Origin of the sequence: Falsiroseomonas algicola, from assembly GCF_011040385.1 — a bacterium.
GTDB lineage: Bacteria > Pseudomonadota > Alphaproteobacteria > Acetobacterales > Acetobacteraceae > Falsiroseomonas > Falsiroseomonas algicola.
In genome coordinates this window covers 1-57,149 of sequence record NZ_JAAIKB010000018.1, presented here as the reverse complement: position 1 = coordinate 57,149, position 57,149 = coordinate 1, and the positions used below count along the sequence as shown (strand labels likewise).

General features: G+C 70.5%; 50 protein-coding genes and 1 tRNA gene (1 of these 51 running past the window's edge). 11 read left to right on the top strand and 40 right to left on the bottom strand.

Annotation, left to right across the window (positions count from 1 at the left end; all coding sequences use genetic code 11):
• From G3576_RS27335 to rpsB, 10 genes are all read right to left on the bottom strand, one after another.
• A protein-coding gene (locus tag G3576_RS27335; RefSeq protein ID WP_164697661.1) for an OmpH family outer membrane protein crosses the window boundary here: on the bottom strand, positions 1-94 show its 5' portion. The gene continues 671 nt to the left of window position 1, outside the view; the window shows 94 of its 765 coding nt (coding positions 1-94); its start codon is at positions 92-94; its stop codon lies beyond the left edge, outside the window.
• A 22-nt stretch (positions 95-116) separates the two neighbouring features.
• Complete coding sequence (gene bamA / locus G3576_RS27330; RefSeq protein ID WP_164697660.1) at positions 117-2,447, bottom strand: outer membrane protein assembly factor BamA; 2,331 nt, start codon at positions 2,445-2,447, stop codon at positions 117-119.
• 186 nt (positions 2,448-2,633) lie between these two features.
• Positions 2,634-3,734 carry an RIP metalloprotease RseP gene (gene rseP / locus G3576_RS27325; RefSeq protein ID WP_164697677.1) on the bottom strand — a complete coding sequence of 367 codons (1,101 nt, stop codon included), beginning with the start codon at positions 3,732-3,734 and terminating at the stop codon, positions 2,634-2,636.
• Positions 3,735-3,824: 90 nt separating this feature from the next.
• A complete protein-coding gene (gene dxr, locus G3576_RS27320; protein WP_164697659.1) occupies positions 3,825-5,006 on the bottom strand; it encodes a 1-deoxy-D-xylulose-5-phosphate reductoisomerase in 1,182 nt (393 codons plus the stop codon).
• Positions 5,006-5,866, bottom strand: coding sequence for a phosphatidate cytidylyltransferase (locus G3576_RS27315; RefSeq protein WP_164697658.1), 861 nt, complete (start codon positions 5,864-5,866; stop codon positions 5,006-5,008). Before G3576_RS27315 ends, dxr begins: the two co-directional genes overlap by 1 nt.
• A 181-nt stretch (positions 5,867-6,047) precedes the next feature.
• The gene (uppS, locus tag G3576_RS27310) at positions 6,048-6,791 is read right to left on the bottom strand and encodes a polyprenyl diphosphate synthase (protein WP_164697657.1); all 744 of its coding nucleotides are present in this window, start codon (positions 6,789-6,791) and stop codon (positions 6,048-6,050) included.
• A 72-nt stretch (positions 6,792-6,863) separates the two neighbouring features.
• Entirely contained in the window at positions 6,864-7,436 is a 573-nt protein-coding gene (gene frr, locus G3576_RS27305; protein ID WP_164697656.1) for a ribosome recycling factor, read from the bottom strand.
• 14 nt (positions 7,437-7,450) lie between these two features.
• Positions 7,451-8,173, bottom strand: a complete 723-nt coding sequence (gene pyrH, locus G3576_RS27300) for a UMP kinase (protein WP_164697655.1) — start codon at positions 8,171-8,173, stop codon at positions 7,451-7,453.
• A gap of 171 nt (positions 8,174-8,344) precedes the next feature.
• On the bottom strand, positions 8,345-9,253 hold the full coding sequence (tsf, locus tag G3576_RS27295) for a translation elongation factor Ts (RefSeq protein ID WP_164697654.1): 909 nt from the start codon (positions 9,251-9,253) through the stop codon (positions 8,345-8,347).
• Positions 9,254-9,389: 136 nt separating this feature from the next.
• Entirely contained in the window at positions 9,390-10,190 is an 801-nt protein-coding gene (gene rpsB, locus G3576_RS27290) for a 30S ribosomal protein S2 (RefSeq protein ID WP_164697653.1), read from the bottom strand.
• A 271-nt stretch (positions 10,191-10,461) separates the two neighbouring features.
• Here rpsB and G3576_RS27285 point away from each other — a divergent pair, with 271 nt between their 5' ends.
• Genes G3576_RS27285 through G3576_RS31345 form a run of 3 tightly spaced genes read left to right on the top strand, consistent with a single transcriptional unit; the run spans position 10,462 to position 16,413 of the window.
• Positions 10,462-12,750 (top strand): glycosyltransferase, encoded by a 2,289-nt coding sequence (locus G3576_RS27285; RefSeq protein ID WP_164697652.1) that lies wholly within the window; start codon positions 10,462-10,464, stop codon positions 12,748-12,750.
• Between the two features lie 49 nt (positions 12,751-12,799).
• Positions 12,800-14,050 (top strand): glycosyltransferase family 4 protein, encoded by a 1,251-nt coding sequence (locus G3576_RS27280; protein WP_164697651.1) that lies wholly within the window; start codon positions 12,800-12,802, stop codon positions 14,048-14,050.
• A complete protein-coding gene (locus tag G3576_RS31345; protein ID WP_207623064.1) occupies positions 14,047-16,413 on the top strand; it encodes a DUF6212 domain-containing protein in 2,367 nt (788 codons plus the stop codon). The genes G3576_RS27280 and G3576_RS31345 overlap by 4 nt, the downstream gene beginning before the upstream one ends.
• A gap of 192 nt (positions 16,414-16,605) precedes the next feature.
• Here the strand turns inward: G3576_RS31345 and G3576_RS27270 are convergent, their stop codons facing one another.
• The 3 genes from G3576_RS27270 to cysN form a co-directional block, all read right to left on the bottom strand.
• Positions 16,606-17,427 carry a sulfotransferase family 2 domain-containing protein gene (locus tag G3576_RS27270; RefSeq protein ID WP_164697650.1) on the bottom strand — a complete coding sequence of 274 codons (822 nt, stop codon included), beginning with the start codon at positions 17,425-17,427 and terminating at the stop codon, positions 16,606-16,608.
• Positions 17,428-17,429: 2 nt separating this feature from the next.
• Positions 17,430-18,221 carry a sulfotransferase family 2 domain-containing protein gene (locus G3576_RS27265; protein WP_164697649.1) on the bottom strand — a complete coding sequence of 264 codons (792 nt, stop codon included), beginning with the start codon at positions 18,219-18,221 and terminating at the stop codon, positions 17,430-17,432.
• A gap of 108 nt (positions 18,222-18,329) precedes the next feature.
• Positions 18,330-20,237 (bottom strand): sulfate adenylyltransferase subunit CysN, encoded by a 1,908-nt coding sequence (cysN, locus tag G3576_RS27260; protein WP_164697648.1) that lies wholly within the window; start codon positions 20,235-20,237, stop codon positions 18,330-18,332.
• A 173-nt stretch (positions 20,238-20,410) separates the two neighbouring features.
• Between cysN and cysQ the strand changes: the two genes are divergently transcribed.
• Genes cysQ through G3576_RS27240 form a run of 4 tightly spaced genes read left to right on the top strand, consistent with a single transcriptional unit; the run spans position 20,411 to position 25,081 of the window.
• Positions 20,411-21,196, top strand: a complete 786-nt coding sequence (cysQ, locus tag G3576_RS27255) for a 3'(2'),5'-bisphosphate nucleotidase CysQ (protein ID WP_164697647.1) — start codon at positions 20,411-20,413, stop codon at positions 21,194-21,196.
• A gap of 12 nt (positions 21,197-21,208) precedes the next feature.
• On the top strand, positions 21,209-22,768 hold the full coding sequence (locus G3576_RS27250) for a hypothetical protein (protein ID WP_164697646.1): 1,560 nt from the start codon (positions 21,209-21,211) through the stop codon (positions 22,766-22,768).
• Positions 22,761-24,038 (top strand): glycosyltransferase, encoded by a 1,278-nt coding sequence (locus tag G3576_RS27245; protein ID WP_164697645.1) that lies wholly within the window; start codon positions 22,761-22,763, stop codon positions 24,036-24,038. The genes G3576_RS27250 and G3576_RS27245 overlap by 8 nt, the downstream gene beginning before the upstream one ends.
• Positions 24,035-25,081, top strand: coding sequence for a glycosyltransferase family 4 protein (locus G3576_RS27240; protein WP_164697644.1), 1,047 nt, complete (start codon positions 24,035-24,037; stop codon positions 25,079-25,081). Before G3576_RS27245 ends, G3576_RS27240 begins: the two co-directional genes overlap by 4 nt.
• Positions 25,082-25,131: 50 nt before the next feature.
• Here G3576_RS27240 and G3576_RS27235 read toward each other — a convergent pair whose 3' ends face one another.
• The 3 genes from G3576_RS27235 to G3576_RS27225 all read right to left on the bottom strand — a co-directional run bounded on the left by G3576_RS27235 (position 25,132) and on the right by G3576_RS27225 (position 27,008).
• Positions 25,132-25,467 carry a hypothetical protein gene (locus G3576_RS27235; RefSeq protein ID WP_164697643.1) on the bottom strand — a complete coding sequence of 112 codons (336 nt, stop codon included), beginning with the start codon at positions 25,465-25,467 and terminating at the stop codon, positions 25,132-25,134.
• Positions 25,468-25,563: 96 nt separating this feature from the next.
• Positions 25,564-26,256, bottom strand: coding sequence for a hypothetical protein (locus G3576_RS27230; RefSeq protein WP_164697642.1), 693 nt, complete (start codon positions 26,254-26,256; stop codon positions 25,564-25,566).
• Entirely contained in the window at positions 26,253-27,008 is a 756-nt protein-coding gene (locus tag G3576_RS27225; RefSeq protein WP_164697641.1) for a hypothetical protein, read from the bottom strand. The genes G3576_RS27230 and G3576_RS27225 overlap by 4 nt, the downstream gene beginning before the upstream one ends.
• 120 nt (positions 27,009-27,128) lie before the next feature.
• On the opposite strand from G3576_RS27225, the gene G3576_RS27220 reads away from it, so the two are divergent.
• Positions 27,129-27,560: a hypothetical protein gene (locus tag G3576_RS27220; protein WP_164697640.1), complete on the top strand. Its 432-nt coding sequence runs from the start codon at positions 27,129-27,131 to the stop codon at positions 27,558-27,560.
• A 43-nt stretch (positions 27,561-27,603) separates the two neighbouring features.
• On the opposite strand, the gene dnaE is transcribed toward G3576_RS27220, so the two are convergent.
• Positions 27,604-31,050, bottom strand: coding sequence for a DNA polymerase III subunit alpha (gene dnaE, locus G3576_RS27215; protein ID WP_164697639.1), 3,447 nt, complete (start codon positions 31,048-31,050; stop codon positions 27,604-27,606).
• An 83-nt stretch (positions 31,051-31,133) separates the two neighbouring features.
• Here dnaE and G3576_RS27210 point away from each other — a divergent pair, with 83 nt between their 5' ends.
• The 3 genes from G3576_RS27210 to G3576_RS27200 are packed head-to-tail and all read left to right on the top strand — an operon-like array spanning position 31,134 to position 33,214.
• On the top strand, positions 31,134-31,607 hold the full coding sequence (locus tag G3576_RS27210) for a nucleoside deaminase (RefSeq protein WP_164697638.1): 474 nt from the start codon (positions 31,134-31,136) through the stop codon (positions 31,605-31,607).
• Between the two features lie 10 nt (positions 31,608-31,617).
• On the top strand, positions 31,618-32,313 hold the full coding sequence (locus tag G3576_RS27205; protein WP_164697637.1) for a class I SAM-dependent methyltransferase: 696 nt from the start codon (positions 31,618-31,620) through the stop codon (positions 32,311-32,313).
• Entirely contained in the window at positions 32,306-33,214 is a 909-nt protein-coding gene (locus tag G3576_RS27200) for a hypothetical protein (RefSeq protein WP_164697636.1), read from the top strand. Before G3576_RS27205 ends, G3576_RS27200 begins: the two co-directional genes overlap by 8 nt.
• A 292-nt stretch (positions 33,215-33,506) precedes the next feature.
• Here the strand turns inward: G3576_RS27200 and G3576_RS27195 are convergent, their stop codons facing one another.
• The 23 genes from G3576_RS27195 to G3576_RS27085 all read right to left on the bottom strand — a co-directional run bounded on the left by G3576_RS27195 (position 33,507) and on the right by G3576_RS27085 (position 56,812).
• Positions 33,507-34,187, bottom strand: coding sequence for an ABC transporter ATP-binding protein (locus G3576_RS27195; RefSeq protein ID WP_164697635.1), 681 nt, complete (start codon positions 34,185-34,187; stop codon positions 33,507-33,509).
• Positions 34,180-35,427, bottom strand: a complete 1,248-nt coding sequence (locus G3576_RS27190; protein WP_164697676.1) for a lipoprotein-releasing ABC transporter permease subunit — start codon at positions 35,425-35,427, stop codon at positions 34,180-34,182. Before G3576_RS27190 ends, G3576_RS27195 begins: the two co-directional genes overlap by 8 nt.
• A 7-nt stretch (positions 35,428-35,434) precedes the next feature.
• Positions 35,435-36,688, bottom strand: a complete 1,254-nt coding sequence (locus G3576_RS27185) for a lipoprotein-releasing ABC transporter permease subunit (RefSeq protein ID WP_164697634.1) — start codon at positions 36,686-36,688, stop codon at positions 35,435-35,437.
• A gap of 2 nt (positions 36,689-36,690) precedes the next feature.
• Entirely contained in the window at positions 36,691-37,995 is a 1,305-nt protein-coding gene (gene proS / locus G3576_RS27180; RefSeq protein ID WP_164697633.1) for a proline--tRNA ligase, read from the bottom strand.
• A gap of 428 nt (positions 37,996-38,423) precedes the next feature.
• Complete coding sequence (locus tag G3576_RS27175; RefSeq protein WP_164697632.1) at positions 38,424-38,732, bottom strand: DUF1467 family protein; 309 nt, start codon at positions 38,730-38,732, stop codon at positions 38,424-38,426.
• Positions 38,733-38,786: 54 nt separating this feature from the next.
• A complete protein-coding gene (locus G3576_RS27170; RefSeq protein WP_164697631.1) occupies positions 38,787-40,427 on the bottom strand; it encodes a ribonuclease J in 1,641 nt (546 codons plus the stop codon).
• Positions 40,428-40,576: 149 nt separating this feature from the next.
• The gene (locus G3576_RS27165) at positions 40,577-41,392 is read right to left on the bottom strand and encodes a type III pantothenate kinase (RefSeq protein ID WP_164697630.1); all 816 of its coding nucleotides are present in this window, start codon (positions 41,390-41,392) and stop codon (positions 40,577-40,579) included.
• 6 nt (positions 41,393-41,398) lie between these two features.
• Entirely contained in the window at positions 41,399-42,151 is a 753-nt protein-coding gene (locus tag G3576_RS27160) for a biotin--[acetyl-CoA-carboxylase] ligase (protein ID WP_164697629.1), read from the bottom strand.
• A gap of 7 nt (positions 42,152-42,158) precedes the next feature.
• Positions 42,159-43,577, bottom strand: a complete 1,419-nt coding sequence (nuoN, locus tag G3576_RS27155; protein ID WP_164697628.1) for an NADH-quinone oxidoreductase subunit NuoN — start codon at positions 43,575-43,577, stop codon at positions 42,159-42,161.
• Positions 43,578-43,582: 5 nt separating this feature from the next.
• Positions 43,583-45,094, bottom strand: coding sequence for an NADH-quinone oxidoreductase subunit M (locus G3576_RS27150; protein ID WP_164697627.1), 1,512 nt, complete (start codon positions 45,092-45,094; stop codon positions 43,583-43,585).
• A complete protein-coding gene (gene nuoL, locus G3576_RS27145) occupies positions 45,091-47,007 on the bottom strand; it encodes an NADH-quinone oxidoreductase subunit L (protein ID WP_164697626.1) in 1,917 nt (638 codons plus the stop codon). Before nuoL ends, G3576_RS27150 begins: the two co-directional genes overlap by 4 nt.
• Before the next feature lie 4 nt (positions 47,008-47,011).
• Positions 47,012-47,323, bottom strand: coding sequence for an NADH-quinone oxidoreductase subunit NuoK (gene nuoK, locus G3576_RS27140; RefSeq protein ID WP_207623062.1), 312 nt, complete (start codon positions 47,321-47,323; stop codon positions 47,012-47,014).
• On the bottom strand, positions 47,323-48,012 hold the full coding sequence (locus G3576_RS27135; protein WP_164697625.1) for an NADH-quinone oxidoreductase subunit J: 690 nt from the start codon (positions 48,010-48,012) through the stop codon (positions 47,323-47,325). Before G3576_RS27135 ends, nuoK begins: the two co-directional genes overlap by 1 nt.
• 68 nt (positions 48,013-48,080) lie before the next feature.
• Positions 48,081-48,569, bottom strand: coding sequence for an NADH-quinone oxidoreductase subunit NuoI (gene nuoI / locus G3576_RS27130; RefSeq protein ID WP_164697624.1), 489 nt, complete (start codon positions 48,567-48,569; stop codon positions 48,081-48,083).
• An 11-nt stretch (positions 48,570-48,580) separates the two neighbouring features.
• On the bottom strand, positions 48,581-49,597 hold the full coding sequence (nuoH, locus tag G3576_RS27125) for an NADH-quinone oxidoreductase subunit NuoH (RefSeq protein ID WP_164697623.1): 1,017 nt from the start codon (positions 49,595-49,597) through the stop codon (positions 48,581-48,583).
• 6 nt (positions 49,598-49,603) lie between these two features.
• Positions 49,604-51,658 carry an NADH-quinone oxidoreductase subunit NuoG gene (gene nuoG, locus G3576_RS27120; RefSeq protein WP_164697622.1) on the bottom strand — a complete coding sequence of 685 codons (2,055 nt, stop codon included), beginning with the start codon at positions 51,656-51,658 and terminating at the stop codon, positions 49,604-49,606.
• Positions 51,659-51,664: 6 nt separating this feature from the next.
• Complete coding sequence (nuoF, locus tag G3576_RS27115) at positions 51,665-52,972, bottom strand: NADH-quinone oxidoreductase subunit NuoF (protein ID WP_164697621.1); 1,308 nt, start codon at positions 52,970-52,972, stop codon at positions 51,665-51,667.
• 4 nt (positions 52,973-52,976) lie between these two features.
• A complete protein-coding gene (locus G3576_RS27110) occupies positions 52,977-53,585 on the bottom strand; it encodes a complex I 24 kDa subunit family protein (RefSeq protein ID WP_164697620.1) in 609 nt (202 codons plus the stop codon).
• Positions 53,582-54,829 carry an NADH-quinone oxidoreductase subunit D gene (locus G3576_RS27105; protein WP_164697619.1) on the bottom strand — a complete coding sequence of 416 codons (1,248 nt, stop codon included), beginning with the start codon at positions 54,827-54,829 and terminating at the stop codon, positions 53,582-53,584. The genes G3576_RS27110 and G3576_RS27105 overlap by 4 nt, the downstream gene beginning before the upstream one ends.
• A complete protein-coding gene (locus G3576_RS27100; protein ID WP_164697674.1) occupies positions 54,826-55,455 on the bottom strand; it encodes an NADH-quinone oxidoreductase subunit C in 630 nt (209 codons plus the stop codon). Before G3576_RS27100 ends, G3576_RS27105 begins: the two co-directional genes overlap by 4 nt.
• A 10-nt stretch (positions 55,456-55,465) precedes the next feature.
• Positions 55,466-56,026 (bottom strand): NuoB/complex I 20 kDa subunit family protein, encoded by a 561-nt coding sequence (locus G3576_RS27095; RefSeq protein WP_092960862.1) that lies wholly within the window; start codon positions 56,024-56,026, stop codon positions 55,466-55,468.
• 55 nt (positions 56,027-56,081) lie between these two features.
• Complete coding sequence (locus G3576_RS27090; RefSeq protein ID WP_164697618.1) at positions 56,082-56,450, bottom strand: NADH-quinone oxidoreductase subunit A; 369 nt, start codon at positions 56,448-56,450, stop codon at positions 56,082-56,084.
• A 285-nt stretch (positions 56,451-56,735) separates the two neighbouring features.
• A tRNA-Asp gene (locus G3576_RS27085) sits at positions 56,736-56,812 on the bottom strand.
• Between the last annotated feature and the right edge of the window lie 337 nt (positions 56,813-57,149).

Genomic DNA, 57,149 nt, shown 5'->3' with positions numbered 1-57,149 from the left:
CCTGGCCCTGCGCCTGGGCCGCGGCATGGCGCGGCAGGGCCGGCGCCACCGCCAGGGCGATCAGGGAAGCTGAGAGGAGAAGACGCAGACGCATCGATGGATGATCCTGAAACTGCTCAGAAGCGCGTGCCGAAGCCGAAGCGCACAAGCTGCGTCTCGTCATAGGACTTCTTCACCAGCGCCTGGGCGACGTCGATGTTGATGAGGCCGACCGGCGTGCGCCAGGACAGGCCGACACCGGCACCCACGCGGGGGCTGCTGTCATCCGCCACCCCCGTGCCGGTCACCGGCGTGTTGGACAGCGAGCCGATATCCACGAAGGCACGACCCAGCAGCCCGAGTTCGGAAGGCAGCGGCAGCGGGAAGCGGAGTTCCGTGGTCTGCGTCCAGATCAGGCGGCCGCCGAGCGGGTCGCCCGAAGGCACGTCGCGCGGACCTGCGCCCGCGAGCGAGAAGCCGCGCAGATTGTCGCCGCCGAGGAAGAAGCGGTCGATGATGCGCTCCGGCCGTCCGCCCCAGGGCGTCAGCTGGCCGACGCCAGCCTGCAGCGCCAGCACGTAGTCGCTGTCGCCGAAGAAGCGCTCCAGCGGGATGTAGCCGGCCACGTCGCCGCGGAGCCGGACATAGGCGACATCGCCGCCAAGGCCCGCGACATCGGTGCCGACGCGGATGATGTAGCCGCTCTTGGGCTCGATCCGGCTGTCGCGCACGTCATAGGACAGCGTGGTGCCGATCTGGGACAGCAGCGTCTGGCCGCGCTGTTCCAGGATGAAGCGGCTGGCGTCGCTCGTGATGTCGAAGATGTCGCGCTGCACCAGGCTGTAGGCCCAGCTCTGCCGCACCCGCTCGTTGAACTCGTAGCCCGCGCGCAGCGCCATGCCGACCCGCTTCTCGCGGTAGCCCGACGTCTCCGTCAGGTTGCGCGTGACGTAGAACAGGTCGATGCCCGCCGCGAGGTTGCGGTCCAGGAAGGACGGGTCGGTGATCGAGAAGTCGACCTGCGTGCGGCGCTGCGCCAGCATGGTCTGCAGCCGCGCATCGATGCCGGTGCCGAGGAAGTTGCGTTCCCGGACGCCGAAATCGGTCAGGAAGCCTGCATCGGTGGAGAAGCCGCCGCCGAGCGAGACCTCGCCCGTGGCGCGTTCCGTCACCGTCGTCTGCAGCACCGTGCGGTCGGGCGCGGAGCCGGGCTGCGCCGTGATCTCCGCCTGGCCGAAATAGCCGAGGTCGCGGATGCGCTGGCGGGACCGGCGCACCTGCGCGGCGTTGAAGGCATCGCCTTCCGCGATGCGGAACTCGCGGCGGATGACGCGGTCCTGCGTGCGGGCATTGCCCTGGATGTCGATGCGCTCGACATAGGCGCGCGTGCCTTCCGCCACCTCGAAGGTGATGTCCACGCGCCGCGCCTCGCGGTCCCGCACCACGCGCGGGCGAACCTCGACGAAGGGGATGCCGCGGAGGCCGACGGCGTCGGAGAGCGCCTCGACCGAACGCTCCACCGCGTCGCCGTCGTACCAGGCGCCTTCCTCCACCGCGAGTTCGCGGCGCAGGGCCTCGGTATCCACGCCGCGCATGGTGCTGGTGATCTGCACCTGGCCGACGCGGTAGCGCACGCCCTCATCCAGCGTATAGGTCACGAAGAAGCCGCTGCGGTCCGGCGCTAGCTCGGCCGTCGCGGCCGTCACCTGCACATCGGCATAGCCGCTGCGGAGGTAGTAGCGGCGCAGCAGTTCGCGGTCGAAGTTCAGCCGCTCCGGATCGTAGATGTCGGAGGTGGACAGCAGGCGGTACCAGGCCTGTTCCCGCGTCGCCACCACGTCGCGCAGCCGGCTGTCGGAGAAGGCGTTGTTGCCGATGAAGTTGATGCGGCTGACCAGCGCCGCGTCGCCTTCCGTGATCTCGAACACCACGTCCACGCGGTTCTGGTCGAGCTGGATGAGCTTGGGCTCGACGCGCGCGGCGAAGCGGCCCCGGCGGGCGTAGAGGTCGAGGATCCGCTGCCGGTCCGCCTGCGCCTGCTGCGGCGTGAACACGGCGCGCGGGCGCAGCTGCACTTCCGGGCGCAACACGTCATCGCTGACCTTGCTGTTGCCCTCGAAGGCCACGCGATTGACGATCGGGTTCTCCTCGACCTGCACGCGGATGCGGTCGCCGACCCGCGTCACCGTCACGTCGCGGAACAGGCCGGTCGCGAACAGCGTGCGCAGGCTGCGGTCGAGCCGGTCCGCATCGAAGGCGTCGCCGGGCTGCAGCAGCATGTAGGAGCGGATCGTGTCCTGCTCGATGCGCTGGCTGCCCACCACGTCGATGCCGCGGACGATCCCCTGCGCAGGGGCGGCAGCGGGGGCAGGCTGGCGGGGACCGCGAGTCTGGGCCTCGGCCGGCAGCGCGAGCGCGACCGGGACAAGGCAGGTGGCGGCGAGCAACAGGAGCCGGTTGGCGACCAAGGCGCAATTCCCTGGGGGGGGTGGAGGCGGGGCCGGAGACTAGCCGAGCGGACCCGGCGCCGCCACCCCTGCCCGGGAATGGCCGCGCCGGGTTCCGCCCCGGGCCTCATTCGCCCGGGAACAAGGCGGCATGGTGGCAGCGTCGGGCGGCGGGAAACCCGCCGCGCGCCGCCATTTCCTGCCGGTTCAGCCGAACAGGCCCGCCGCCCAGCGGAACAGGCCGAACTGCGACAAATCGTTCCAGGTGGCGAAGACGAAGAGCGTGATCAGCAGCGCGAATCCGGCGCGGTAGCCCATCTCCTGCGCCCGGGGCGGCAGCGGCCGGCCGCGAATCGCCTCCGCCGCGTAGAACATCAGGTGCCCGCCATCCAGCACCGGGATCGGGAAGAGGTTGATCAGCGCCAGGTTCACCGACAGCACCGCCATGAACGACACCAGCGCGGAAACCCCCATCTCCGCCACCTGGCCTGACATCTGCGCGATGCGCAGCGGTCCGCCCAGATCCTCGGCGCCCCGGCCGCCGGCGATCATCTGCCAGACCGCGGCCAGGGTCTGCACCGTGATGTCGGCGGTCTGGGTCACGCCGCCCCAGAGCGCGGTGAAGGGGTCCTGGCGCACGAACTGCGCGGCGCCGGCGCCGACGCCGAGCACGCCCACCGTCCGCTCCCCGTTCTGGCGGGGCTCCGGCACCGCCTGAAGCTGGCGCTCCCGCCCCTCGCGCTCGATCGTCATCGTCACGGGCTGGCCGGCGCGGGGCTGGATGTGGCGCTGGATGTCCTCGAACCGCTCCACGCGCTGGCCATCCAGCGCCAGGATGCGGTCGCCCGGCAGCAGCCCCGCCTGCGCGGCGGCGGAGCTTTCCTGCACGGTCGCGACGGTGGTGGTGGAGGAGGGCTTGCCGACCGTCATGTAGAGGCCGCCGAACATCAGCGCGGCCAGCAGGAAGTTCGCGATCGGTCCGGCCGCCACGACGATGGCGCGGTCACCGACCGGCTTCTCGTGGAAGGTCTGGCCAGGGCGCCAGGAAGCCCGCACTTCCGGGCTCGCATCCTCCGGCGTCTCCTGCCCGTGCAGCTTCACATAGCCGCCGAGCGGCAGCCAGCCGACGCGCCATTCCGTGCCGCGCCTGTCGGTCCAGCCCGCGATGGCGCGGCCGAAGCCCACGGAGAAGCGCTCCACATGGATGCCCCGCCAGCGCGCGGCCAGGTAGTGGCCGAGCTCGTGGAAGAAGACGAGCACGCCCAGCACCACCACGAAGGCGACGATGGTGCGGATGGGTTCAGGCAGGAAATCCAAGGTGCTCTCCACGGGCGCCCCATGGCGCCCCAAGGCTGGCGCGTTTCCCCGCGCCGGGTAGCCGATCGGTGGTCCGCCCGCTCAGGCGAAGGCGGCGCGCTGGCCCGCCCGCTGCGCGGCCGCCCGCCTGGCCTCGGCATCGAGGGCCAGGATGCCATCGACGCCATCGGCGAGGGCCGTCCCGGCCTCAGCGGCCAGGGCGCCGAGCGTCTCCTCGACCACCGCCGCGATGTCGAGGAAGCCGAGGCGCCGTTCCAGGAACAGCCCCACCGCCACCTCGTTCGCGGCGTTCAATATAGTCGGGGCGCCGCCGCCTGCCTGCAAGGCCTCCCGCGCCAGGCGAAGCGCGGGGAAACGGACGGGATCGGGGGCGGAGAATTCCAGCTTGCCGAGCGTGGCAAGGTCGAGCCGCGGCGCGCCGACCGCCATGCGATCCGGCCAGGCCAGCGCATGGGCGATGGGCGTGCGCATGTCGGGGGAGCCCAGCTGCGCCAGGATGGAGCCATCGCTGTACTGCACCAGCCCGTGCACCGCGGATTGCGGGTGAACCAGCACCTCGATCCGCTCCTCCGGCACCGGGAAGAGGCGCGCGGCCTCGATCAGTTCGAGGCCCTTGTTCATCATGGTGGCGCTGTCGACGCTGATCTTGGCGCCCATGGACCAGACGGGATGCGCCACCGCCTGTTCCGGCGTCGCGGTCGCCATCCGCGCCAAATCCCAGTGGCGGAAGGGGCCGCCCGAGGCCGTCAGCACGATCTTCTCGACGCCCTTGGGGTCCTGCCCGGCCAGCGCCTGGAAGATGGCGTTGTGTTCGGAATCGACCGGCAGCAGCGTCGCGCCGCTCTCCCGCGCCGTGCGCAGCACGAGGTCCGCGGCGCAGACCAGGCTTTCCTTGTTGGCCAGCGCCAGCGTCCCGCCGCGGGCCAGCGCCGCGAGCGTCGAGCGCAGCCCGGCCGCGCCGACGATGGCCGCCATGGTCCAGTCGGCCGGCCGCGCCGCCGCCGCCTCCACCGCCGCGGCACCGGCCGCCAGTTCGATGCCCGTGCCGCCCAGCGCCGCCTTCAGCGCGGGCCAGGCAGCCTCATCCGCCACCACGGCCATGCGGGCGCCGAGCCGCCGCGCCTGCTCGGCCAGCACCGTCACGTCCCGGTTCGCGACCAGCGCCTCCACCGTGAAGCGCCCGGGCTCCGCCGCATCCAGCAGCGCGACCGTCGATCGGCCGATGGAGCCGGTGGAGCCCAGGATCGTGATCGATCGCGCCATCAGCCCCAGCCCCAGAGCGGCCGTCCCAGGCCGAGCATGAAGGAGATCACGGAAGCGACCGGCGCCGCCGCCAGCACCCCGTCCAGCCGGTCCAGCAACCCGCCATGGCCGGGGATGAGGGAGGACGTATCCTTCACCTTGAAGTGCCGCTTGATGGCACTCTCCAGCAGGTCCCCGATCATCGAGGCGATGGAAACCGCCGTCACCACCACGGCGATGGACAGCAGGCTGGCCCCCGGCGTGAAGGCCAGCGCGCAGGCCCCGCCCGCGATCAGCGCGGAAGCCAGGCCCCCCACCGCGCCGGACCAGGTCTTGTTGGGGGAGATGGCGGGCGCCAGCTTCGGCCCGCCGAAGGCCCGCCCCGCCAGGTAGGCGCCGATGTCGGAGGCCCAGACCACGAGGAACAGGAACAGGACATTGGCGCGACCGGCCTCGGTATCGTGGCGCAGCTCGATCAGCGCGATGCCGGCGATGCCGATATAGAGCACGCCGATGGCGAGCCGCCCGGCGGGCTGCGTCAGTTCCGTCGCCATCCGCCGCGCGCCCGCCCAGGTGGCGAGCCAGCCCGCCACCAGCACGGCGAGCGCGATGCGGGGATGGTCCTCCACCGCGAAGGCGCCGGCGGCCAGCACGACCAGCGGCACGGCCAGCCCCGGAAAGACCCGCGTGCGGCGGCCGCAGAGATGCACCCATTCCCAGGCCAGCACCGCGACCGCGATGGCCATCAGCGCCGTGAAGGCCTCCGCGCCGAACCAGATGCAGGCCACCGCCGCCGGGCCCAGCACGGCCGCCGAGAGCGCGCGCTTGCGCAGGTCCCGCCACCGCTTGGCGTCGTCGGCCGCCGCCGTGACCGTTGTCATGCCCACGGCCGCTTGCAGCGGCGCGTTGGCATGCCTTTGCAGCCCTCAGGCGCCGGGCGCGCGCTCCGCGCGCTTGGCTCGCCGGACTGCCGGCGGGCCGCATTCGCGGCCTCGGCCGGCTTCGCCGGCCGCAGGTCACTCCGTCGTGCCGTTCGTATCATTCCCCCCGGACCACCCCGTGCTACGCGGCGCGGACGCCGTAGCGCCGCTCCCGCCGCGCAAATTCGCCGATTGCCTCGGCCAGATGCCGTGCCTCGTAATCCGGCCAGAGTACGTCCTGGAAGACGAATTCGGCATAGGCGGACTGCCAGAGCAGGAAGTTCGACAGCCGCTGCTCGCCGGAGGTGCGGATGATGAGGTCCGGATCGGGCATGCCATCGGTGGAGAGCAGCCGGCCGAAGGCGGCCTCGTCCAAGGTCGCGGGATCCAGGCCCTGTTCCAGCGCCCGCTTCGCAGCGGCGACGATCTCCGCCCGTCCACCATAGGACAGGGCCACGTTCAGGTTGAGACGCCGCCCCTCCGCCGTCGCGGCTTCCGCCGCATCGATGGCGCGGACCAGGTCGGGGCCGAAGCGTTCCCGCTCCCCGATGATCCGAAGGCGAATGCCCTCCCGCACCAGCGTCTTCACCTCCGACCGGAGATAGAGCCGCATGAGACCGGTCAGCGCATGCACCTCATCCGCCGGCCGGCGCCAGTTCTCGGAGGAGAAGGCGAAGAGCGTCAGCCAGCCGATTCCCGCCTCGGCCGCGGCCTCGATCGCGCGGCGCGCGGCTTCCGCGCCCGCCTTGTGGCCAAGTGCGCGCGGCAGGCCGCGGGCGGCCGCCCAGCGGCCATTGCCATCCATGATGATGCCGACATGGACCGGCACCGCATCGCCGCCGGCTGTGCCGGGGCTTGCGGCGGCAGGCTTGGCGGCCGCGCTCATCGCCGCACCGTCCCCGTCGCGGCCGGCGCACCTGTGGCTGACATGGCGCTGCGCCTTCCCACCGGAATGCCGTCAGGTCGTGCGGATATCCTTTTCCTTCTCCGCGAGCGTCGTATCGACGGCCTTGATCTGGGCGTCCGTCATCTTCTGGATCTCGTCCGACCAGCGCTTCACGTCATCCTGGCTGGCCTCGGACTTCTTGTCCTTCTCCCAGGCCTTCACCGTCTCCATGCCGTCGCGGCGGACGCTGCGCATGGCGACCTTGGCGGCTTCCGCATACTTGCCGGCGGTCTTCACCAGGTCGTTGCGGCGCTCCTGCGTCAGCGGCGGCAGCGGCACGCGGATCACCTGGCCTTCTGCCATCGGGTTCAGGCCGAGCCCGGAGTCGCGGATCGCGATCTCCACCGCCTTCACCACGGACTTGTCCCAGACCTGCACGGAAAGCAGCCCGGGCCCCGCCACGCCGATATTGGCGAGCTGGGTCAGCGGCTGGTTGGTGCCATAGGCCTCGACGCGGATCGGCTCCAGCAGCGCGGGGCTCGCGCGGCCGGTGCGCAGCCCGGCGAATTCCTTCTTCAGGGTCTCCAGCGCGCCATCCATGCGGCGCTGCAGGTCGCGCTTCAGCGCGGCGAAATCGGCGGCCATGCCTGCCCTTCTCCCTACGGATCGATCACGGTGGTGAACTTGCCGTCGCCCAGCATCACCGCGGTGAAGGCACCGGGTTCGTGGATGTTGAAGACGACGATCGGCAGCTTGTTCTCGCGCGCCAGGCTGATGGCGGCGGCGTCCATCACCTGCAGGTCCCGCGCCAGGACCTCGAGGTAGGTCAGCTGCTCGTAGCGCTCGGCATTCGGGTTCTTGCGCGGGTCGGCGGCGTAGATGCCATCGACCTGCGTGCCCTTCAGCAGCGCGTCGCAGCCCATCTCGGCGGCGCGCAGCGCGGCGGCGGTGTCGGTGGTGAAGAAGGGGTTGCCCGTGCCGGCGGCGAAGATCACCACCCGGCCCTTCTCCATGTGGCGGATGGCGCGGCGGCGGATGAAGGGCTCCGCCAGGCTGGCCATGGAGATGGCGGACTGGACGCGCGTCGGCACGCCCATCTTCTCCAGCCAGTTCTGCATCGCCAGCGCGTTCATCACGGTGGCCAGCATGCCCATGCCATCGGCCTGGGCGCGGTCCATGCCGGCGGAGGCGCCGGCGACGCCGCGGAAGATGTTCCCGCCGCCGATCACCATGCAGACCTGGACGCCCAGGTTCACCACATCGCGCACGTCTTCCGCGATGCGGCGCAGCACGCCGATATCCAGGCCGTAGTCACGGGCGCCCATCAGCGCCTCGCCGGACACCTTGAGCAGGACGCGCTTGTAGATGGGGGGTCTGCTCATGGGCGGCGAAATATCCGGGTAGCGAAGGGGTTGCGCACCATAGGCGGCGCATCATGGCGGCGGCAAGGCGAGCACCCCGCCCACCCCGCCACACCATGCCGAGAGCGCGCCATCGTATACGAAGACGCGCCCGGCATGCTGGCGCCCCCGGGCAGGGGGCGCCGTCGGGCCTCAGCCCTTGGCCGCGGCCGCGACCTCGGCGGCGAAGTCGGTCGCCGCCTTCTCGATGCCTTCGCCCAGCTGGAAGCGGGCGAAGCCCGTCAGCTTGCCGCCGGCCTTCTGCACCACCTGCTTCACGCGGCTCTCGCCGTCATGCACCCAGACCTGCTCCAGCAGCACCACTTCCTCGTAGTACTTGCGGATCCGGCCCTCGATCATCTTCTCGATGATCGCGGCGGGCTTGCCCGAACCGGCGGCCTGCTCCCGCAGCACGTTCTTCTCGCGCTCCAGCGCCGAGCTCTCGACGTTGGAGATGTCGAGCGCCTCCGGACGGGCGGCGGCGACATGCATGCCGATCTGCCGGCCGAGCGTCTCCAGCGCCTGCTGCTCGCTCTCGGCCTCCAGCGCGACCAGCACGCCGATCTTGCCGAGGCCGGGCTTCACGGCGTTGTGGATGTAGGTGGCGACGGTGCCGGACGGCACGCGCAGCACCTTGGCGCGGCGGATCGACATGTTCTCGCCGATCGTGGCGATCAGCTTGACCAGCTCGTCCTGCGTGCTGTGCGTGGTGCCGGGGAAGGTCGCGGCCTTCAGCGCCTCCACGTCGTCGCCGACGGACAGCGCCAGGCTCGCCACCTCGGCGGCGAAGTTCTGGAAGGTCTCGTTGCGTGCCAGGAAGTCCGTCTCGGCATTCACCTCGACCATCGCGGCGACATTGGGGCCGGAGGCGACGGCCACCAGGCCCTCGGAGGCCACGCGGCCGGACTTCTTCGCAGCGGCCGAGAGGCCCTTCTTGCGCAGCCAGTCGATGGCGCCTTCCATGTCGCCGCCCGACTCAACCAGCGCCTTCTTGCAGTCCATCATGCCGGCGCCGGTCTTCTCGCGCAGGTCGCGCACCATCGCCGCGGTGATCTCGGCCATATCGATCGCTCCCGATCCATCGAATCACGGCCGCATCGGGGCTATGCCCGGCGGCCTGGGGTACATCAGCATGCCGGGCGGTTACGGCCCGGCCAGTCAGGAAACGCCCCGGGCCTGGGCCCGGGGCGGATAGGCGTCAGGCGCCCGGCTGCTCGGCAGCGGCCTCGGGCAGCACCTCGGCGGCCACGTCGGGCAGCGCCTCGATCGGCAGGTCCGCCTGCGCGCCGAGATCGGCGCCGGAGGAGCCGAGCTCCGCCGAGATGCCGTCCAGCACCGCGCCGGCGACCATGTCGCAGTAGAGGTGGATGGCGCGGATCGCGTCGTCATTGCCCGGGATCGGGAAGGCGATGCCGGAGGGATCGGCATTGCTGTCCACCACGGCCACGACGGGGATGCCGAGCTTGTTGGCCTCCTCGATCGCCAGCTTCTCCTTCACCGTGTCGATGACGAAGATGATGTCCGGCAGGCCGCCCATGTCCTTGATGCCGCCGAGCGCGCGGTCGAGCTTCTCCTTGTCCCGCGTCAGCATCAGGACTTCCTTCTTGGTGAGGCCCTGGATGTTGCCGCCGAGCTGCTCTTCCATCTGCTTCAGGCGCTTGATGCTGCCCTGGATGGTCTTCCAGTTGGTCAGCATGCCGCCGAGCCAGCGGTGGTTCACGTAGTACTGGCCGCAGCGCGCGGCGCTTTCCGCCACATAGTCCGCCGCCGCCTTCTTGGTGCCGACCAGCAGCACGCGGCCGCCGGCGGCCACCACGTCACGGATGGCGCGCAGCGCGCGGTCCATCATCGGCACGGTCTGCTGCAGGTCCAGGATGTGGACCTGATTGCGGACGCCGAAGATGTACGGCGCCATCTTCGGGTTCCAGCGGCGCGTGTGGTGGCCGAAGTGAACGCCGGCCTCGAGCAGGCCGCGCAGGGTGACGTCGGGCATCGCCATCGGCGAGAATCCTTCCTAGCTTCCAGTGGTCCGGTTTGCCTCCGCGCTGCCGCCCCCGCCCCGTGAACCGAGGGGGTGGGGACCGGACCCTCGCCAGGGCCACCGAAGGGGCCGCTGCCGGAAGGGTGCACCGCGTGCGAATTTGCCGCCCCGGGGATCTCCCCCCGGACCGGCGGGCGCCATATGCCCCAGGCCGCGCCCCCGCGCAAGCACAGGCCCGTGACGGCGACCCTTGGCAAAGGCCCGTCCGGGGCGCCAGACTCAGCCCCGCATGCGCATCCTGGCCATTTCGCCCACCCCCAGCCATCCGCAGGATGCCGGCAACCGCGCCCGCATCCATGCCGTTCTGTCGGGTCTAAAATCCGCCGGCCACGCGATCCATTTCTGCCTGCTGATGCGGGAGAACCCGCCCCCTGCGGCCCTTGCCGCGATGCGGGATGCCTGGGACGAGGTGATCGAGGTCCCGCATGACCGGGCGCAGGAGGCTCGAAGCCTCGACCCGCTGAACGCCATCGACGACTGGATCCTGCCGGAGGCCGAGGCCGCCTTCGCCGCGCTGGCCGCCCGCCAGCCGCGATTCGACCTGGTGCTGGTGAACTACGTCTTCCTCTCCCGCGCCCTCACCTTCTTCGACCACCGCACCATCAAGGTGATCGACGCGCATGACATCTTCGCAGGACGGGCGGAGGCACTGGCGGCGATCGGGCTCGAGAACCGCTTCTTCGCGACCACGCCGGAGGAGGAGTCGGCCGGCCTCGACCGGGCCGACCTCGTGCTCGCGATCCAGGATGAGGAACGGCGTCACTTCACCCTGGTAACGCGCGCCGCCACCGCGACGCTCGGCCACCTGCCCGCCGATCCGCGCCCGCCGCTTCCGCCCGGGGATGGCCTCGCCATCGGCTATCTCGGCAGTTCCAACCCCCTGAACACCCGCGCGCTGCGCCACTTTCTGGCGGCGCTGCCGCCGGCGGAAGCCGCAGCCGCCGGCGGCCGTATCGTGGTGGCAGGCGGCGCCTGCCAGGGCCTGGAGGAAACCCCGGGCCTCACGCTCCTCGGCCCCGTCCCGGACCCCGACACGCTCTATGCGGCGGCCGACCTCGTCGTGAACCCGCATGAGGGCGGCACGGGCCTCAAGATCAAGACGGTGGAGGCGCTGGCGCGGGGCCGGCCGGTGATCGGCACCGCCGCCGCCTTCGCGGGCCTGCCGGCCGAGCATGTGTTCCACGCCGCGCCCGATGCCGCCGCCGTGGCGCGCCTGGCCCGCCGCTGGCTCGCCTCCGCTGGCTTCCGGGAGGAGGTCGCGGAGGCCTCCGCCCGCCTCGCCGACCGCTATGCGCTGGAGGTCGCGGCCGCGCGCCACCGCCTCGCCTCCCCGGCCGGCCTGGCCGCCCTGCTCGACCGGCCGCGCCTGCTGATGATCACGGACGTGCCGTATTGGCGCGGCAGCCTCGGCAACCAGGCCCGGATCGGCGCGGTGGTCGAGGCGGCGCGGGAGCAGTTCGACCTCGACCTCTTCTTCACCGGCGAGTTGCCAGGCGCGGAGCGGGAGGCGGCGCGCCGCGCGCTTGGCCGGCGCGGGCGACTCTTCACGCCGAAGCCGTCCGGAGAGGTCGAGATGCCCTGGGGGCTGACGCCCTTCGAGCGCGCCCGCTTCGACGGCGCGACGCTGGCGGCGCTGGAAGCACACCTCGCCCGCAACCCGCCGCAGGCCGTGATGATCCAGTATCTCCGCCTGTCCTGGATGCGGCTCGCGCGCGGGATGCCGAAGCTGACGGTGCTGGACACGCACGACGTCATGTCGCTCCGCGCCCAGAACTTCCGGCTGTTCGGCCAGGAACACTTCATCCAGATCCCGGTGGCGGAGGAACTGAGGATCCTCGACGGCTTCAGCCAGGTCATGGCGATCCAGGCGGAGGAGGCGCGGTGGCTGGAGGCGCTGCTGCCCGGCCGCATCATCCTCGCGCCCCACGCCCTGCCCGCCCTGCTGCCCGCGCGCGGATCGCCGCAAGGCCACCCGCCCCGCATCGGCTTCATCGGCGGCGACAGCCCGATGAACCGGGACGGGCTGCGCTGGCTGATGGACCAGGTCTGGCCGGCCATCCGGCCGCTGGGCGCCGAGTTGCATGTCGCGGGCGGCGTCTGCACGGAGATGCCGAAGGGCCGCCCTGGCGTCGTGCTGCATGGGGAGGTGCCGGACCAGCAGGCCTTCCTCGATACGCTCGACATCGCGGTGAACCCGGTCTTCTACGGCGGCGGGCTCAAGATCAAGACGGTGGAGTATCTGTGCCGCGGCCTGCCCAGCGTGCTGACGGCGGAAGCGCTGTTCGGCATCCAGGGCGGCGCGGGCACGGCCTATGCGCTGGCGGAGGACCGTGCGCAATTCGCGGGCGGGCTCGCCACCCTGGTGCGGGACGGCGCGGCGCGACGGCGCATGGCGGAGGCCGCCTTCGCCTTCGGGCGCCGCCATTTCGGCCCGCGCGCGCTGGAGCCGGCCATGGCGGGCCTGGCGGGGCTGGCGCGCGGCGTGCCGCGGCTGTCGCCGGTCTCCGTCGCGGTCTGAGCGCCGTGGCGCGGCCCGCCCCCTTGCGCTACCACCGCCGCATGGCGCGTTGCGGATCGATCTCCCCCGGCTTCTGGGCGGCTTCCACCGCGGCGCCCGCGACGCCATGGCGCTGACGCCACCGCGCCACGTCAGGCGCCTGCTGGTGCCGCTGCCGTCCACCCGCTTCGGCGGCACCGAACGGCATACCGCTGAACTCGCGGCCCGGCTGGGCCAGCACGGGGTCGCGGTGACCCTGGCCGCGGAGCCCGCGCTGCTGCCCTTGCTCGCCGCAGCCATGCCGCCGGGCCAGCCAGCGCCCCGGCTGCTGCCGGCGCGCCTCGGCTGGGACGACGCCGTGCCGCCGGCCGTGGCCATCGCGCGCCAGCGGGCGGGGACCGAGGCGCTGCTGGTGGCGGAATCGCCGGATCTGGTCCTGCTGCCCCTGCCCTGGCCCGATGCCGGGCTCGGCGTGATGCGCGCCGTGGCCGGCCGCGGACTGCCGCGGCTGGTGGCGCTACACCTAGCGGCCGAGGGCCCGCCACCCCCCGCCATCGCGACGGAGCTTCCCGCCCTGGATGCGGAGGGCGCCGCCTGGGCCGCAGTCTCCGCGCCCGTGGCACGACGCGCCGCCGCCGCCTTCGGCCTTGCGCCCAGCCGGATCACGGTGATCGACAACCCCGCCCCGCGCGCCGGCACCGAGGGACGCGACGCCGCGCGCGCGGCGCTCCGCACCCGCCTCGGCCTGCGGGACGACCAGCCCCTGCTCATCTTCGTGGGGCGGCTGGAGGAGGCGAAGGGCGCGGATCTGCTGCCGGCGCTGACGGACCGGCTGAACCTGCCGATCGCCGTGCTGGGGGATGGGCTGCTGCTGGGGCACCTGGAAGCCGAGGCGCGCGGCGATCCGCGCGGGCTGCTGCGGCTGATGGGCCAGGTCGCGGACCCCGGGCCCTGGTACCGTGCCGCGGATGCGCTGATCCTGCCCTCGCGGCTTGAAGGCGCGCCGCTGGTGTTCCTGGAAGCCGCCGCGCATCACTGCCCGGTGGTGGCGAGCCCGGCGGCGCTGGAGGGGCTCGGCCCCGACGCGCCGCGCCTGGCGCGCCTGGCGGCCGCCGGCGATGCCGCGGCGCTGGCCGATGCCGCCCGGGCGCTGCTGGCCGATCCCGCCGGCACCGCCGCCATGGTCGCCCGCGCCGCCGCCGAGGCCGCGCGCCGCAGCTGGCCCCGCGCCCTGGGCGCCTGGCTCGGTCAGCTGCGCCTTGCCGCCGCGCTCGCAAGCCCCCATCACGCTCCCCTCGCCTTCCCGGAGACTGCCGCATGACCGCCTTCCTGATCGGCGCCGCGGAACTGGCGGCGCTGGCCGCCGGCACGCCGATGATCGTCGCTACCCCGGGGACCGAGGGCCTGGCCGGCCTGCCCATCACCGTGCTGCGGCCGGTGGAGGGGGTGCTGCGGCAGGGCGACTCCGCCACCGGGCCCGCCGTGCCGCTGCCCCAGGGTCTGCGGCCGCTCGCCCTCGTGGCGCCGGATGCCGCCGGCGCCGCCGCGCTGGCCGCCGGGCTTCCGCATGGGGTGCCGACCCTGCCCGCGAACGGCCTGCTGCCCGCGCTGGTCGCGCGCCTGGTCGCGGCACTGGCCGAGGCGGAGGCTCAGCGCGGCGCCCTGCACCGGCGCATCGCCGCCCAGCCCGTCGCCGCGCCGCGCCGCGTGATCGACCTGCCGCCGGTCCCGAACGGGCCCGTGCCGCCCGCCCGCGCGATGCAGCCGCTCGGGCGCGACGCGGCGGGCATCAGCAGCCTGGCGCTGCATGTCGCGACGCCGGCGAAGGAGGCTGCCTCCCTGCTGAGGGTGAGGCTGGTGGCCGGCGGGCGCATCCTTGGCGGCTGGAGCATCGCCGGGCGCGACCTGGCCGCGGGTTGGCTGGCGCTGGACCTGCCGGAGCCCGCACCCGCCGGCACCGGGGAAGCGCATCTGGAGATCGCGCTGGACGCCGCCGCGGGCGACGGCGTGCGCATCTCCTCCGGCGGCCCGGATGCCGGCGCGCCGCTGGCGCTGCGGGTGGAAACGGCGGAGCCCGGCCATCTGCGGGCGCCGCGGCATTTCGACTGGGCGGCGCGGGACCTGCCCGCGCTGGCGCCCGGGCTGGTGCTGCCCTTGCCGGAGGGCGCCTGGGCGGCGGCCTCGGTCCAGGGCGCGACGGCGGAGCGGGTCGCGGTGGGGAACGAGGCGCCCCGGCTGCTGCTGGCGCTGCCGGCGGGCGCGGAGGCCAGGCTCTCCCTGCCGCCGATGCCCGCCGGGCTGGCGGACCTGGCATTGCTGGAAGCGGCGCTCAGGCTCGGCGACCGGGCGCAGGTCGAGGTCGCGCTGCTGGCCGCGGGCGTGGAGGCGCCGGACCATCCGCGCCACAGCGGCTGGCGCCGCGTGGATGCCGAGGGCGGGCTGCGCGTGGCGCTGCCGCTGCCCGCCGCGCCGTCCGGTTCCATCGCCCTGCGGCTGGCGATCCGCAATGCCGGCCCGGCGGCGAGCCTCGAGATCGGGCGCCTGGCGCTGGCGACGGGCGCGGCCGGGGTGCCACGACGCGATCCGGCGGCCCCCGCGCCGCAGCCCCCCGCCGCGCCAGCGGCCATGCCCCCCGCCGCGCCAGCGGCCATGCCCCCCGCCGCGCCAGCGGCGATGCCCCCCGCCGCGCCAGCGGCGCCGACCGCCACCGTGCCGGCGGCGCCGACCCAAGCAGCGGCGCCCGCGCCAGCGCCAGCCGGGACGCCGCGAGTCGCACTGCCGGCGGCGCCCGTCAGCCCGCCACCGGCGCCCGAGGCGAAGCCGACCCCCGCGCCGGAGGCGCCACGACCCAGCGCGCCGGAGGCGAAGCCGACCCCCACGCCCGAGGCGCCAAGGCCGGCCACGGCGCCCATCCGCATCGCCACCATCCCGCCGGCGCCCGCGCCGGCCTCCCCGTTGCTGGCCCCGACGGCGCCGCCGCTGCCAAGCGGCCCCGCGCCGTCCCGCGTCATGCTGCCGGGCAGTGCGGCGCCGGCGACCCCGCCACCCCCCTTCGGCATGCTGGTGCCGGCGCGGGGCAGCGCCTTCCGCGTCGCGGCGCCGCAGGCGCCCCTGCCCGCCGCGCCGGCGCCCGCCGCACCCGGCATCGCCGCGCCGGTGCCGGTGGCACCGCCGGTTGCCGCCCCCACCGCCGCGCCGCCCTCGGCCCCACTGGCCTTCGCGCAGGACACCCCGACCGCGACGGCCTACCGGGACCTCAAGCTCAACCAGCACCTCGTGAACAAGGAGGGCACCTACCAGCACCTCGACCTCGCCATCACCGGGCTGGTCGCGCCGGCGGGGCTGTGGCGGCAGGTGCGCACCAAGCTGTTCGACCGGCGTGGGACGGTGGGGCTCGAGTTCCGGTCGATGAAGGGCTGGCCGCAGATGTTCGATCGCTGGCCGGGGACGCAGGTGGACAATTTCGGGCCGCTCTGGCGGCTGGAGCACCCCGCGCCCTTCGATGCCCTGGCCATGCTGGCGACGCCGCATGACCGCGCGCTGATCGCCGCGGTGCTGGAGGTGCTGCCGGGCCTCGCCACCCGCGCCGCCGGCACGGCGGGGCTGACGGCGGAGCAGGAGGAGGCCTGGGTGGGGCGTGCGCGCAAGCTGGCGGCGGCGGTGACGGAATCCGGCTGGCGATGAGCGGCCGCGCCGGCAAGTCCCTGAGCAGACAGGAAATACTGCGCTTTTAGCCGTTTATGCCGATTAGCCGCCTTTAGCACCTTCAGCGCGGTTTCTCGGGTCTGCGTCGGCGCATCGGGCCGCACCGGCCGCGGCGGTCTGGCGAACGTAGCAGGAACGAACCGCCTGCCGCCACCGCTTTCGCGCGCCCCGCTACCGCCGGTCCAGCCACGCCTCCAGCGGGGCCGCGATGGCGTCCCAGCGCGACGCCACATGGTGGTAGATCGCCATGTCCAGCGCATTCGCCGCCTCGATCCGGGCGGCCAGGGCGGGGTCGGACAGCCGCGCGGCGATCTCCGCCCGTTCCGCCGCGGCCTCGCTGTTCACCCGCATCCGCGCCACCGGCGGGCGATGGGCGACGCCGAGCAGGGCACAGAGCGCGCGGAAGGACAGCGCGTAGCGTTCCTGCACGCCGATGAAGGCGTAGTGCGCCTCCAGATGCGCGATCGCCGCCGCCGCGTCCCCCGCCGCCACGATCGCGGCCGGCACCAAGTGCCGCGCCGCGCGGTTGCGCTGGCCGGGCAGGTCGAGGAAGGCGTCGAAATCCGGGATGCGCCGCCTGACCTCCTCCGCCAGCGGATGCATCGGCGATCGCTGGTAGAGGTAGTCGCTGACCAGGCGGGAGGCTGGCTCCCGCAGCATGCTGAACAGCCGCGTGCCCGGGATGCCGGCCGCCAGCCTTGCCACATGCCGCTGCTGCACATGGCCCGAGGCGAAGCGGAAGGGCTCCGCCGCATGCGCCAGCAGCGCTTCCTCCACCGCCGCGTCGTAGCGTTCCAGCGCCGGGCGGCTGCGGTCGAGATGGTCGATATGCAGGCTGCGATAGGGGTTGAGGCCGGTCGCGATCTCCGCCGTCAGGCTGCTGCCCGCGGTCTTCGGCACATGCACGAAGAGCCAGAGCGGCGGGGGCGGCGTGGCGCCGGCGGCCAGCCATTCATCGAAGCGGCCGGCCAGCAGCAGCGGCAGCGCGGCCATCGCTAGGGCCCCAGGGCTTCGGCCAGCGCCGGCGCCGCGCCGGCCAGGCGTGCGTGGAAGTGGTCGTAGATCGAGAGGTCGAGGCGATTCGCCTCCCGGATCCGCTGCGCCATGGCGGTGGTGACGCGCCGCTCATCCTCGTCATCGTCATTGACGTTGGCGCGCAGGCTCGGCCAGGTGGGGCGCCCTGCCAGCGCCGTCAGCGTGCGGAAGGAGATCTCGTACATCTCCTGGATGCCGACGAAGGCGTAGGCGCGCATGATGTGGGCGATGCAGGCGGGCGCGCGGCCGCCGCCCAGGATCGGCTCCGGCACCAGGTGCTGCGCCATCTTGTTCTGCTCCGGCGCGAAATCGACATAGTCCTCCAGCGTCGGGAAGCGCGCCGCGAAGGCTTCATGCACGGGATGCCGGCGGGATCGCTGGTGCCGGTAGTCGGAGACGACGCGGTCCACGGGGTTGCGGAGGAAGGTCACGAAGCGCGCATCGGCGAAGCCCGATTGCAGCCGCGCGACGTGCCGCGCCAGGATATGGCCGGAGGCGAAGCGGATGCCGGCCGGCCCGGCCTCCCGCATGAAGCGCTCCACCGCATCGTCCATCCGCGCATGGAAGCTGCGGCTGGTGTCGGCGTAATCCACCACGATGTTGACGTCGGGCTGCAGCAGCGCCGCGAGTTCGGTGCGGAGCGAGGTGCCGGCCGTCTTCGGGATGTGCACGAAGATGCAGGGATCGATGCCCACCGCGGCATCCCGCAGGTAGTCCGCGACGCGGCCTTCGAACAGGGCCTGCATCAGCATGGCGCGACACCCCTGGCAGAAGAGGGCCGCGCGGGCGCGGCGTGCAGGCGTCTCAATTCCGGTCGCCACTTAACATTTAGTTTCCCTAGCCCTTCGAAGGGCCCCGGGTCAACGCGCCAGCGCCTGCCGCAGATGCGCCAGCACCGCCTCCGCCGCCTCCGCCGGAGTCACGCCCACGGTGGAGATGCGCAGTTCCGGCGCCTCCGGCGGCTCATAGGGGCTGCTGACGCCGGTGAAGTTCCTGATCGTCCCCGCCATCGCCTTGGCGTAGAGCCCCTTGGGGTCGCGCTTCACGCATTCCTCGATCGGGGTATCGACGAAGACCTCGATGAACTCGCCCTTGCCCATCAGCTCCCGCACCATCCGCCGTTCGGCCCGGAAGGGCGAGATGAAGGAGCAGAGCACGATCAGCCCGGCATCGACGAAGAGCTTCGCGACCTCCCCCACGCGCCGGATGTTCTCCACCCGGTCGGCATCGGTGAAGCCGAGGTCGCGGTTGAGCCCATGGCGGAGGTTGTCGCCATCCAGCGTGTAGGTATGGCGGCCTTCGCGATGCAGCGCCTGTTCCACCAGCTTGGCGATGGTGGACTTGCCCGATCCGGACAGGCCGGTGAACCACAGGACCAGCGGCACCTGCCGGTCCAGCGCCGCGCGCGCGGCCTTGTCCACCAGGAATTCCTCCTGGTGGATGTTGGTGGCGCGGTGCAGCCCGAAGGCCACCATGCCCGCGCCGGCCGTGCGGTTGGTGAAGCGGTCCACCAGCACGAAGGCGCCGGTCTGCCGGTTCTCCGCATAGGCATCGACCGGCACGCGCTGCGCGGCGGAGAGGTTGCAGAAGCCGATCTCGTTCAGGTCCAGCCGTCGCGCCGGCAGCTGCTTCAGCGTGTTGACGTCGATGAGGTGCTTGATGGTGGTGACGGAGACCGGCGTCCAGAGATTGCCGATGCGCATCAGGTACTGCCGGCCCGGCAGCATCGCATCCTCATCCATCCAGAGCAGATGGGCCGCGAACTGGTCCGTCACCGCGGGCCGGTCCTGCGGCGGGGCGAGCACGTCGCCGCGCGCCACATCCACCTCATCCGCCAGGCAGATCGTCACCGCCTCCCCGGCCGAGGCCTCCTGCTGGTCCGCATCCGGGCCGAGGATGCGCGCCACCGTGCTGGAACGGCCGGAGGCCGCGACCACGACACGGTCCCCCACCGCGACGCGGCCGGAGGCGATGGTGCCGGAGAATCCCCGGAAATCCTGGTTCGGCCGGTTCACCCATTGCACGGGAAAGCGGAAGGGCCGGCTGGCCGCATCCGTCTCCGTATCCACGGCTTCCAGGTGTTCCAGCAGCGTCGGGCCCTGGTACCAGGGCGTGCGCGCCGACCGCGCCGTGACATTGTCCCCGAAGCGGGCGGAGAGCGGCACGGCGACCAGCGTCTGGAATCCCAGCCCCGCGGCGAAGGCGGTGTACTCCGCGACGATCCGGTCGAAGACGGCCTGGTCGAAGCCCACCAGGTCGATCTTGTTCACCGCCAGCACGACATGGCGGATGCCGAGCAGGGAGGCGATGAAGGAATGCCGCCTGGTCTGCGTCAGCACGCCCTTGCGGGCGTCGCAGAGGATGATGGCGAGGTCGGAGTTGGAGGCGCCCGTCGCCATGTTGCGCGTGTACTGCTCATGCCCCGGCGTGTCGGCGACGATGAAGCTGCGCGCGGGTGTGGCGAAGAAGCGGTAGGCGACGTCGATGGTGATGCCCTGCTGGCGCTCCGCCTCCAGCCCATCCACCAGCAGCGCGAGGTCGATCTCCTCCCCCACCGTGCCGTGCTTGCGGCTGTCCTTGGCGATGGTCGCCAGCGTGTCGTCCATGATGAGGCGGCTGTCATAGAGCAGCCGGCCGATCAGCGTGGACTTCCCGTCATCGACGGACCCGCAGGTGAGGAACCGCAGCAGCCCGCGCGCCCTTCTTCCGGCCGCCCCCAGCGCATCGGCCCCGGCGGCGGTGATCTCGGCGTCCATCGCGGCTGTCATTCCCCTCTTCCGCGCCTGCCGGCGCGGGCCCGGCCCCTTTTCCGCGCATGCCCGCGCGGGCCCGGGTTCCCCCGGGGGCCGCCGGCCGGATACAAGCCTGCTATCCCATGGCGGGACGGCGACCGGCAAGATGCGCGGCCCGCCCGCCCTGGATGCGAGGATGCCCGAGGCTGATGAACGAACTGCACGCGCTGCTGGCCCGCTTCACCGCGATTTCCGCCGAGGCGGGGGAGCGGGTGGTGGAGGTGCGCGCCCGCAGCTACGGCGTCGCCTCCAAGTCGGACGGCTCGCCCCTGACGGAGGCCGACCTGGCCGCGGATGCCGTCATCGCCGCCGAACTGCCGCGTGCCGCGCCCGGCATCCCCGTGGTGTCGGAGGAGGATGCGCTGCATGTGGCGCTGCGCGCCGGCGCGCCCTTCATCCTGGTCGATCCGCTGGACGGCACGCGGGAATTCCTCGGCCCCTCCGGCGAGTTCACGGTGAACATCGCGCTGATCGAGGATGGCGTGCCGGTCTGCGGCGTGGTCTATGCGCCCGCCCTCGGCATGGCCTGGCGCGGCATCCGTGGCGTCGGCGCGCAGGCGGCCAGGCTGGCGGTGGGCGCCGATCCGTCGCTGGCGGAGTGGCGGGCGATCCAGGCGCGGCCGCGCCCGGCCACGGACTGGACCGCCGTCGCCAGCCGGTCCCACATGGATGCGGAAACCACCGCCTTCCTGGCCGGCCTGCCGATCGGGGAGCACCGGTCCATCGGCTCCTCCATCAAGTTCTGCCTGCTCGCGCAGGGGGAGGCCGATGTCTATCCGCGCTTCGGCCCGACCATGGAATGGGACACGGCGGCGGGCCAGGCGGTGCTGGAAGCCGCGGGCGGCCGCGTCGAGACCCCGGCCGGCGCCCCCTTCCGCTACGGCAAGACGGAACAGGGCTTCCTGAATGGCGCCTTCATCGCCTGGGGCGGCTGAGGGAACCGGCCGATGATCGTCGCGGCGGATGAGAGCCTGCAACTCGGCATCGATGCGGTGATCCCGCTCTCGCCCCGGCACCACCTGGTGCTGGGCTGGGCGATGACGCCGCGGGGCGAAGGCACGGAGCTTTCCATCGCCGCCGGCCGCGCCGGCGATTGCCCGATCGAGCATTCGAGCTTCCATGCCCGCCCCTCCATCCATCCGACGGACCCGCGCCAGGCGGCGGTGAACGGCTTCGCGCTGGCCTTCGCCACGCCGGTGGAGGCGCCGTCGGAGCTGGTCTTCACCCTGCAGGCGGGGGATCGCACGGTGCGGGCGGACCTGCGGGATGGGCGCATCCCGCGGGACCTGCCCGCGGTGCTGGCCGCCACGGACTGGCAGGCTGCCTTCGGCCTGCTGCGGGATGCCGCCGCGACGCCGCTGCTGGCGCCGCTCGCCGCGCGGGCGGATCGTGCCTATGGCGCCTTCGGGGAGTGGCTGGGGCGCCTGGCCCTGGTGCGCGGGCGGCAGGAAAGGCTGGCGCCCTTCGCGGAGGTGGAGGCGCTGAGCACGCCGTCCGGGGAGGTGGTGGTGATGCTGCGCGCCACCCATCCCGTGCCGCCCGACGCCACGCTGGAGGCCGCGCTGATCGGCTACTACGCCGCGGCGGATGGCGGGCTGCCCGCACTGGTGCCGGTGCCGCTGGCCGAATGGAAGGCCGCCCCCCTGCCCACCGCCATGGCCGCCTATGGGCGCATCGAGGCCGGGTGGCTGGACCGGCTGCAGGGGCTGGAGGTGGTGCTGCATGCGCGGCTGCGGGCGGAGGAGGAGACCTGCCTGCGCATCCAGCCCCGCCCCGGCGCCGTGCCGCCGATGCTGGATGCGCTGGCCCGCGGCAACCGGCTGGCGGCGCTGCCGCTGGATGCCGGCAGCGGCCCGGCGCTCGCGCTGCTGCGGGACGTGATCGCGCGGCGGGAAGCCGCCTTCCTGCCGGTGCTGGAGGATCTGGCCGCACAGGCCGCCTCCGCCCCGCCAGCGGATGCGCCGCGGAGCCTGCTGCTGATCGGCGCCGATGACCCGACCGCGGCGCGGCTGTTCTATGGCCTGGCGCCGGAAATCGAGCGCCATTGCGACCGCCTGCTGGTGATGGGCGATGCGGCGGAGGCGGTGGCGCAGGTCTTCGCCCGCCGCGGCCGCCTGCCCGTGGCGACCGGGGCGGAGGCGGTGCAGGCGCTGCGGGACGCCGCGGGGCAGGATGGCATCCTGGCCGTGGATGTGGCGCGCTTCGCCACCGCGCTGGCGGCCGGCGCGACGGTGGCGCAGGCCCTGGTCCCGGCGCTGCGGCAGGCCGACCTGGCGCGGCTGCTCGCGCTGCATGGCGTGGCGGGCTGCGGCGCGGGGCTGCCGGACAGCCTGGCGCGGCTGCTGCGGCTGATGCGCGCGACGCCGGGCGAACTCCCCTTCCCGCCCGTGCCGTATGCCATGGCGAGCCCGGCGGTCACCGACCTCGTGAACGACCATCTCGCGAAACTCTGGACCGCCGGCGATGCCGCCGCCCGCGCCCGGATGGAGGGCGCTTCCCATGCGTGACGCGCCGCGCATCTGCATCCTCAGCCATTCCCACCCAGATTTCTCGAAGGGCGGCGGGGAGATGGCGGCCTGGCGCCAGTTCCACGCGCTGCGCAACGCCGGCCGGCGCCCGATCCTGGTCGCGGCCAGCGATATCGGCACCCGCTACGCCGCCAGCCGCGCGATCGAGCCGGTGATGCCGCATGGGGAGGATGAATACATCTACACCTTCGCCGGCATGGCGGAGGACCGGCTGGTCTGGGAGGACCCGCACCAGCGCCGCGTGCTGGTGGAGTTCCTGGCGAGCCTGCCGGTCGATGTCTTCCACCTGCATCACTACTGGCGCGTCGGCACCGACCTGATCGTGGACCTGATGGCGGCGCGCCCCGATGCGCGCTTCGCCATCACCATGCATGAGATGCTGGCCATCTGCCTGCATCACGGCCAGATGGTGCGGACCCAGTCGCGCGAACTCTGCCGGGCGGAGAGCCCGATGCGCTGCCTCACCTGCTTCCCGGACCAGACGCTGGAACGCTTCGCCATCCGCAAGGCGACGCTGCTGTCCACCCTCAGCCGCTTCGATGCCGTGATCCACCCCAGCGCCTTCATCCGCGACCGCTACGAGGCCTGGGGCCTGACGCGCCCGCATGCCGCGGTGATCGAGAACTACCTGGGCGACGAGGCGCTGGCCCTGCCCCGGCCGATCGCGCCCGCCCCGGCCGCGGCGACCAGCTTCGGCTTCTTCGGGTCGCCGACGCTGTTCAAGGGGCTCGACGTGCTGCTGCGCGCCCTGCCGCTGGCGCTCCGCGCCAACCCCGCCATCACGCTGACGGTGTTCGGCGCGGAGCGGGAGGAGGTGGTGCGGCTGTTCCCGGCGCTCGACCCCGTCATCACGGAGGTGGGCCAGGCCCTGGCCTTCGCCGGGCGCTACGATCCCGCCGACGCGGTGGCGCTGATGGGATCGGTCGGCTGGGCGGTCATGCCGTCCATCTGGTGGGAGAACTCGCCGGTGGTGATCCAGGAAGCCCGGCGCGCCGGCACGCCGCTGATCGTGGCCGATATCGGTGGCATGGCGGAGAAGGTGTTGCCCGGCGTGGACGGGATGCACTTCAAGCGCGCCTCCCCGGTGGACCTGGCGCGCGCCATGGCGGAGGCGGCGGCGCCCGGCATCCGGGCGCGCCATGCCGAAAGCCTGCGCGACGTGATGACGCGGGACGAGTTCCTCGCCGCGCTGGATGCCGCTTTCGCGGCGGGGCTGGACGCCGCCTTCGCCGCGGGGCCCCGCGGTTGAGCGCCACCACGCCGAGGCTCGCCATCGTCATGTCGCACGCCCAGCGCAGCATGGGCGGCGCGATGCGCGAAGCCGTGCTGGCCCGCGCGCTGACGGCACAGGGAATGGAGACGCGGATCTTCCGCCTGCATGGCGGCGAGGCGACGGAGGAGGAGACGGTGCTGGAGGGCGCCGTGCGTGCCACCTTCTGCCCCGCCGACAACCCGCAGGACATCCCGCATCGCCAGGTCTCCGCCGCGCTGAAGGCGGAGCTGCGCGCCTTCGCGCCGGGGGTCGTGCTCTACAAGGGCCTGGGCTACCGCGTGAACGCCGACACGCAGGCGGCGATGGAGCCGGGCACGCGCTGCGGCTTCATCGTGGGCGGCGGCGTGACGGATCCGCTCCTGCCGCAGGCCTCCCTGGTTCTGGGCGAATACCGGGAACAGCTGGTGCAGCATTTCCGCGCCCTGTTCCGCGCCGGCCAGGCGCTGGTGCTGCCGAAATACCTGGACCTGGCGGCGGCGGGGGATGGCCGCCCGGTGCCGCTGGAGGAGGCCGCCTGCGACATCATCAATGTCGGCAATTTCGGCGACGACCGGAAGAACCAGAAGGCGCTGGTCCCCTTCGCCGCGAGGCACCGCGTGATGCTGGTGGGGGGCGGCACGGGGCTGCGCGACTTCCGCCGCGCGGTGCCCGGAAGGCTGCGGCCCAACATCACCTATACGGGCAGGCTGCCGCAGGCGGAGGTCTTCGCCGCGCTGCGTCGTGCGCGGGTGATGGTGCACACCTCCTCCATGGATGGGCTGCCGCGCGCGACGGTGGAGGCGATGGCCTGCGGCGTGCCGGTCGTCGCCTATCGCAGCACCATCCAGGGCGGCATCCCGCATGGCGCGGCGGGGCTGCTGGTGGCGGAAGCCGCGCTGCCGCATGCCGTGGAGATGCTGCTGGCGGATGACGAGCTGCGCATCCGCATGGGCCAGCAGGCGCGCCGCCATGTCGACCGCCACCACGGCGTGCCGGCGATCGAGGCCGCGGCGGTCGAGGTGCTGAAGCTCCTCGGCTGAGGCTACCGCGCCGCCGCGCCCGGCTCCTATCGCGCCGCCGCGCCCGGTTCCTACCGCGCCGCCGCGCGGGCCGCCGCGATGTCCCAGGGCAGCTGGAGAAAGATCTCGTCCCAGCCCCAGAACTGGCGGAGCGAGGCACGCAGCGCATTGGGCGGCAGCACCGGGCGGTGGCCGTCATGCTGCGTCACCGGGACCAGCGGCGCCAGCAGGTCGCGCCAGAAATCCGCCGCGGCCCAGGCATCCACCACGCTGGCATGCAGCCCGACGCGAAGCGCCTGGCGGTCCGGCGCGATCCGGAAGGGCGGCGTGCCGAGGAACAGGCCCTCCTTCCCGAAGAACCGCGCCTCCGCCACCAGGGAGGAGGAGACGCCGATCACCCGCTTCACCGCGTCAAGGCCGAGCAGGACGTAGCTGTTCTCCGTGACGTCCCGGATGCGGGCGAAGGGGAGGCCGACCTGGTGGATGCCGAAGCCATCGGGGTTTTAGGGATGCGCCTTGAACAGCACGCGCCCTTCCTCTCCCACCGCCTCCCGCAAGGCAGGGCCGAAATGGCTGAGGTCGAGCAGCCTTCCGTCGCGGATCAGCGCCCGGTCCACGCGGGTCTGCCCCACCACCAGGCAGGGTTCCGTGATCGGGCGGTGCGGCGGCATGCGGCTGACCGTCGCGGCCAGCAGGTCGGCCCAGGGTTCGAAGACCAGGTCATCGGCGTGGTGGCGCCGCAGCTGCGCCATCACCTCCGGCTCCGCCGTCGCGATGGCGAAGAGCAGGTCGGGGCCGAAGCGGTAGGGGTGGATGTTGACGTCGATCCAGGTGATGCCGAGGTGGGTGAGCAGGCGCTTCTGGATTTCCGCCAATTCGAAGCCGACGACCACCGCGGCATCGGCATAGGCGGCGGCCATCATGCCGATCGCCTCCGCCGTCAGCGCCGGCGCATCGAACAGTGAGACCCATCCCTCCACATCCGGCGTCGCGCCGGCGGCGGCGTAGAAGCCGGGTGTGTCGAAGCCGGGTCCGAGGTGGTCCCACAACACCGTCTCCACCGGCAGGCCGGTGGCGGCGGCCAGCGGGCGGCGGACCAGGCGGTGGAACCAGCGGATATTGTCCCGCTGCGCCGGGCGGAAGGCTTCTTCCTGCGGCCGCAGCAGGTCGCCGCTGATCAGGATTCGCCGGCTCACTCCGCGCGCTCGATCCGCGCCCAGGACAGGCCGAGCCCCAGCGCGCGCGGGTCCCGTCGCGGCCCCTCGGCGGGGTCCGTGCGCGGGGTGGTGCGCAGCAGCAGCGTGGCGCGGGACCCGGCGGGGCGTTCGAGCAGCCGCACCCGCGCGAAGAACAGCCCGTTCCGGCCATCGCTCGACAACGGCTCGAAGGACAAGGGCATGCCGTCCAGCACCCATTCCTCCGCCGCCATGTCGAGCGTGCTGCCGAAGGGCGCGTGGACCGCGACGGTCAGCACCAGGTCGCCGCCGCCCAGCGCCGGCAGCAGAAGGGATGCCCAGGCGCCCTGCCCGGACCAGCGCAGCACGCCGCCCGCGGTCGGCTCCACGCCATACCAGCCATGGCCGATGAAATCGGGCGTACCGGCCTCCACGAAGGTGGGGCCTTCCTCCGCCGCCGCCGCCGGGCTGCGGGCCGCGATGCGCCGGGCGGCGGGGATCTGCGGCAGCGGGTCGATGCGCAGCCTTTCCTGCCGCGTCAGCGACGCTTCCTGTTGCGCCTGCGCCAGGCTGTCCGCCTGCGCGGACAGCCGCGCCAGCTGCTCCACCACGAATTCGCCGAAGATGCGCGCATCCGGCCCCAGCCGTTCCAGCAGCGGTCCCGCCGCTTCGCGCAGCCGCAGCGCATGGTGGGCCAGCAGCCCGGCATCCAGCAGCGCCGCGGCTTGCCGGTCGGGCGAAAGATCGAGCAGGGGAGACGACAGGGCGGGCATCCTCCTCGGGATGCTCCCTTCCTAGACCATCGCGGCGCCGGGCGGAATCGCCCCGATGGCCCCTGCCGCGCCGACCAGGGCGGAGGCATGATGTCCTCGACACGGTCGAAGGAGGCGCCGATGAACGCCCAGGTCTTCACCCCGCCCGCCATGGCGCTGATGGCGACGATCGTCCTGCTGTTCCCGATGCTCTATTTCGCCTTCGCGTCGCTGACCTTCTTCCTGCGCCCGCTCGCCGATCCCATCGTCGGGCGCATGCTGCGCGGCCTGTTCCATGCAAGCTTCCTGGCGGTGGCGGTGCTGGGCGCGCTGGATGCGCTGGCCCTGCTCGCGGCCGGCGCGCCGGCGGTGGCGATGGGCGTTGCGCTGCTGGCGGCGGCCGCCTTCGCGCTGCGGGCCCGGGTGCTGGCCTCGATCGACACGGTGCTGCGCGCCCCGGGGGCGGAGACGCCGCGTCGGCTGAGGCGCCTGCAACTCTCCGGCATGGCCTACAACGCCGCGCAGATCGCCCTGATGCTGGCGGCGATCCCGACGGTGTTCGGCGGGGCCTGAGGCACGCTGCGTTCGCCTGAACGCAGCTCGTGCCGGGAAGACTCTAGATCTCCTCGACCTCCGCGATCCCCGGCACCACCTTCATCGCCTGCATCAGGCGGGGCGAGACGTTGAAGCCGCCGGGCAGCGCGATCTCCACCTCCTGCCCCGGCCCCGTCACCGGCACCAGCACGACGCGCCCGCGCCCCTTGCCTTCCCGCCCGAGCAGCGTGCGGATGTGGTCCACCGCCGCGGTCTGGTCGAGCCAGAGGCGGATGCCGGTGGCCATGCCCTGCGCCACCTTCTCCAGCGGCTCCAGCTCCATCGCCGTGAGGCGCACCGTATCGCCATCGAGGCGCACCTCGGTGGTCACCACCAGCGCCTGGCCTTCCGTCAGCATCCCGTCGGCGCGGGCCAGCGTCTCGCTGAAGAAGGTGACCTCGTAGCTGCCCTCGGCGTCGCTGAACTTCACCCAGGCCATCTTGTTGCCGGTCTTGGTGCGGCCGGACTTGATGGCGACGACGGTGCCCGCCAGCTTCATCCGTGCCGACCCGCCGCGCGCGCGTTCCGCGATATGGGCCGAGGAAACGGCGCCGAGTTTGGTCAGCACCTTCTTGTAGGCATCCAGCGGATGGGCGGAGAGGTGGAAGCCGACGGCCTCCGCCTCATAGGTCAGGCGTTCCAGCGTCGGCCAGTCCTGCGCCTCCGGCAGGCGCAGCGGCGGCGGCGCGGTCTCGGCGCCGAACATGTCGCGCGTCGGGTTGGCGCGGCGCTCGGCCGCTTCCTGCGCCGCGCGCAGCACCGCCTCCACCCCCTGCACCATCTTCGCGCGGTTCTTCTCCAGGCTGTCGAAGGCGCCGGCGCGGGCCAGGTTCTCCAGCTGCATCTTGTTCAGCAGCTTCGGATCGACGCGCCCCGCGAAATCCGACAGGGACGCGAAGGGGCCGGAGGCATCGCGCGCCGCGACCAGGTCCTTCATCGCGCCAAGGCCCACGCGCTTCACCGCGGCAAGGGCGAAGCGGATGGCGACGCTGCCATCCTCCCGGTTCTCCAGCACGAATTCCGCGCCCGACTTGTTCACATCCGGCGGCAGCACCGCGATGCCGAGCCGCGCGGCTTCCTGCATATGGCCCGCGAGCTTGTCGGTATTGCCGAGGTCGAGCGACATCGAGGCGGCGAGGAAGGCGACCGGGTGGTTCGCCTTCAGCCAGGCCGTATGGTAGCTGACCAGCGCATAGGCGGCGGCGTGCGACTTGTTGAAGCCGTATTCCGCGAACTTCTCCATGAGGTCGAAGATCTCGCCGGCCTTGCCTTCCGGTACGCCGTTCTTCACGGCGCCCTCGACAAAGATCTTGCGCTGCGCCTCCATCTCGCTGCGGATCTTCTTGCCCATCGCGCGGCGCAGCAGGTCGGCGCCGCCCAGGCTGTAGCCCGCCAGCTCCTGGCTGATCTGCATGACCTGCTCCTGGTAGACCAGGATGCCGTAGGTCTCGCCCACGATGTTCATGATGGCGGGGTGCGGCGGTTCCCACTTCTCGCCATGCTTGCGCTGGCAATAGGCGGGGATGTTCGCCATCGGGCCCGGGCGATACAGCGACACCGCCGCGATCAGATCCTCGAACCGGTCGGGCCGCATCATGCGGAGACATTCGCGCATGCCCTGGCCTTCGAACTGGAACACGCCCGCCGCATCGCCCTTGGCGAGCATGGCGTAGGTCTTGGCGTCATCGAGCGGAATGCGCTCCAGCGCGATCTCCACGCCCTGCTTCGCCAGCATCTGGACGGCGCGCTGCAGGACGGTGAGGGTCTTGAGGCCCAGGAAGTCGAACTTCACCAGGCTCGCCTGCTCGACATACTTCATCGAGTACTGCGTGATCAGCATCGGGCTGCGCGGATCGCGGTAGAGCGGCACGATCTCGTTCAGTTCCTTGCGCCCGATGACGACGCCGGCGGCGTGGGTGGAGGCGTTGCGGTACAGCCCCTCCAGCTCCTGCGCCACTTCCAGCAGGCGGCTCACCTGCTCGTCATTGTCGCGCATCTCCTGCAGCTTCGGCTCACCCTCGATCGCCTGCGCCAGCGTCACGGGCTTGGCGGGGTTGAAGGGGATGAGGCTGGCGATGCGGTCCACCTGGCCATAGGGCAGGCCCATCACGCGGCCGACGTCGCGCACCGCGGCCTTGGCCTGCAGCTTGCCGAAGGTGATGATCTGCGCGACGCGGTCGGCGCCGTATTCGCGCACGACATACTGGATCACCTCGTCGCGGCGGTCCTGGCAGAAGTCGATGTCGAAGTCCGGCATCGACACGCGCTCGGGGTTCAGGAAGCGCTCGAACAGCAGGCCGAAGCGCATCGGGTCGAGGTCGGTGATCAGCAGCGCCCAGGCGGCGACGGAACCGGCACCCGATCCGCGCCCCGGGCCCACGGGGATGTCGTGCTGCTTCGCCCATTGGATGAAGTCGGCCACGATGAGGAAGTAGCCGGAGAAGCCCATCTTCTCGATCACCGAGAGCTCATAGGCGAGCCGTTCGCGATATTTGGGCCGCTCCGCCTCCGGCGTGCCCTGGTCCTCCAGCCGCTTCTCGAGGCCGCTCGTCGCCATGTCGGCGACCGTCTCGGCCTCCGTCATGCCGGGCTTCACCTTGGGGCAGATCGGCAGTTCCGGCTTCTTCGATTCCGCCATCACCGCGCAGCGCCGCGCAATGGCGAGGGTGTTGTCGCACGCATCGGGCAGGTCCGCGAACAGCTCCCGCATGGCCGCGGCCGACTTGAAGTAGTGCTCCGGCGTCACGCGGCGACGGTCGGTCTCCGCGATCACGCGGCCCTCCGCGATGCAGAGCAGCGCGTCATGCGCCGCATGCATCTCCGGCTTCGCGAAATAGACGTCGTTGGTGGCGACGATGGGCAGCCGCGCGGCATCGGCCAGCGCCAGCAGCCCGGGCTCGATCACCTTCTCCACCGGCAGGCCATGGCGCTGCAGCTCGACCGCCAGGCGGTCCGGGAACATCCCTGCCAGCTTCGCCAGCAGCTTCTCCGCGGCGTCCCGCCGCCCTTCCGCCAGCAGGCGGCCGAGCGGGCCGGTGGTGCCGCCGGTCAGCAGGAACAGCCCTTCGCTGTGGCTCGCCAGCGCGGCCAGCGTCACGCAGGGCTCGCCGGAGGGATCGGAGGCGAGGTAGCCGAAGGAGGAGAGGCGCTGGAGGTTCTCGAGCCCCGCCGCATCCATGGCCAGCGCCACGATCGGGTCCGGCCGGTTGCGGTTCGGGTCGCTGGCGCGGCCGCCACCCTCATCCGTCTCGCCGCGCGCCAGGTTGAGCTGGCAACCCATGATGGGCTGGATGCCCTTGCCCGTGCAGGCCTGGCTGAATTCCAGCGCACCGAAGAGGTTGGCACTGTCCGTCAGCGCCACCGCCGGCATGCCATCCGCCCGCGCCAGCGCCGGCAGCTTGTCCGCCTTGATGGCCCCCTCCGACAGCGAATAGGCGGAATGGGTATGGAGGTGGATGAAGCTGCTCATGCCCCCCAAGGTAGGGCCCGATGGGCCCGGAATCCACGACTTCGCCTTGCGCCGCAGCCGGCCGCCATCCCAGGCTGTGGACAATGCGCGACTCGACCGACCTCCCCCTGCTCCGCCGGGCCATCGCCCTCTCCGAGGAAAGCCGCGCGGAGGGCAACCACCCCTTCGCCGCCCTCCTCGCCGCGCCCGACGGCACGGTGCTGATGGAAGCGAAGAACGGCTTCCACCCGCATGGCGACGGCACCGCCCATGCCGAAAGGCTGCTCGCCACCCGCGCCTGCATCGAACTCAGCCCGGAGGTCCGCGCCACCGCCACCATGGTCAGCAGCGCGGAGCCCTGCGCCATGTGCGCCGGTGCGATCTACTGGGCCGGCATCGGGCGGCTGGTCTATGGCCTGTCGGAATCACGCCTGAAGGCGCTGATCGGCCCGCATCCGGAGAACCTGACCATGGACCTGCCCTGCCGCCAGGTCTTCGCCGCCGGCCAGCGCAGCATCGCCGTGGAAGGGCCGCTGCTGGAGGACGAGGCGGAGGCGCCGCATCGCGGCTTCTGGTAGGATCGCGCGCATGAAGACCTATCGCCAGATCTGGGAAGCGCCCAAGGCCTTCCGGTCCGACAAATGGGACCACTACCTCGACCTCTATGACCGCTACCTCGCGCCCTACCGGGATGGCCGCGCCATCACCTACCTGGAGATCGGCGTGCAGGGCGGCGGGTCGCTCTGCGTGGCGCGGGAATATTTCGGGCCGGAGGCGCGGATCTTCGGCATAGACCTCGACCCCGCCAGCCGCGCGGTGGAGGAAGCCGGCATCGCCGACCGGGTCTTCACCGGTGCGCAGGGCGACTTCGACTTCCTGAACGAGGTGATCGCCGCGACGGGCACCCCCGACATCATCATCGATGACGGATCGCACCAGCAGGGCGACGTGGTCGGCACCTTCCTCGCGCTGTTCCCGGTGCTGGCGGAAGACGGCCTCTATGTGGTGGAGGACACCCACACGGTCCACTATCCCTCCCACCAGGACACCACGCTCGGCATCAACTTCTACGACTACTTCAAGGGCCTGGCAGACAAGATGATGCCGGACTTCATGGTGCCGAACCGCCACCGCGCCCGCTTCCGGGAACATCCGGAGCAGCGCGAGGGACGGCTGGAGCGGCGCAACACCATCGGCACCGCCATCGGCGGGCTGCACTTCCACGACAGCATGATCGTGGTGGAGAAGACGCCCTACCGCGAAGCCTGGCGCCGGAATGCCTGAAGCGCGCGATATCGTCTTCGTCATCGAGCGGGCGCAGCAGCGGGCGGGCTCCGCCCATCTCCGAGGACGGCAACTCGCGAGCCTCTTCGCCGAGGTGGCCAAGGACTACGGCCGCCGCGTGCGCGTGGCCTTCACCGACGAAGCCATCGAGAACGCCGTCGCCATCGTCAACAAATCGGCGCTGATGCCGAAGCCGCAGGACGTGGTGGCGCGGCTGAAGGCGGCGGGCTGCACGGTGCTGGTGGATTTCGTGGACCGCCGCGTGACCGCGGCCGATGGCGACCCTGCCGATGGCTTCATCGCCGTCTCCGCCCTGCAATACCGGCACCTCCGCGCCACCTGGCCGGACAAGCCCGTGCTGCACCTGCCGCACCATGTGGACCTCGACCTCTGGCCCGTCGCCTGCCAGTGGGACCACTTCGCCTGCGGCTATTTCGGCAACCTCGACAACGCCGCACACCTCGACGCCGTGCGGGAAGCCGGGCTGGTCACGACGATCGAGACGCTGACGGCGAACAAGAACCACTGGTTCGAACAGCTGCCAGGCTACAACCTGCACTACGCCTTTCGGCCCCGCGCGCTCTGGGGCGCAGGCTTCAAGCCCTTCACCAAGGGCTTCACCGCCGCCCATGCCGGCGCCATCGTCGTCATCGCCGATGACGATGAGGAAGCGACCGGACTGCTCGGCGCCGACTACCCCTTCCAGATCCCCGCCAGCGCCGACGCCACCACCGTCATCGACCACCTCCACGCGATCCGCGACAGCTTCGGCAACGCCGAATGGCGCACCGCCCGCCTGCGCATGCGACGGCTCCGCACCATCTCCTCGGCGCCCTACCTCCTCGACCTGATCCGCGCCTCGGCCTTCGAGGTGGGGCTGCATGAGGGGGTGTTCGCGTAGGCGGTGGCGCGCCCGGGCGTAGGCTGCTCCGGTTGCCTCGGGGAAAGGGCTCCGCCCCTTCCCCGAACCCCTTCCCCGCCAGGGGCGTCGCGCCCCTGGACCGCGAGGTTATCGGGGGATGGAGGGAGGGGCGTGGAACGCGCTCCGGACAAGCGGTCGCGCGGTGCCCCTCCCTCCATCCCCCGATCTCATGGGGTTCCAAGGGCCCGCTGGCCCTTGGCGGGGAGAGGTCTGGAGAGGGGCCGGCGGCCCCTCTCCGGGGGCCACCAGCGCACCCCACGCCCGGGCCCGGCTACGCCTGCTCGATCTTCCCCCCCCGCAGCGTCACCACGCGGTCCATGCGCGCGGCCAGGTCGGGGTTGTGGGTGGCGATGAGGGCGGCCATGCCGCTGCCGCGGACGGCGTCGAGCAGTTCGTGGAAGACGCGGTCGGCGGTCTCCACGTCGAGGTTGCCGGTGGGCTCGTCGGCCAGCAGCACGCGGGGCTGGTTGGCCAGCGCGCGGGCGATGGCGACGCGCTGCTGTTCGCCGCCGGAGAGGCGTCCGGGGCGGTGGTCTTCCCGCTTCGCCAGGCCGAAGCGGGCGAGCAGCGCGTGGGCGCGTTCGGTCGCGGCGCGGCGCGGCGTGCCGGCGGCGAGCTGGGGCAGGATGATGTTCTCGGCGGCCGAGAATTCGGGCAGCAGGTGGTGGAACTGGTAGACGAAGCCGATGCCCTGGCGGCGGATGGCCGTGCGCGCATCGTCGGAGAGGGTGCCGGCGGCCTGGCCGTTGAAGAAGACCTCGCCACCATCGGGCTTCTCGAGCAGCCCGGCCAGGTGCAGCAGGGTGGATTTGCCGGTGCCGGAGGGCGCGACGAGGGCGACGATCTCGCCGGGCACGAGGGAGAGCTCGGCGCCGGTCAGCACCGGCAGCTCGCCGGCTTCCGTGCGGAAGCGGCGGATCACGCCGGCGAGGCGCAGGGCGGGTTCACTCATTGCGGAGCGCTTCCACGGGATCGAGCCGCGCGGCGCGCCAGCTCGGGATGAGGGTGGCCAGCAGCGAGAGCCCGAATCCGAGGCCGAGCACCTGCGCGACCTCATGCGGGTCCACCACGGCGGGGATCTGCGTCAGCAGGTAGACATTGGGGTCGAAGACCGTGGTGCCCGTCGCCGCCATCAGCGCCTGGCGGATGCTCTCGATATTGGCGCAGAAGATCAGGCCGAGCCCGAAGCCCAGGACGGTGCCGAGCCCTCCGATCGCCGCGCCGCAGAGCAGGAAGATGCGCAGCACCGCGAAGCGTCCCGCGCCCATGGTGCGCAGGATGGCGATGTCCCGCCCCTTGTCCTTCACCAGCATCGTCAGGCTGGAGACGATGTTGAAGGCGGCGACGAGGATGATGAGGGTCAGGATCAGGAACATCACGTTCCGCTGCACCTGCACGATCTGGAAGAAGCCGCTATTGGCGTCCTGCCAGTCGGTGATGCGCAGCGACGGGCCGGCCGCGGCGCGGATGGCCTGCGCGGCTTCCAGCACCTCGTCGGGATTGCGGAGATGGACCTCCACCAGGGTCGCGCTGCGCGGCATCTGGAAGAATGTCTGCGCCGCGGGCAGCGGCACGAAGGTGAAGCCGGCGTCGTAATCCTGCATGCCGACTTCGAAGATGGCGGCAACGCGATAGGCACGCAGCCGCGGCACCGTGCCGAAGACGGTGACGCGGCCGATGGGGGAGACGACGGTGACGCGATCGCCCACGCCGACGGAAAGCCGCCGCGCCAGGCCGACGCCGATGAGGATGGAATCGTCGCCCTGGAAATCGGCCAGCGATCCCGCGCGGATGTTCTCCGCCACGATGCGGCGGGCGCGGAGGTCATCGGGCGCGATGCCGCGCAGCAGCCCGCCGGCGGCGCTGCCGCCATCGCTGGTCAGCAGCACCTGGCCTTCCACCACCGGCGTCGCCTGCGCCACCTGCGGCAGGGCGCGGATGCGGGCCACGATGTCGGCGAAGTTCTCGACGGTGCCGCGTTCGCCGGTGACGCCGAGATGGCCGTTGAGGCCGAGGATGCGCCCCAGCAATTCCTGCCGGAAGCCGCCCATCACGGACAGCACGACGATCAGTGTCGCGATGCCGAGCGCGATGCCGACGACCGAGAAGCCCGCGATGACGGAGACGAAGCGCTCCCCCTTGCGCGCCCAGAGGTAGCGCGCGGCGACGGCACGCTCGAAGGGGCCGAAGATGCCAGGCTCAGCCATGGCGCAGCGCCTGGGCGGGATCGATGCGCGCCGCGCGCCACGACGGATAAAGCGTGGCGAGCAGCGACAGGGCGAGCCCCATCACCAGCACCTGCACCACCTCCCGCGGGTCCACCACGGCGGGGAGTTGCGCGAGGAAGAGCAGTTCCTGGCTGAAGAAGGGCGTGCCCCGCAGCGCGAGCACGCCCGCGCGGAGATTCTCGAAGTTCAGGCAGACCGTCAGGCCGAGGGCAAAGCCGATCAGCGTGCCGCCGCAGCCCACGGACCCGCCGCAGATCAGGAAGATGCGCAGGATGGCGCCGCGCGTCGCGCCCATGGTCCGCAGGATGGCGATGTCCTTGCCCTTGTCCTTCACCAGCATCGTCAGGGAGGAGATGATGTTGAAGGCGGCGACGAGGATGATGAGGGTCAGGATCAGGAACATCACGTTCCGCTCCACCACCACCGCCGCATACATGGTGCTGTTGGTGTCCTGCCAGTCGGCGATCCGCAGCGGCTGGCCGGCGAGCGCGGCGCGCACCGCTTCCGTCGCGCCGCGCACCTGCGTCGGGTCCGCCACCATCAGCTCGATCTGGCTGACGGCATCGCCGAGGCCGAAGAAATCCTGCGCGGCATCGAGGGGGATGAAGAGGTGCCGGTTGTCGTATTCCGGCATGCCGACATCGAAGAGCGCCACGACCTGGAAGCTGCGGAGCTTGGGGGCGGCGGTGAAGTCCGACCCACGCGCCTGCGGCAGCACCAGGCTGACGCGGTCGCCGACGCGGACGCCCATGCGGATGGCCATGCGCTGTCCCATCACCAGCGCGTCCTGGTCGCGGAAGTCGTCCAGCGTGCCGCGGCGCAGCGCATAGGCGATGGTGCTGCGCGCGCGGAGGTCGGCGGGCGCGATGCCGCGCACCAGCGCGCCGGCAGCGCCACCGGCCTCGCTGGTCACCAGAAGCTGCCCCTCCACGATGGGCGCCACCTGCGTGAGGCCCGGCAGCGCCTGCAACCGCGCGACCAGGCCCGCATGGTCCGGCAGCCGGTTGCCGCTGGCGGGCTGCACGATGAGATGCCCGTTCAGCCCGATGATCCGGCCGATGAGGTCCTGCCGGAAGCCGTTCATCACCGCCATGACGATGATCAGCGTCGCCACGCCCAGCGCGATGCCGACCAGCGAGAAGATGGCGATGATGGAGACGAAGCGCTCGCCCTTGCGGGCGCGGAGGTAGCGGCCCGCGACCGCGCGTTCGAACGCCCCGAACATCCTCAGCCCAGGATTTTCGTCAGGGCATCCTCGGGCGAGACTTCCTGCTTCTCGCCCGTCGCGCGGCGCTTCAGCTCCACCACGCCATTGGCCGCGCCGCGCGGCCCGACCGTGACCTGCCAGGGATGGCCCATCAGGTCGGCATCGGCGAATTTCGGGCCGGCGCGCTCGCTGCGGTCGTCATAGAGGCTCTCGGGGATGGCAGCATACATCCGCTCGCTCAGCGCGTCGCAGGCGGCGTCGCCCTGCTTCAGGTTGATCACCACGGCCTTGAAGGGCGCGACCGCATCCGGCCACTTGATGCCCTGCTCGTCGTGGTTGGCCTCGATCGTCGCGCCCACCAGGCGGGAGACGCCGATGCCGTAGCTGCCCATCTCCGGCACCACGGTCTTGCCATCCGGCCCCTGCACGGACAGGCCCATGGTCGCGGAGTACTTGGTGCCGAAATAGAAGATGTGGCCGACCTCGATGCCGCGGGCGGAGACGCGCTTGGCTTCCGGCACCTGTTCCCAGGCGGCGGGGTCGTGCATCTCCTCGGTGGCGGCGTAGTGGCTGGTCCAGGCATCCACGGCCGGCGCCAGGTCGGCGCCGTAATCCGGCGCGCTCGCCAGCGCATCCATGTCGAGCAGGTCCTGGCTGACGAAGACCTGGGACTCGCCGGTCTCCGCCAGGATGATGAATTCGTGGGAGAGGTTGCCGCCGATCGGCCCGGTATCCGCGCGCATCGGCACCGCCTTCAGCCCCATGCGAGCGAAGGTGCGGAGATAGGCCAGGAACATCTGGCGGTAGCTGTGCTGCGCGCCTTCCTTCGTCAGGTCGAAGGAATAGGCGTCCTTCATCAGGAATTCGCGGCCGCGCATGACGCCGAACCGCGGGCGCACCTCGTCCCGGAACTTCCACTGGATGTGGTAGAGGTTGCGCGGCAGGTCGCGGTAGCTCTTGGCGTAGCCCCGGAAGATGTCGGTCACCATCTCCTCATTGGTGGGGCCGTAGAGGCATTCGCGGTCATGCCGATCCCGCAGGCGCAGCATTTCCGGCCCATAGGCGTCGTAGCGGCCGGACTGACGCCAGAGGTCGGCCGACTGGATGGTCGGCATCAGGATCTCCTGCGCGCCGGCGCGGTCCTGCTCCTCCCGCACGATCTGCTCGATCTTCTGCAGCACGCGCCAGCCCAGCGGCAGCCAGGCGTAGATGCCGGCCGAGGTCTGCCGCACGAGCCCCGCGCGCAGCATCAGGCGGTGGGACGCGATGGTCGCCTCCGCCGGGGTTTCCTTCAGGGTGGGGAGGAAGGCACGGGAGAGGCGCAAGGGGCGGATCCTCAGCGGAGGTCGGGGGCGCATACCTAGCCCGCCCTGCGCGCCCGGGAAACACCACCCGGAACGGAGAGAGGGCCGAGGCCCTCACGTGCTGCACCGCAGCAACAAATGTTCGCGTTGACCCCGGTTTTCGGCAAGGAAAGAGCGAAAAAACGCTCCGGCGCTTAAGAAACCCCTTCCCAACCCGCATCGAGGGGGGCTACAAAAAAAACGGGCAGCACCACAGGTGCCGCCCGAGTTTAGGGAGGAAACGCCAGTCACACGGCAGAGAGAGGATCAACCTCTCCCTGGACCCAATGTGACCCTGTGAACCAAGGTGGCACAACAGAAAACGCCACCATCGGAAGCCAAAAAACAGGCTTCCAGAACAAAACTGCGCGTTTTACGGGCGGCACCCGCGGGGAGGCGGGTTGGCCGCCTTAATTTTGTGCACGGCTCGGCGCCACACCCGGGATCGGGCTCGACTGCTCCGGCCCGCCATAGGCCCACCAGCCATCCCGGAAGCTGATCAGGTCCGTCGCCATCAGCCCCCAGGCGGCCAGCCAGAACACGCCGGCCAGCACCGTCGTCCCCAGCACCTTCATGCCGAGCCGAGGATTGGACGGCGCACCGCGCCAGCCGCCTTCCTCCACCTCCGAATCCCGCGGCCGCGCGCCGATCGGCAGCACGCAGAACAGAGCGACCCACCACAGCAACAGGTAGGTCACGATGCCCGTGAACCAGTCCATGATCCCTGACCTTCCTGGAGGCGGGCGGCGACAGGCGCCGCCCAGCCCCGAACCTCAAACCCGCAGCAGATGCACCTCGACCGAGGGCCGCTTGCGCAGCCGCCGGCCGACGGCCTTGCGGACGGCGCTGCGTGCGGCTTCACGCAGCAGCCCGTCCTCCCGCCGCGTCGCGCTCGGCATCTCCGTCACGGCGCGGGCCAGGTCGGCCGCGATCTGCGCCGGCTCCTCCCCGAATCCGTCGAAGAGACCGGGCGCCGAGATCTGCGGCTGCCCGAGCACGCGGCCCGACCCATCCACCGCGAAGCTCGCCACCACGACGCCGTTCATCAGCATCTTCTTCCGCGCCGCCAGCACGTCCCCATCCAGCGGCAGCAGCCGGTCGCCATCGATGGCAAGGCGCCCGACCGGCACGCTCTCCACCGTCTCCACCGGCCCCGGCGCCAGGCGCAGCACGTCGCCATCCTCGATGACATGCGCGATGGCGCCCAGGCTCTCGGCCAGGTTCGCGTGCTCGTTCATGTGGCGCCATTCGCCATGCACCGGCACGCAGTATTTCGGCTTCACCAGCTGATAGAGCCGCTTCAGCTCGTCCCGCGCCGGGTGGCCGGAGACATGCACCATGTGGTCATCAGCGGTCATGACATCGACGCCGGCCCGCGCCAGCTCGTCCTGCACCCGCAGGATGGAGCGCTCATTGCCGGGGATCATGCGGGAGGAGAAGATCACCGTATCCCCCTCCCCCATCGAGATGTGCGGATGGGTGTCGGCCGCGATCTTGGACATGGCGCTGCGGGGTTCGCCCTGGCTGCCGGTGCAGATCACCACCAGCTTGTCGTCGGGCACATCCTCCGCCTCCTCCTCCGACAGGAAGGGCGGCGTGTCGCGGAGGTAGCCGCATTCCCGCGCCGCGGCTTCCGCATTGCGCAGGCTGCGGCCGAACAGCGCCACCTCCCGCCCCGCGGCGCGCGCCGCGACGGCCACGGATTCGACGCGGGCCAGGTTGGTGGCGAAGCAGGTGACGGCGATGCGGCCGCGCTTGATGCCCTTGATGAGGGCGGTCATGTTCCGCCGCACCTCGGCCTCGCTGCCCGAATGCCCCGCGACCAGCGCGTTGGTGCTGTCGCAGACCATGGCCAGCACGCCTTCCGCCCCGAAGCGGGCGAAGGCGGCCTCATCCGTCGGCGGGCCGATCAGCGGCTGGGGATCGAGCTTCCAGTCGCCGGTATGCAGCACGTTGCCGAACCTGGTCCGGATGGCCAGCGCCTGCGCTTCCGGCACGGAATGCGAGACGCGGAGGAATTCCAGGTCGAAGCTGCCCACCTGGAACCGCCCGCCGGGCGCCACCACGTTCACCTTCACCTGCGGGCCGAGGCCCGCTTCGCCCAGCTTCCGGCGCAGCACCGCGGCCACGAAGGGCGTGCACCAGATCTCGCAGCGCAGCTGTCGCCAGAGATGGGCGACGGCTCCCACATGGTCCTCATGCGCATGGGTGATGACCAGGCCCTGCAGCCGGTCCCGCCGTTCGGCCAGCCAGCCCGGGTCGGGTACCATGACCTCGACCTCCGGATGCTCCGGACCGCCGAAGCCCAGGCCGCAATCCACGGCCAGCAGATCCCCGTCACAGCGATAGACGTTGAGGTTGAGTCCGATCTCCCCCGTCCCGCCAAGCGGGATGAAGGCCAAATCTCCATTCATGTTGTTCTTCCAGTTCTCAGTCGGTTCAGTCGTCGTCGTCTGGAAGCGGGCCACCCGCCCGGACCCCTCGGTCGGGGCCGGATGGCGCTTCCTGGTCGTTTCGGGGCGCGACGCTGACCGGGCCGAGGGGGCTGGGTCCAGCCCTCGCCTCAGGGGTCGTCGCGTCGCGCGGTCCGGGTGAAGATGGGGGCGGGATTGCGCAGCGCCAACAGGCGCAGCCCGTCCAAGGTGGTATCCTGGTCCGTCGTCTCGATCACCGTCGTCCCCTCCGCGAAGAGGGGCGCGAGGCCGCCGGTCGCGATCACCTTCAGGCGATCATCTACCGCTTCCTCCTGCTCCGCCCGGATTCGCGCAACGATGCCCTCGATCAGGCCGACATAGCCCCAATAGATGCCGGACTGCATTGCCGCCACCGTATTCCGCCCGACCACCGCCTGCGGGCGGCCGATGCCGATCCGCGGCAGGCGCGCCGCGGCGCGGTGCAGCGCCTCGATCGAGAGGTTGATGCCCGGCGCGATGACGCCGCCGAGATAGGCGCCGTCCTTCGCGACCACGTCGAAGGTCGTGGCCGTGCCGAAATCGATGACGATCAGTGGGCCCTTGTATCGCTCATGCGCCGCCAGCGCATTCAGCAGGCGGTCGGCGCCGACCTCATGCGGAGCGTCCACGCGGATGTCGAAGCCCCAGTCGAGATGGGCGCGCGCCACCAGCGGCTCGCATTCGAACCATTCGCGGGACAGGCGGCGGAGGTTGTAGAGCGCGGCGGGCACGACGGTGCCGATGACGCAGCGCTCGATGTCATGCGGCTTCAGCCCGGCATGCTGCAGCAACGTCAGCAGCCAGACGGCGTATTCGTCGGAGGTGCGTTCGGCATCGGTGCGGATGCGCCAGCGGCCACGCCATTCATGGCCGTCATGGACGGCGAAGACGACATTCGTATTGCCTGCATCGATTGCCAGAAGCATCGAACCCTACCTCGCCTCCCCGCCAACCTCGCCGGAGGACAGGGCCAGCACGCGCCCCTCCCCCGCCAGCAGCAGGCTGCCGTCCTCTGCCAATCCGGCATAGGTGCCGGACCGACCATCCCGCATCGTCAGGGGCTGCCCCATGGCCGGGCCGCGCGCCATCCAGGCCTGCCGGATCGCGCCGAAGCCCTGCGCCGCGAGCACGCCGCGCCAATGGTCGATGGCGCCCAGAAGCCGCGCAGCGACCACGCGCGGATCCGGCGCGTCCTGGCCAGGCCGCGCCAGGCAGGCGGTCGGGCGCCCCGGCACGGCGGGCGCGACGGCCAGGTTGGCGCCCATGCCGAAGATGATCCATTCGATGCGCCCGGCGGCATCCGCGGCGCTGTCGGTCAGGATGCCGGCGACCTTCGCGCCATCCAGCAGCAGGTCGTTCGGCCATTTGGCGCTGAGAAGCGCGCCCGGGGGCAGGTCCGGCGCCAGCGCGTCATGCAGCGCGACGGCGGACAGCAGGGCCCACTGCCCCACATCCCGCGCCAACCCGCCGGGCCGCAGCAACGCGGAAAGGTAGAGGTTGCCCGCAGGGCTGTCCCAGGCCCTCCCATCCCGGCCCCGCCCCGCCGTCTGGCGCAGCGCGAGCACGGCAATCCCCTCCGGCTCCCCGGCCGCGGCCAGGCGCAGCAGGGGATCGGTGGTGGAGCCCAGGCTTTCATGCACCCGCAGCCGCCATCCAGCCGGAGGGGCGGCCGGCGGCAACGTCATGCGCCGGTCATCCCGCCAGGGCGACGATGGCGGACTGCGCCGCGGCGATGATCGGGGCGGGGAACAGGAAGAACAGCAGCGTCAGAAGACCCGTGCCCGCCATCACCACTGTCACGCCGGCGCTGCGCGGATCGAGCGGTGCCTGCGCCGCATCGAAGTACATGACCTTGATGATGCGCAGGTAGTAGTAGCTGCCGACCACGCTGGTGAAGACGCCGATCAGCGCCAGCACCCAGAAGCCTTCCTGCACCGCGGCCAGGAAGACGTAGAGCTTGCCGAAGAAGCCCGCCATCGGCGGAACGCCCGCCATGGAGAACATGAAGATCGCCATCCAGAGCGCCATCTGCGGATCGGTGCGACCCAGCCCCGCCAGATCGTCCACCTGCTCCAGCGTCTTGCCGTTCCGGCGCATCGCCACCAGCACCGCGAAGGTGCCGAGGTTCATGACGAGGTAGATGGCCATGTAGACGAGCACGCCGCGGAAGCCGCCATCGGTGGCGACCGCCAGGCCCATCAGCGCGTAGCCGACATGGCCGATGGAGGAATAGGCCATCAGCCGCTTGATGTTCTTCTGCGTCAGCGCCGCGAAGGCGCCGAGCAGCATGGAACCCGCGGAGGCGAACCAGATCACCTGCTGCCACTGCGCCGAGAGGTCCCCGAAGGGCCCGGCCAGCACCCGCATCAGCAGCGCGATGGCGGCGATCTTCGGCGCGGTGGCGAAGAAGGCCGTCACCGGCGTCGGCGCGCCTTCGTAGACGTCCGGCGTCCACATGTGGAAGGGCACGGCGCTGATCTTGAAGCAGAGCCCGGCGAGGACGAAGACCAGCCCGATGACGAGCCCCATGCCCACCTGGCCGGAGGACAGCGCATCCGCCAGCCGGTCGAAGTTGGTCGTGCCCGCGAAGCCATAGACCAGCGAGGAGCCGTAGAGCAGCAGGCCCGAGGCCAGCGCGCCCAGCACGAAATACTTGAGGCCAGCCTCGGCGCTCCGCGCATTGTCGCGGTCGAAGGCCGCGATGACGTAGAGCGAGAGGGAGAGCAGCTCGAGCCCGATATAGAGGCTCATCAGGTCATTGGCCGAGACCATGACCATCATGCCCTGCGCCGCGAAGAGCATCAGCACCGCATATTCGAAGCGATCGAGCCCGGCCTTGGCGTTGAAGTCCAGCGCCAGCACCAGCGCCAGCGCGGCGCCGGCCAGGATCAGCACCTTGGCGAAGCGGGAGAAGCCGTCGGAGACATACTGGCCCATGAAGGCCGTCCCCTCCCCCTGCCCCAGCACCAGCGCGGCGGTCAGCACCAGCGCGCCGATCACGGCCATGGAGACGGGGAAGAAGCTGTCCTTCTTCGGGATCACCCCACCCGCGAGGATGAGCAGGCCGGAGATGCCGAGCACGATCTCCGGCAGCGCGAGGGTCCAGTTCATCGGGCTCACATCCCGGCCAGGCGGGCGGCGCCGAGCGCGGCTTCATGCCGCGTCACGAGGGCCGTCACGCTTGCCTCGAAGAAGTTGAGGAAGGAGGAGGGATAGACCCCCATCCAGAGCGTCAGCAGGATCAGCGGCGCGAAGACCGCGTATTCGCGCGGGCTGAGGTCGAGCAGGCTGCGGAGGTCGTCGCGCGTGATCTTCCCGAAGGCGACGCGGCGGTAGAGATACAGCGCATAGGCCGCGCCCAGGATCATGCCCATGCACGCGCCGAGCGCGACCCAGGGGCTGACCTTGAAGGCCCCCACGATCACCAGCAGCTCACCCGGGAAGCCCGCCAGGCCCGGCAGGGCGACGGAGGCCATGGTGAAGAGCATGAAGACCAGCGCATAGGCCGGCATGATCTTCGCGACCCCGCCGTAGCGCGCGATCTCCCGGCTATGGACGCGGTCATAGAGCACGCCGACGCAGAGGAAGAGCGCGCCGGAGACGACGCCGTGGCTCAGCATGGTGAAGAGCGCGCCGGACAGACCCTGCACCGTGAAGGTGAAGATGCCGAGCGTCACGATGCCCATATGCGCGACCGAGGAATAGGCGATCAGCTTCTTCATGTCCTCCTGCGCCAGCGCGACGAGGGAGGTGTAAATCACCGCGATGACGGAGAGCGCGAACATGAAGGGCGCGAAGTCGGCACTCGCCTGAGGCAGCAGCGGCAGGCTGAAGCGCAGGAAGCCGTAGGCCCCCATCTTCAGCAGCACGCCCGCCAGGATGACGGAACCGGCCGTCGGTGCCTCCACGTGGGCGTCGGGCAGCCAGGTATGCACCGGCCACATCGGCACCTTCACGGCGAAGGAGGCGAAGAAGGCCAGGAACAGCCAGAACTGCATGCGCGGCGAGAAGGCCTGCTCCATCAGCGTCGGGATGTCGGTCGTGCCCGCCTGGTACCACACCGCCAGGATCGCCAGCAGCATCAGGACGGAGCCGGCGAGCGTGTAGAGGAAGAACTTGAAGGCGGCGTAGACCCGCCGCGCGCCGCCCCAGACGCCGATGATCAGAAACATCGGGATCAGCACGGCTTCGAAGAAGATGTAGAACAGCACGAAGTCCAGCGCGCAGAACATGCCGACCATCATGCTTTCCAGCACGAGGAAGGCGACCATGTATTCCCGCACGCGGGACTGCACGCTCTCCCACGACGCCAGGATGCAGAGCGGCGTCAGCAGGGTGGAGAGCAGCACGAAGAGCACGGAAATGCCGTCCACGCCCATGTGGTAGCCGACGCCGAATTCGGGCAGCCAGGCCGCCTGCTCGACGAACTGGAAATCCGCCGAGGCGCTGTCGAACCGCACCCAGAGAACCAGCGAGAGCGCCAGCGTGATGAGGCTGGTCCAGAGCGCGGTCCAGCGGGCATTGCGCGCCACCACCTCATCCTCACCGCGGACGGTCAGGATGATCAGCGCCCCCGCCAGCGGCAGGAAGGTGACGAGGCTGAGGATGGGAAAGCCGGCGGCGTTCATCGGGGCATCCCGAGCAGGAGGAGGGATACGAAGGCCACGAGGCCGATGATCATGGTGAAGGCGTAGTTGGCCACGCGCCCGGTCTGCAGCTTCACCGCACCCTGCGCCGCATCCACGGCCAGGGCGGCCGCGCCATTCGGCATGCCATCGATGAGCTTCACGTCGCCGGTCTTCCAGAAGGCCCGCGCCAGCGCCTGGGCGGGCTTCACGAAGATCGCGTCATACAGCTCATCGAAGTACCACTTGTTCAGCAGGAAGCGGTACAGCCCGCCGAAGCTGGAAGCGAGCTTCCCCGGGATGCCCGGCGCGAACATGTACAGCACATAGGCCAGCGCGATGCCCGCCACGCCGGCGACCGTCGGCGCCAGCGGCACCCAGGCCGGCACCTCATGCGCGTGATGCAGCACATGGTTGTCGGGCCCGTTGAAGATCGCGCCGTTCCAGAAGGCTTCCTGGTCGTGGCCGACGAAGAAGTCGTAGAAGACATAGCCCGTGAACACCGCGCCAACGCTCAGCACGAGCAGCGGCACCAGCATCACCAGCGGGCTTTCATGGACATGCTCCATGGTGTGGTGATCCGCCCGCGGCGTGCCGTGGAAGGTCAGGATCAGCAGGCGCCAGGAGTAGAAGGCGGTCAGGAAGGCGGCCAGCAGGCCCATGGCGAAGGCGTACATGCCCGGCCCGCTATGCGCGGCATAGGCCACTTCCAGCACCATGTCCTTGGAGTAGTAGCCCGCGAAATAGGGCACGCCCGCCAGGGCCAGGCTGCCGATCCACATCACGGTGTAGGTGACGGGGATCTTCTTCCAGATCCCGCCCATCTTCCGGATGTCCTGCTCATCCGACATCGCATGGATGACGGAACCCGCACCCAGGAAGAGCAGCGCCTTGAAGAAGGCGTGGGTGAAGAGGTGGAAGACGGCCGCCTGGTACACGCCGACGCCGACCGCGAAGAACATGTAGCCGAGCTGCGAGCAGGTCGAATACGCGATGATGCGCTTGATGTCGTTCTGCACGCAGCCGATCGTCGCCGCGAAGATCGCCGTGGAAGCCCCCACGATCGTCACGATGGCCAGCGCCGTCGGCGCGTATTCCATCACCGGCGACATGCGCGCCATCAGGAAGACGCCCGCCGTCACCATCGTCGCCGCATGGATCAGCGCGGAGACCGGCGTCGGCCCCTCCATCGCGTCCGGCAGCCAGGTGTGCAGGCCGAGCTGCGCGGACTTGCCGCAGGCGCCGAGGAACAGCAGCACGCCGATGACCTCGAGCGCCGGCATGCCGAGGAAGCGCTGCGCCTGCGCCTGCTCCACGCTCGCGAAGATCGTGTCGAACTCGACCGACTGGAAGGTCCAGAAGGTCAGCGCGAGGCCGAGCATGAAGAAAACGTCGCCCACGCGGTTGACGATGAAGGCCTTCATCGCCGCGCGGTTCGCGCTGTCCTTCTCATACCAGTAGCCGATGAGCAGATAGCTCGCGAGGCCGACGCCTTCCCAGCCGAAGAAGAGCTGGACGAGGTTATCCGCCGTCACCAGCATCAGCATCATGAACGTGAAGAGGCTGAGGTAGGCGAAGAAGCGCGGGATCGTCGCGTCATGCGACATGTAGCCCACGGAGTAGAGGTGGATGAGCGTCGAGATGAAGGTGACCATCGCCACCATCACGACGCTCAGCGTGTCGTAGCGCAGCGCCCACGACACTTCGAACCCGCCGACATCGATGAAGGTGAAGAGCGGCGCCACGCCGGGCGCATGGCCCAGCGCCACCTGGATGAAGGCGCTGATGCCGCAGGCCGCGGCGATGGCCATGCAGATGACCGTCGCCCATTGCGCCGCGCGGTCGCCGATCCAGCGGCCGAGGAACCCGGCGATGGTGGCGCCGAGCAGCGGGAAGAAGATCGCACCGACATACATCGGCTCAGCCCTTCAGGGTGGACACGTCTTCCACCTCGATCGTACCGCGGTTGCGGAAGTAGATGACCAGGATCGCGAGGCCGATCGCGGCCTCCGCGGCCGCCACGGTCAGGATCAGCATGGCGAAGATCTGCCCGGTCAGGTCGCCCAGCTGGGCCGAGAAGGCGACCAGGTTCAGGTTCACCGAGAGCAGGATCAGCTCCACCGACATCAGGATGACGATGATGTTCTTCCGGTTCAGGAAGATGCCGAGAATGCCCAGCACGAAGAGGACGGCGCCCACCGTGAGGTAGTGCGCGAGGCCGACGGCCAGCATCAGTGGTGCCCCCCATGATCGTGGCCGTGATGCTCGACCTGCTTCACCGGCTTCGGCGCCTCCACCGGCGGCCGCTCGATCCCGATCTCGCCGAGGCCCGCGCCGGGGCGAACCTGGCGCAGGTTCACGCTGCCGGACCGCGCCACCTGGGCCCCGATGTCCTGGCGCTTGGAGGCCGGGCGCCCGCGCAGCGTCAGCACGATGGCGCCGATCATCGCGACCAGCAGGATCAGGCCCGAAAGCTGGAACAGCCAGACATGGTCCGTGTAGAGGATGCGCCCGATGGCGCGGGTATTGTCCACGCCCTCCGGCGTCGGGTTCAGGCGCAGCCCGCCCACGTCATCGGCGAAGCTCCAGCTGCCGAAGACGAAGACCAGTTCGGCGAAGAGCACCAGGCCGACGGCGCCGCCGACCGGCGCGTAACGCTGGAAGCCCTCCCGCAGCGCGGAGAAGTCGACGTCCAGCATCATGACGACGAAGAGGAACAGCACCGCGACCGCGCCGACATAGACGATGACCAGGATCATCGCCAGGAACTCGGCCCCGGCCAGCAGGAACAGCGCCGCCGCGTTGAAGAACGCCAGGATCAGGAACAGCACGCTGTGCACGGGATTGCGGCTGGTCACGACCATGACCGCGCTGGCGATCAGCACGGCCGCGAAGAGGTAGAAGGCGGCTGCGGCGATCATCGCGCCCCTCCGGGATCGGTAGCGTTCATCATCTCGTCCCCATCCACCCCGTCACCGGGGCGGTCGTCTCAGCGATACGGCGCGTCGAGTTCGAGCCGCGCGGCCAGCATCGCTTCCCAGCGATCGCCGTTCGCGAGCAGCTTGGCCTTGTCGTAGAGCAGCTCCTCGCGCGTTTCCGTCGCGAATTCGAGGTTCGGCCCCTCGACGATCGCATCCACCGGGCAGGCTTCTTCGCACATGCCGCAATAGATGCACTTGGTCATGTCGATGTCGTAGCGCGTGGTGCGGCGGCTGCCGTCATCCCGCGGTTCGGCCTCGATGGTGATGGCCTGGGCGGGGCAGATGGCCTCGCACAGCTTGCAGGCGATGCAGCGTTCCTCGCCATTGGGGTAGCGGCGCAGCGCGTGCTCCCCCTTGAAGCGCGCGCTCAGCGGCGACCGCTCATGCGGGTAGTTGATCGTCGCCTTCGGCTTGAAGAACTGCCCCAGCGTCAGCGCCATGCCCGAGACGATCTCGGTCAGCAGCAGGCTGCGGGCAACGCGGTCGAGCATCGGCATGGTCTCTCTCCTCACCCGACAGCCGGCAGCCAGCCGAAGATCTTCAGCGCGGCCGCGGTGATGATGAGCCACACCAGGCTGAACGGCAGGAACACCTTCCAGCCCAGGCGCATCAGCTGGTCGTAGCGGTAGCGCGGGAAGGTGGCGCGCACCCAGACGAAGACGAAGAGGCAGAAGCAGATCTTCAGGATGAACCACACCGGACCCGGGATCCAGGTGAAGGGCTCCATCGCCATCGGCGGCAGCCAGCCACCCAGGAACAGGATGGTGATGAGCGCGCTCATCAGGATCATGTTCGCGTATTCGCCAAGGAAGAACAGCGCGAAGCTCATCGAGCTGTATTCGACGAAGAAGCCCGCCACCAGTTCGGACTCGCCTTCCGGCAGGTCGAAGGGCGCGCGGTTCGTCTCCGCCAGCGCGGAGATGAACATGATCACGAACATCGGGAAGAGCGGGATGATGAACCACACCGTGGACTGCGCCCGCACGATCTCCGTCAGGTTCAGCGAACCGACGCAGAGCAGCACGGTCACGATCACGAAGCCCATGGAGACTTCGTAGGACACCATCTGCGCCGCCGATCGCAGCGCGCCGAGGAAGGCGTACTTCGAGTTCGACGCCCAGCCCGCGATGATGATGCCGTAGACGCCGAGGGACGAGATGGCGAAGAGGTAGAGGATGCCGACATTGATATCGGCGATCGCCCAGCCATCATTCACCGGGATCACCGCCCAGGCCAGCATCGCCAGCATGAAGGTGATCATCGGCGCCATCAGGAACAGCGCGCGGGACGCGCCGGAAGGAATGATGGTCTCCTTCATCAGCATCTTCAGCGCGTCGGCAAAGGGCTGCAGCAGGCCGAAGGGCCCGACGACGTTCGGCCCCTTCCGCATCTGCATGGCGCCCAGGATCTTGCGCTCCGCCCAGGTCAAATAGGCGACGCCGATCAGCAGCGGCACCAGCAGCGCCATCGCCTGCGCGACGGTCAGCGCCAGGATGCCGACGGGGGTGGCGAGGAAGGCTTCCATCGTTCCTTACTCCGCGGCGAGCGCCGGCGCCGGGCCGTAGGTGCGGGCGCATTCGGCCATCACGTCCGACGCGCGGGCGATGGCGTCAGCCAGGTGGTACTGCGTGATCGCGGAGACGAAGGGCGCATCGCCCAGCGCCTGTGCATCGCCGGCGGGACCGGTCGTGTCCGTGCAGAAGGCCCGCGTGAAGCCCTCCGCCAGCGCCGGCACCGCGGCCGTCATCGCCGCGCGAAGCTGCCCGAGATCGTCGAAGCCCATCGAGACGCCGAGGCCCTGGGCGGTGGCGCGGATGATGCGCCAATCCTCCCGCGCCTCGCCCGGCCCATGCAGCGCCATGCGGCTGCGCTGCGCGCGGCCTTCCGTGTTGAGGTAGGTGCCGTCCTTCTCCGTATAGGCGACACCCGGCAGGATCACGTCGGCGCGCGAGGCCGCGCGGTCCCCGTGGTGGCCCTGGTAGATCACGAAGGTGCCCGGCGCGATCGCGGCCGGGTCGATCCCATCCGCGCCCAGCAGCCACAGCGCATCGACGCCGCCCGACAGCATGGCACCGAGATCCTTGCCGCCCTGGCCGGGCAGGAAGCCCATCGCCAGCGGCGCGACCTGGCCGCCGAACAGATGCAGCAGGTTGAAGCCGTGCCAGTCATCCCGCAGCGCGTTGCAGGACTGCGCGATGGCCCAGGCCGCCGCCAGCACCGCCGCGCCATCCGGCCGCGCCAGCGCGCCGCGACCGACCAGGATCATCGGCTTCTTGGCGTCCCGCAGCACCGCCATGAAGCGATGCGTGCCGGCCAGCATGGATCGGAGCGTCGCCGGCCCCTCCCCCACATGGTCGTAGCCATAGGTCAGGTCCACGCCCGCCGGACCGACGACGCCGATGGGGAAGCGCCCCGCCGACCAGCGCTTGCGGATGCGCGCATTGATGACGGGCGCCTCGGTGCGCGGATTGCTGCCGATGATCAGCAGCGCATCCGCCTCTTCGATCCCCGCGATCGTCGTGTTGAAGCGGTAGAAATCCGGGCGGGACGCATCGATCGCCGCGCCATCCTGGCGGCAATCGAGATTCGCGGAGCCCAGCCCCGCCATCAGCGCCTTCAGCGCGAAGGCGCTCTCCGCATCCACCAGGTCGCCCGCCACCGCGCCGATGCGATCAGGCGGCGTCGCCTTCAGCTTCGCCGCCACGGCGCCCAGCGCCTCCGGCCAGCTCACCGGCTTCAGCTTGCCATCGACGCGCAGCCAGGGCCGGTCGAGTCGCTTGCGCTTGAGGCCATCGAAGGAGAAGCGGCCACGATCGGCCATCCACTCCTCGTTCACCTCCTCATTGATGCGCGGCAGGATGCGCAGCACTTCCGGGCCGCGGCTGTCGATGCGGATATTGGTGCCGGTCGCGTCCTGCACGTCGATGCCGTCCGTCTTCCGCAGCTCCCAGGGGCGGGAGACGAAGGCGTAGGGCCGGCTGGTCAGCGCGCCGACCGGGCAGATGTCGATCAGGTTGCCGGAGAGTTCGCTGGTCAGCGCCTTCTCGACATAGGTGCCGATCTCGAGGTTCTCGCCCCGGTTCGTGCCGCCCATCTCCGACGTGCCGGCCACTTCCGCGGAGAAGCGGACGCAGCGCGTGCACTGGATGCAGCGGGTCATGATCGTCTTGATCAGCGGCCCGATGTTCTTGTCCTTCACCGACCGCTTGGCCTCGCGGTAGCGGGACTTGTCCATGCCGTAGGAGACGGACTGGTCCTGCAGGTCGCATTCGCCGCCCTGGTCGCAGATCGGGCAGTCCAGCGGGTGGTTGATCAGCAGGAATTCCATGACGCCGCGGCGCGCGTTCCGCACGACGGGGCTGTCCGTCTTCACCACCATGCCATCGGCCACGGGATAGGCGCAGGAAGCGACGGGCTTCGGCGCCTTTTCCACCTCGACCAGGCACATGCGGCAATTGCCCGCGACGCTCAGCCGCTCATGGTAGCAGAAGCGCGGGATCTCCTTCCCCGCGGCCTCACACGCTTGAAGCACCGTGGCGCCGTTCGGGACCTCGACCTCGATCCCGTCGACCGTGACCTTCGCCATCGTCGCTTACTCCGCCGCCATCGGCATGGAGGGGCGCGCATGCTTCGCCTTGTACTCGGCGATGCGCGCTTCCATGACCGGGCGGAAATGCCGGATGAGGCCCTGCACGGGCCAGACGCCGCCATCGGCCAGCGCGCAGATGGTGTGGCCCTCGATGCGCCGGGTCACTTCCTCCAGCACGTCGATCTCTTCCACATCCGCGCGGCCTTCGACCATGCGGTCCATCATGCGGCTGACCCAGCCCATGCCTTCGCGGCAGGGCGTGCACTGGCCGCAGCTCTCATGCTTGTAGAAGCGGGACAGGCGCGCGATGGCGCGGACGATGTCGGTGGACTTGTCCATCACGATCACGCCCGCAGTGCCGAGGCCCGACTTGTGCTCGCGCAGCGCATCGAAATCCATCAGCACGTCGTCGCAGATGTGCTTCGGCAGCAGCGGCGTGGAGGACCCGCCGGGAATGACGCAGAGCAGGTTGTCCCAGCCCCCGCGCACGCCGCCAGCATGGCGCTCGATGAGCTCCCGCATCGGGATGCTCATCTCCTCCTCCACATTGCAGGGCTTGTTCACATGGCCCTGGATGCAGAAGACCTTGGTGCCGCTGTTCTTCGGCCGGCCGAAGCCCGCGAACCAGGCGGCGCCGCGCCGCAGGATCGTCGGCACCACCGCGATGGTCTCGACGTTGTTCACCGTGGTCGGGCAGCCATAGAGACCCACGGCGGCGGGGAAAGGCGGCTTCAGCCGCGGCATCCCCTTCTTGCCTTCCAGGCTCTCGATCAGCGCCGTCTCTTCGCCGCAGATATACGCACCCGCGCCGCGATGGACGTAGAGGTCGAAGTCCCAGCCGCTGCCGCAGGCGTTCTTGCCGATCAGCCCCGCATCATAGGCTTCCTGGATCGCGGCCTCGAGCACGACGCTCTCGTTGTAGTATTCGCCGCGGATGTAGATGTAGCCGGCATGCGCGCCCATGGCGAAGCCGGCGATCAGGCAGCCCTCGATCAGCGTCTGCGGGTCGTGGCGGATGATGTCGCGGTCCTTGCAGGTGCCGGGCTCGGATTCGTCGGCATTGACGACCAGGTAGTGCGGTCGCTCGCTCGCCTGCTTCGGCATGAAGGACCACTTCATGCCGGTCGGGAAGCCCGCGCCGCCGCGGCCGCGGAGGCCCGAGGACTTCATCTCCTCGATGATCCAGTCGCGGCCCTTCTCCAGGATGCCCTTGGTGCCGTCCCAGTTGCCGCGACGCTGCGCGGCGGCCAGGCGCCAATCCTGCATGCCGTAGAGGTTGGTGAAGATCCGGTCCTTGTCGGCGAGCGCCATGGCCCTATTCCCCCGCCACGTCCAGCAGCGTCAGCGGTCCGCCTTCCGGCGCGCTGGTCTGCCTACCGATCGTGCTGCCCGGCTTCGGCCGCTCGCCCCGCTTCAGCGCCTCGATGAGCGCGACGGTGCGGTCGTAGTCCAGGTCCTCGTAGTAGTCGTCATCCACCTGCAGCACCGGCGCGTTCACGCAGGCGCCGAGGCACTCGACCTCGGTCAGCGTGAACAGCCCGTCGCTGCTGGTCTGGCCGACCTTCACATGCGCCGCGTCATGGCAGGCGCGCATCACGTCGTCGCTGCCGCGCAGCATGCAGGGCGTGGTGCCGCAGAGCTGCAGGTGATGCTTCCCGATCGGCTTCATGTTGAACATGAAGTAGAAGGTCGCGACTTCATAGACGCGGATCGGCGCGACGCCGAGGCGCTTTGCGATCTCGTCCATCGCGACATTCGGCACCCAGGCACTGCCCGTGGTGCGCCCCATCTGGCGCTGCACGACATAGAGCAGCGGGATGGCGGCCGAGGCCTTCTTCGCTTCCGGATAGCGCGCCAGCACCTTGCTGATCTGCGCTTCGCTTTCCGCGTCGAAGGCGAAGTGCGTGGGCTGTTCGACGCTCACCGGTCGATCTCCCCGAAGACGATGTCGAGGCTGCCGATGATGGCGACGGCGTCGGCCAGCATGTGCCCCTTGGAAAGCGCCTCCATGGCCTGGAGATGCGCATAGCCCGGCGCGCGGATCTTCACGCGATAGGGCCGGTTGGTGCCATCGGCGATCATGTAGACGCCGAACTCGCCCTTCGGCGCTTCCGTCACCGTGTAGGTCGCGCCGGCGGGCACGTGATAGCCCTCGGTGTAGAGCTTGAAGTGGTGGATGAGGCTTTCCATCGACCGCTTCATCGCGCCGCGCGTCGGCGGCGTGATCTTGTTGTCCGCGATCTTCACGGCGCCCGGCCGGATCTTCGCCAGGCACTGCTTCACCATCGACAGGGACTGCCGCATCTCCTGCATGCGCACGAGGTAGCGGTCGTAGCAGTCGCCATGCACGCCCACGGGAATCTCGAAATCGAGTTCGCCGTACTTCTCATAGGGCTGCGACTTGCGCAGGTCCCAGGCGCAGCCGGAGGCGCGCAGGCAGGGGCCGCTGAAGCCCCAGGCCATGGCCTGTTCCGCCGTCATCACGCCGATATCGACGGTGCGCTGCTTGAAGATTCGGTTGTTCGTCAGCAGGCCCTCGAGGTCATCGAGGAAGGCCGGGAACTGGTCGCACCACTTGCCGATGCGATCCTCCAGCCCCGCGGGCAGGTCCTTCGCCACGCCGCCGGCGCGGAAGTAGTTCACGTGGTAGTGGCTGCCGCCCGTCGCCTCATAGAACTCCAGCAGATGCTCGCGCTGCTCGAAGCCCCAGAGCGAGGGCGTGATGGCGCCAACGTCGAGCGCATAGGTCGTGACGTTCAGCAGGTGGTTCAGGATGCGCGTCAGTTCCGCGAACATGGTGCGGATCCAGCGCGCGCGCTCCGGCACCTCGTTCTCGATGCCGAGCAGCTTCTCCACCGCCAGCACCCAGCTGTGCTCCATGCACATGGGCGAGACGTAGTCGAGGCGATCCATGTAGGGCATCGCCTGGAGATACGTCTTGTACTCCATCAGCTTCTCGGTGCCGCGATGCAGCAGGCCGATATGCGGATCGGCACGCTCCACCACCTCGCCCTTCATCTCCAGGATGAGGCGCAGCACGCCATGCGCGGCCGGGTGCTGCGGGCCGAAATTGATGGTGTGGGTATCGGCGTCGAACAGCTTCTGGTGGTGGCCCGAATCCTCGGAGCCACCGGGCAGCGGCAGGCCGCTCACAAGCTCGGTGCTCATGCTTTTGGCCCTTCGATCTGCCCGCGTTCCCCGCGGATCAGATGCACCTTCTCGTCGCCGGGCAGCGTCGTCATGCCTTCCCAGGGCGAGAGGAAATCGAAGTTGCGGAAATCCTGCGTCAGCGCGACGGGCTCATAGACCACCTGCTTGCGCTCCTCGTCGTACCGGACCTCGACATGGCCAGTCAGCGGGAAGTCCTTGCGCAGCGGATGGCCCTCGAAGCCGTAGTCGGTCAGCAGCCGGCGCAGATCCGTGAGCCCCGCGAAGACGACGCCGTACATGTCCCAGCATTCGCGCTCATACCAGGTCGCGGCCGGCCAGACGCCCGCCACGCTCGGCACCGGCGTCGCCTCGTCGGTCGAGACAATGACGCGCACGCGCTGGTTCAGCGCCAGGCTCAGCAGGTTGTACACCACCTCGAAGCGCTCCGCGCGCTCGGGATAGTCCACGCCGCAGATGTCCATCACCTGCTCGAAGGCGAAGCGCGGATCGTCCCGCAGCATCGCCATCAGCGGCACGATCATCTCCCGCGTCGCGCGCAGCACCAGCTCCTGCCCGCGCTCCACGAAGACTTCCTGCACGGCGGGGCCGGCCGCCGCCGCGATGGTCGCACCGAGTTCGTGCATCGCGCTCGCCTCAGCCACGGAGGATGGTCCCCGTCCGGCGGATCTTCTTCTGCAGCTGAAGGATGCCGTAGACCAGCGCCTCCGCCGTCGGCGGGCAGCCCGGCACATAGACATCGACGGGCACCACGCGATCGCAGCCGCGCACCACCGCGTAGCTGTAGTGGTAGTAGCCGCCGCCATTCGCGCAGCTGCCCATGCTGATCACCCAGCGCGGCTCGCTCATCTGGTCGTAGACCTTGCGCAGCGCGGGAGCCATCTTGTTGGTCAGCGTGCCCGCCACGATCATCACATCCGACTGCCGCGGCGACCCGCGCGGGATGATGCCGAAGCGGTCGAGGTCGTAGCGCGCCATATACGCGTGGATCATCGGCACCGCGCAGCAGGCCAGGCCGAAGGTCATCGGCCAGAGGCTGCCGGTGCGGGCCCAGTTCACCACCTTGTCGAGGTTGGCGATGACGAAGCCCTTCTCCTCGATCTCACCGGTGATGCCCTTTACGACCGCGTCCTGCGCGGGGCCGGGGGGCAGAGCCTCCCGGTTCCAGGCGATGTCCTGTGTGTTCGAACCGCTCATGCCGATCTCCGGGCGCCCCGCCGGCGCCCCCTGAAATTGGTGCGAAGCCGCGCCATCATTCCCAATCGAGCGCGCCCTTGCGCCACTCATAGAGGAAGCCGACCGTCAGCACGCCGAGGAAGCCCATCATCGAGAGGAAGCCGAACCAGCCGATCTCGTTCAGCGTGACGGCCCAGGGAAACAGGAAGGCCACTTCCAGGTCGAAGATGATGAACAGGATGGCGACCAGGTAGAACCGCACGTCGAAGCGCCGGCGCGTATCGTCGAAGGGCTCGAAGCCGCATTCATAGGCCGAGAGCTTTTCCGGGTCCGGCTTCTGGTGCGCGGCCAGCAGCGCCCCGCCCACCATCGCGCAGGCGATGGCGGCCGCGATCCCCAGGAACACGAGGATCGGGAAGTATTCAGCCAACATGGGCTGGGTCATGCCACGGCACCCTTTGCCTTGCCTCAACCCCCGGCATTGAGGCACCGGGGTTTTCTGCATGTGCGAGATGGGGGGGCTTCCCGCGTATCCCCGCAGGCCCCCGTCCCATGCCGCATCGCAGCAGGGGCAGATTAGACCCGCCCGACGCGCTCCGCCATAGGGTGCAGCGCATCATGGCAGTCTTGACATGCACTGGTTCGCAAAACGGAAACAGGCGCCACAACGTCCGGTTATCCCAGAGGTCAGGGCGCCAACTCATTCGGAATGTTGGGAAAACCAGTCGCGTGGCGCGAGTGACGGGGCTCGAACCCGCGACCTCCGGCGTGACAGGCCGGCGCTCTAACCAACTGAGCTACACCCGCACGCGACTGGTGGGCGGGGAATACGGGGGCGGAGGGGGGGTGTCAAGCGCACCCCCGCCGCGAAATGCACGCCGCCGGCACTTCGATGTGGACGGTTTGCGAGGTTGCTTGTGGCGCACGGATTCGGTCGTGACGGAAAAATTGCGGCTGCCGCTCCCCCCCTCCTCCGCACTTGCGGGGGAGGGCTGCGGTGGGGGTCCGCGGCGCCCCTGGCAGCGGCGCTGGTCGCTGACCGCCCTGCGGGGCGGTGCCGTGCAGGCCGCTTCTCTCCGCCTCGTCCGGTGGCTCAAGGGACATCGCCCGTTGCGGGCCGCGCTGCGCGGCGGTGCCGCGCAGG

Bases quoted from the DNA above. Each gene is read 5' to 3' on its own strand.
- dxr (WP_164697659.1), bottom strand. From the start codon at position 5,006: ATGGCGCGATCGATCACGATCCTGGGCTCCACCGGCTCCATCGGCCGA.
- G3576_RS27315 (WP_164697658.1), bottom strand. From the start codon at position 5,866: ATGACAACGGTCACGGCGGCGGCCGACGACGCCAAGCGGTGGCGGGAC.
- uppS (WP_164697657.1), bottom strand. From the start codon at position 6,791: ATGAGCGCGGCCGCCAAGCCTGCCGCCGCAAGCCCCGGCACAGCCGGC.
- frr (WP_164697656.1), bottom strand. From the start codon at position 7,436: ATGGCCGCCGATTTCGCCGCGCTGAAGCGCGACCTGCAGCGCCGCATG.
- pyrH (WP_164697655.1), bottom strand. From the start codon at position 8,173: ATGAGCAGACCCCCCATCTACAAGCGCGTCCTGCTCAAGGTGTCCGGC.
- tsf (WP_164697654.1), bottom strand. From the start codon at position 9,253: ATGGCCGAGATCACCGCGGCGATGGTGCGCGACCTGCGCGAGAAGACC.
- rpsB (WP_164697653.1), bottom strand. From the start codon at position 10,190: ATGGCGATGCCCGACGTCACCCTGCGCGGCCTGCTCGAGGCCGGCGTT.
- G3576_RS27285 (WP_164697652.1), top strand. From the start codon at position 10,462: ATGCGCATCCTGGCCATTTCGCCCACCCCCAGCCATCCGCAGGATGCC.
- G3576_RS31345 (WP_207623064.1), top strand. From the start codon at position 14,047: ATGACCGCCTTCCTGATCGGCGCCGCGGAACTGGCGGCGCTGGCCGCC.
- G3576_RS27270 (WP_164697650.1), bottom strand. From the start codon at position 17,427: ATGGCCGCGCTGCCGCTGCTGCTGGCCGGCCGCTTCGATGAATGGCTG.
- G3576_RS27265 (WP_164697649.1), bottom strand. From the start codon at position 18,221: ATGCTGATGCAGGCCCTGTTCGAAGGCCGCGTCGCGGACTACCTGCGG.
- cysN (WP_164697648.1), bottom strand. From the start codon at position 20,237: ATGACAGCCGCGATGGACGCCGAGATCACCGCCGCCGGGGCCGATGCG.
- cysQ (WP_164697647.1), top strand. From the start codon at position 20,411: ATGAACGAACTGCACGCGCTGCTGGCCCGCTTCACCGCGATTTCCGCC.
- G3576_RS27250 (WP_164697646.1), top strand. From the start codon at position 21,209: ATGATCGTCGCGGCGGATGAGAGCCTGCAACTCGGCATCGATGCGGTG.
- G3576_RS27245 (WP_164697645.1), top strand. From the start codon at position 22,761: ATGCGTGACGCGCCGCGCATCTGCATCCTCAGCCATTCCCACCCAGAT.
- G3576_RS27225 (WP_164697641.1), bottom strand. From the start codon at position 27,008: ATGCCCGCCCTGTCGTCTCCCCTGCTCGATCTTTCGCCCGACCGGCAA.
- G3576_RS27220 (WP_164697640.1), top strand. From the start codon at position 27,129: ATGAACGCCCAGGTCTTCACCCCGCCCGCCATGGCGCTGATGGCGACG.
- dnaE (WP_164697639.1), bottom strand. From the start codon at position 31,050: ATGAGCAGCTTCATCCACCTCCATACCCATTCCGCCTATTCGCTGTCG.
- G3576_RS27210 (WP_164697638.1), top strand. From the start codon at position 31,134: ATGCGCGACTCGACCGACCTCCCCCTGCTCCGCCGGGCCATCGCCCTC.
- G3576_RS27205 (WP_164697637.1), top strand. From the start codon at position 31,618: ATGAAGACCTATCGCCAGATCTGGGAAGCGCCCAAGGCCTTCCGGTCC.
- G3576_RS27200 (WP_164697636.1), top strand. From the start codon at position 32,306: ATGCCTGAAGCGCGCGATATCGTCTTCGTCATCGAGCGGGCGCAGCAG.
- G3576_RS27195 (WP_164697635.1), bottom strand. From the start codon at position 34,187: ATGAGTGAACCCGCCCTGCGCCTCGCCGGCGTGATCCGCCGCTTCCGC.
- G3576_RS27185 (WP_164697634.1), bottom strand. From the start codon at position 36,688: ATGTTCGGGGCGTTCGAACGCGCGGTCGCGGGCCGCTACCTCCGCGCC.
- G3576_RS27175 (WP_164697632.1), bottom strand. From the start codon at position 38,732: ATGGACTGGTTCACGGGCATCGTGACCTACCTGTTGCTGTGGTGGGTC.
- G3576_RS27170 (WP_164697631.1), bottom strand. From the start codon at position 40,427: ATGAATGGAGATTTGGCCTTCATCCCGCTTGGCGGGACGGGGGAGATC.
- G3576_RS27165 (WP_164697630.1), bottom strand. From the start codon at position 41,392: ATGCTTCTGGCAATCGATGCAGGCAATACGAATGTCGTCTTCGCCGTC.
- G3576_RS27160 (WP_164697629.1), bottom strand. From the start codon at position 42,151: ATGACGTTGCCGCCGGCCGCCCCTCCGGCTGGATGGCGGCTGCGGGTG.
- nuoN (WP_164697628.1), bottom strand. From the start codon at position 43,577: ATGAACTGGACCCTCGCGCTGCCGGAGATCGTGCTCGGCATCTCCGGC.
- G3576_RS27150 (WP_164697627.1), bottom strand. From the start codon at position 45,094: ATGAACGCCGCCGGCTTTCCCATCCTCAGCCTCGTCACCTTCCTGCCG.
- nuoL (WP_164697626.1), bottom strand. From the start codon at position 47,007: ATGTATGTCGGTGCGATCTTCTTCCCGCTGCTCGGCGCCACCATCGCC.
- nuoK (WP_207623062.1), bottom strand. From the start codon at position 47,323: ATGCTGGCCGTCGGCCTCGCGCACTACCTCACGGTGGGCGCCGTCCTC.
- G3576_RS27135 (WP_164697625.1), bottom strand. From the start codon at position 48,012: ATGATCGCCGCAGCCGCCTTCTACCTCTTCGCGGCCGTGCTGATCGCC.
- nuoI (WP_164697624.1), bottom strand. From the start codon at position 48,569: ATGCCGATGCTCGACCGCGTTGCCCGCAGCCTGCTGCTGACCGAGATC.
- nuoH (WP_164697623.1), bottom strand. From the start codon at position 49,597: ATGGAAGCCTTCCTCGCCACCCCCGTCGGCATCCTGGCGCTGACCGTC.
- nuoG (WP_164697622.1), bottom strand. From the start codon at position 51,658: ATGGCGAAGGTCACGGTCGACGGGATCGAGGTCGAGGTCCCGAACGGC.
- nuoF (WP_164697621.1), bottom strand. From the start codon at position 52,972: ATGGCGCTCGCCGACAAGGACCGGATCTTCACCAACCTCTACGGCATG.
- G3576_RS27105 (WP_164697619.1), bottom strand. From the start codon at position 54,829: ATGAGCACCGAGCTTGTGAGCGGCCTGCCGCTGCCCGGTGGCTCCGAG.
- G3576_RS27100 (WP_164697674.1), bottom strand. From the start codon at position 55,455: ATGCACGAACTCGGTGCGACCATCGCGGCGGCGGCCGGCCCCGCCGTG.
- G3576_RS27095 (WP_092960862.1), bottom strand. From the start codon at position 56,026: ATGAGCGGTTCGAACACACAGGACATCGCCTGGAACCGGGAGGCTCTG.
- G3576_RS27090 (WP_164697618.1), bottom strand. From the start codon at position 56,450: ATGACCCAGCCCATGTTGGCTGAATACTTCCCGATCCTCGTGTTCCTG.